The 57,671-nt window shown below is 47.3% G+C and carries 56 protein-coding genes and 1 riboswitch (2 of these 57 running past the window's edge); of the genes, 53 read left to right on the top strand and 3 right to left on the bottom strand.

Annotation, left to right across the window (positions count from 1 at the left end):
* From AB4Y93_RS03755 to AB4Y93_RS03590, 34 genes are all read left to right on the top strand, one after another.
* Nucleotides 1–632 carry the 3' portion of a polysaccharide deacetylase family protein gene (locus AB4Y93_RS03755; RefSeq protein WP_441889079.1) on the top strand. Its footprint begins 367 nt before the window's first position, so the window shows 632 of its 999 coding nt (coding positions 368–999); its start codon lies off the left edge, out of view; the stop codon is at nt 630–632.
* Between the two features lie 233 nt (nt 633–865).
* Entirely contained in the window at nt 866–2,131 is a 1,266-nt protein-coding gene (locus AB4Y93_RS03750) for a M16 family metallopeptidase (protein WP_441889077.1), read from the top strand.
* Nucleotides 2,112–2,555 carry a dUTP diphosphatase gene (dut, locus tag AB4Y93_RS03745; protein WP_441889075.1) on the top strand — a complete coding sequence of 148 codons (444 nt, stop codon included), beginning with the start codon at nt 2,112–2,114 and terminating at the stop codon, nt 2,553–2,555. The genes AB4Y93_RS03750 and dut overlap by 20 nt, the downstream gene beginning before the upstream one ends.
* Before the next feature lie 301 nt (nt 2,556–2,856).
* On the top strand, nt 2,857–3,753 hold the full coding sequence (dpsA, locus tag AB4Y93_RS03740) for a dipicolinate synthase subunit DpsA (protein ID WP_441889073.1): 897 nt from the start codon (nt 2,857–2,859) through the stop codon (nt 3,751–3,753).
* Nucleotides 3,753–4,346 carry a dipicolinate synthase subunit B gene (locus tag AB4Y93_RS03735; RefSeq protein WP_441889071.1) on the top strand — a complete coding sequence of 198 codons (594 nt, stop codon included), beginning with the start codon at nt 3,753–3,755 and terminating at the stop codon, nt 4,344–4,346. The genes dpsA and AB4Y93_RS03735 overlap by 1 nt, the downstream gene beginning before the upstream one ends.
* A gap of 203 nt (nt 4,347–4,549) precedes the next feature.
* Nucleotides 4,550–5,752 carry an aspartate kinase gene (dapG, locus tag AB4Y93_RS03730; protein ID WP_441889069.1) on the top strand — a complete coding sequence of 401 codons (1,203 nt, stop codon included), beginning with the start codon at nt 4,550–4,552 and terminating at the stop codon, nt 5,750–5,752.
* A gap of 301 nt (nt 5,753–6,053) precedes the next feature.
* Nucleotides 6,054–6,926 (top strand): 4-hydroxy-tetrahydrodipicolinate synthase, encoded by an 873-nt coding sequence (gene dapA / locus AB4Y93_RS03725; RefSeq protein WP_441889067.1) that lies wholly within the window; start codon nt 6,054–6,056, stop codon nt 6,924–6,926.
* Nucleotides 6,927–7,133: 207 nt separating this feature from the next.
* Nucleotides 7,134–8,813, top strand: a complete 1,680-nt coding sequence (locus AB4Y93_RS03720) for a ribonuclease J (RefSeq protein ID WP_441889065.1) — start codon at nt 7,134–7,136, stop codon at nt 8,811–8,813.
* A gap of 135 nt (nt 8,814–8,948) precedes the next feature.
* Nucleotides 8,949–9,692 (top strand): ClpP family protease, encoded by a 744-nt coding sequence (locus tag AB4Y93_RS03715; RefSeq protein WP_441889063.1) that lies wholly within the window; start codon nt 8,949–8,951, stop codon nt 9,690–9,692.
* A complete protein-coding gene (locus tag AB4Y93_RS03710; RefSeq protein WP_441889061.1) occupies nt 9,692–9,919 on the top strand; it encodes a YlzJ-like family protein in 228 nt (75 codons plus the stop codon). Before AB4Y93_RS03715 ends, AB4Y93_RS03710 begins: the two co-directional genes overlap by 1 nt.
* Before the next feature lie 102 nt (nt 9,920–10,021).
* Entirely contained in the window at nt 10,022–12,739 is a 2,718-nt protein-coding gene (locus AB4Y93_RS03705) for a DNA translocase FtsK 4TM domain-containing protein (protein ID WP_441889059.1), read from the top strand.
* Between the two features lie 109 nt (nt 12,740–12,848).
* A complete protein-coding gene (gene sleB / locus AB4Y93_RS03700; protein WP_441889057.1) occupies nt 12,849–13,643 on the top strand; it encodes a spore cortex-lytic enzyme in 795 nt (264 codons plus the stop codon).
* 131 nt (nt 13,644–13,774) lie between these two features.
* The gene (gene yfmF, locus AB4Y93_RS03695) at nt 13,775–15,049 is read left to right on the top strand and encodes an EF-P 5-aminopentanol modification-associated protein YfmF (RefSeq protein ID WP_441889055.1); all 1,275 of its coding nucleotides are present in this window, start codon (nt 13,775–13,777) and stop codon (nt 15,047–15,049) included.
* A 5-nt stretch (nt 15,050–15,054) separates the two neighbouring features.
* On the top strand, nt 15,055–16,353 hold the full coding sequence (gene yfmH, locus AB4Y93_RS03690) for an EF-P 5-aminopentanol modification-associated protein YfmH (protein WP_441889053.1): 1,299 nt from the start codon (nt 15,055–15,057) through the stop codon (nt 16,351–16,353).
* Complete coding sequence (gene ymfI / locus AB4Y93_RS03685) at nt 16,350–17,096, top strand: elongation factor P 5-aminopentanone reductase (RefSeq protein ID WP_441889051.1); 747 nt, start codon at nt 16,350–16,352, stop codon at nt 17,094–17,096. Before yfmH ends, ymfI begins: the two co-directional genes overlap by 4 nt.
* Nucleotides 17,097–17,199: 103 nt before the next feature.
* On the top strand, nt 17,200–17,451 hold the full coding sequence (locus AB4Y93_RS03680) for a DUF3243 domain-containing protein (RefSeq protein WP_441889049.1): 252 nt from the start codon (nt 17,200–17,202) through the stop codon (nt 17,449–17,451).
* A gap of 149 nt (nt 17,452–17,600) precedes the next feature.
* Nucleotides 17,601–18,374 (top strand): DUF3388 domain-containing protein, encoded by a 774-nt coding sequence (locus AB4Y93_RS03675; RefSeq protein ID WP_167280690.1) that lies wholly within the window; start codon nt 17,601–17,603, stop codon nt 18,372–18,374.
* Between the two features lie 18 nt (nt 18,375–18,392).
* Entirely contained in the window at nt 18,393–19,340 is a 948-nt protein-coding gene (locus AB4Y93_RS03670) for a helix-turn-helix domain-containing protein (protein ID WP_441889047.1), read from the top strand.
* 23 nt (nt 19,341–19,363) lie between these two features.
* Nucleotides 19,364–19,855 (top strand): YajQ family cyclic di-GMP-binding protein, encoded by a 492-nt coding sequence (locus AB4Y93_RS03665; RefSeq protein WP_441889045.1) that lies wholly within the window; start codon nt 19,364–19,366, stop codon nt 19,853–19,855.
* A gap of 219 nt (nt 19,856–20,074) precedes the next feature.
* The gene (gene pgsA / locus AB4Y93_RS03660; RefSeq protein ID WP_167280687.1) at nt 20,075–20,653 is read left to right on the top strand and encodes a CDP-diacylglycerol--glycerol-3-phosphate 3-phosphatidyltransferase; all 579 of its coding nucleotides are present in this window, start codon (nt 20,075–20,077) and stop codon (nt 20,651–20,653) included.
* An 81-nt stretch (nt 20,654–20,734) separates the two neighbouring features.
* Nucleotides 20,735–21,982 carry a competence/damage-inducible protein A gene (locus tag AB4Y93_RS03655; protein ID WP_441889043.1) on the top strand — a complete coding sequence of 416 codons (1,248 nt, stop codon included), beginning with the start codon at nt 20,735–20,737 and terminating at the stop codon, nt 21,980–21,982.
* 261 nt (nt 21,983–22,243) lie between these two features.
* Nucleotides 22,244–23,299, top strand: a complete 1,056-nt coding sequence (gene recA / locus AB4Y93_RS03650; RefSeq protein WP_441889041.1) for a recombinase RecA — start codon at nt 22,244–22,246, stop codon at nt 23,297–23,299.
* Between the two features lie 123 nt (nt 23,300–23,422).
* Nucleotides 23,423–24,103: a regulatory protein RecX gene (locus tag AB4Y93_RS03645; RefSeq protein WP_441889039.1), complete on the top strand. Its 681-nt coding sequence runs from the start codon at nt 23,423–23,425 to the stop codon at nt 24,101–24,103.
* A 181-nt stretch (nt 24,104–24,284) separates the two neighbouring features.
* Nucleotides 24,285–25,826, top strand: a complete 1,542-nt coding sequence (rny, locus tag AB4Y93_RS03640; protein ID WP_441889037.1) for a ribonuclease Y — start codon at nt 24,285–24,287, stop codon at nt 25,824–25,826.
* Nucleotides 25,827–25,898: 72 nt separating this feature from the next.
* Nucleotides 25,899–26,696, top strand: coding sequence for a TIGR00282 family metallophosphoesterase (locus AB4Y93_RS03635; RefSeq protein ID WP_441889035.1), 798 nt, complete (start codon nt 25,899–25,901; stop codon nt 26,694–26,696).
* A gap of 139 nt (nt 26,697–26,835) precedes the next feature.
* Entirely contained in the window at nt 26,836–27,096 is a 261-nt protein-coding gene (locus tag AB4Y93_RS03630; RefSeq protein WP_005550495.1) for a stage V sporulation protein S, read from the top strand.
* A 131-nt stretch (nt 27,097–27,227) separates the two neighbouring features.
* Nucleotides 27,228–28,172: a dipeptidase gene (locus AB4Y93_RS03625; protein WP_441889032.1), complete on the top strand. Its 945-nt coding sequence runs from the start codon at nt 27,228–27,230 to the stop codon at nt 28,170–28,172.
* Nucleotides 28,173–28,369: 197 nt separating this feature from the next.
* Nucleotides 28,370–30,103 carry a 2-oxoacid:acceptor oxidoreductase subunit alpha gene (locus AB4Y93_RS03620; RefSeq protein ID WP_441889030.1) on the top strand — a complete coding sequence of 578 codons (1,734 nt, stop codon included), beginning with the start codon at nt 28,370–28,372 and terminating at the stop codon, nt 30,101–30,103.
* A 2-nt stretch (nt 30,104–30,105) separates the two neighbouring features.
* A complete protein-coding gene (locus AB4Y93_RS03615) occupies nt 30,106–30,972 on the top strand; it encodes a 2-oxoacid:ferredoxin oxidoreductase subunit beta (RefSeq protein WP_441889028.1) in 867 nt (288 codons plus the stop codon).
* Nucleotides 30,973–31,054: 82 nt separating this feature from the next.
* Complete coding sequence (gene pduL, locus AB4Y93_RS03610) at nt 31,055–31,630, top strand: phosphate propanoyltransferase (RefSeq protein WP_441889026.1); 576 nt, start codon at nt 31,055–31,057, stop codon at nt 31,628–31,630.
* Between the two features lie 143 nt (nt 31,631–31,773).
* Nucleotides 31,774–33,345, top strand: a complete 1,572-nt coding sequence (gene miaB / locus AB4Y93_RS03605; RefSeq protein WP_441889023.1) for a tRNA (N6-isopentenyl adenosine(37)-C2)-methylthiotransferase MiaB — start codon at nt 31,774–31,776, stop codon at nt 33,343–33,345.
* A gap of 31 nt (nt 33,346–33,376) precedes the next feature.
* Complete coding sequence (locus tag AB4Y93_RS03600; RefSeq protein ID WP_441889021.1) at nt 33,377–33,862, top strand: RicAFT regulatory complex protein RicA family protein; 486 nt, start codon at nt 33,377–33,379, stop codon at nt 33,860–33,862.
* 93 nt (nt 33,863–33,955) lie between these two features.
* The gene (locus AB4Y93_RS03595) at nt 33,956–35,119 is read left to right on the top strand and encodes an iron-containing alcohol dehydrogenase (protein WP_441889019.1); all 1,164 of its coding nucleotides are present in this window, start codon (nt 33,956–33,958) and stop codon (nt 35,117–35,119) included.
* Between the two features lie 118 nt (nt 35,120–35,237).
* On the top strand, nt 35,238–36,254 hold the full coding sequence (locus AB4Y93_RS03590) for a S66 family peptidase (protein ID WP_441889253.1): 1,017 nt from the start codon (nt 35,238–35,240) through the stop codon (nt 36,252–36,254).
* Between the two features lie 66 nt (nt 36,255–36,320).
* Here the strand turns inward: AB4Y93_RS03590 and AB4Y93_RS03585 are convergent, their stop codons facing one another.
* Nucleotides 36,321–36,938: a biotin transporter BioY gene (locus AB4Y93_RS03585; RefSeq protein WP_441889017.1), complete on the bottom strand. Its 618-nt coding sequence runs from the start codon at nt 36,936–36,938 to the stop codon at nt 36,321–36,323.
* Between the two features lie 113 nt (nt 36,939–37,051).
* Here AB4Y93_RS03585 and AB4Y93_RS03580 point away from each other — a divergent pair, with 113 nt between their 5' ends.
* Complete coding sequence (locus AB4Y93_RS03580) at nt 37,052–37,897, top strand: ATP-binding cassette domain-containing protein (protein WP_441889015.1); 846 nt, start codon at nt 37,052–37,054, stop codon at nt 37,895–37,897.
* Complete coding sequence (locus AB4Y93_RS03575; RefSeq protein WP_441889013.1) at nt 37,891–39,585, top strand: ATP-binding cassette domain-containing protein; 1,695 nt, start codon at nt 37,891–37,893, stop codon at nt 39,583–39,585. The genes AB4Y93_RS03580 and AB4Y93_RS03575 overlap by 7 nt, the downstream gene beginning before the upstream one ends.
* Nucleotides 39,586–40,271: 686 nt before the next feature.
* Here the strand turns inward: AB4Y93_RS03575 and AB4Y93_RS03570 are convergent.
* Entirely contained in the window at nt 40,272–41,462 is a 1,191-nt protein-coding gene (locus AB4Y93_RS03570; RefSeq protein WP_441889011.1) for an MFS transporter, read from the bottom strand.
* Nucleotides 41,463–41,611: 149 nt separating this feature from the next.
* On the opposite strand from AB4Y93_RS03570, the gene lepB reads away from it, so the two are divergent.
* The 16 genes from lepB to AB4Y93_RS03490 all read left to right on the top strand — a co-directional run bounded on the left by lepB (nt 41,612) and on the right by AB4Y93_RS03490 (nt 55,703).
* Complete coding sequence (gene lepB / locus AB4Y93_RS03565; RefSeq protein WP_441889009.1) at nt 41,612–42,148, top strand: signal peptidase I; 537 nt, start codon at nt 41,612–41,614, stop codon at nt 42,146–42,148.
* Between the two features lie 26 nt (nt 42,149–42,174).
* Nucleotides 42,175–42,984 (top strand): VanW family protein, encoded by an 810-nt coding sequence (locus tag AB4Y93_RS03560; protein WP_441889251.1) that lies wholly within the window; start codon nt 42,175–42,177, stop codon nt 42,982–42,984.
* An 82-nt stretch (nt 42,985–43,066) separates the two neighbouring features.
* Nucleotides 43,067–43,390: a DUF3889 domain-containing protein gene (locus AB4Y93_RS03555; protein WP_441889007.1), complete on the top strand. Its 324-nt coding sequence runs from the start codon at nt 43,067–43,069 to the stop codon at nt 43,388–43,390.
* A 100-nt stretch (nt 43,391–43,490) separates the two neighbouring features.
* Nucleotides 43,491–43,802, top strand: a complete 312-nt coding sequence (locus tag AB4Y93_RS03550; protein ID WP_441889005.1) for a heavy metal-binding domain-containing protein — start codon at nt 43,491–43,493, stop codon at nt 43,800–43,802.
* 119 nt (nt 43,803–43,921) lie between these two features.
* Complete coding sequence (locus AB4Y93_RS03545; RefSeq protein WP_441889003.1) at nt 43,922–44,302, top strand: DnaJ family domain-containing protein; 381 nt, start codon at nt 43,922–43,924, stop codon at nt 44,300–44,302.
* A 1-nt stretch (nt 44,303) separates the two neighbouring features.
* A complete protein-coding gene (locus AB4Y93_RS03540; RefSeq protein ID WP_441889001.1) occupies nt 44,304–44,612 on the top strand; it encodes a rhodanese-like domain-containing protein in 309 nt (102 codons plus the stop codon).
* A 135-nt stretch (nt 44,613–44,747) separates the two neighbouring features.
* Nucleotides 44,748–46,994, top strand: coding sequence for a heavy metal translocating P-type ATPase (locus AB4Y93_RS03535; RefSeq protein WP_441888999.1), 2,247 nt, complete (start codon nt 44,748–44,750; stop codon nt 46,992–46,994).
* Between the two features lie 199 nt (nt 46,995–47,193).
* Nucleotides 47,194–47,410: riboswitch (cobalamin riboswitch) on the top strand.
* A gap of 161 nt (nt 47,411–47,571) precedes the next feature.
* A complete protein-coding gene (locus tag AB4Y93_RS03530) occupies nt 47,572–48,549 on the top strand; it encodes an ABC transporter substrate-binding protein (RefSeq protein ID WP_441888997.1) in 978 nt (325 codons plus the stop codon).
* 1 nt (nt 48,550) lies between these two features.
* Nucleotides 48,551–49,588, top strand: a complete 1,038-nt coding sequence (locus AB4Y93_RS03525; protein ID WP_441888995.1) for a FecCD family ABC transporter permease — start codon at nt 48,551–48,553, stop codon at nt 49,586–49,588.
* Complete coding sequence (locus tag AB4Y93_RS03520) at nt 49,585–50,385, top strand: heme ABC transporter ATP-binding protein (protein WP_441888993.1); 801 nt, start codon at nt 49,585–49,587, stop codon at nt 50,383–50,385. The genes AB4Y93_RS03525 and AB4Y93_RS03520 overlap by 4 nt, the downstream gene beginning before the upstream one ends.
* A 33-nt stretch (nt 50,386–50,418) precedes the next feature.
* Nucleotides 50,419–51,483 carry a nicotinate-nucleotide--dimethylbenzimidazole phosphoribosyltransferase gene (gene cobT / locus AB4Y93_RS03515; protein WP_441888991.1) on the top strand — a complete coding sequence of 355 codons (1,065 nt, stop codon included), beginning with the start codon at nt 50,419–50,421 and terminating at the stop codon, nt 51,481–51,483.
* A gap of 11 nt (nt 51,484–51,494) precedes the next feature.
* Complete coding sequence (cobU, locus tag AB4Y93_RS03510; protein ID WP_441888989.1) at nt 51,495–52,115, top strand: bifunctional adenosylcobinamide kinase/adenosylcobinamide-phosphate guanylyltransferase; 621 nt, start codon at nt 51,495–51,497, stop codon at nt 52,113–52,115.
* Nucleotides 52,112–53,092 (top strand): adenosylcobinamide-phosphate synthase CbiB, encoded by a 981-nt coding sequence (gene cbiB, locus AB4Y93_RS03505; protein ID WP_441888987.1) that lies wholly within the window; start codon nt 52,112–52,114, stop codon nt 53,090–53,092. The genes cobU and cbiB overlap by 4 nt, the downstream gene beginning before the upstream one ends.
* The gene (cobS, locus tag AB4Y93_RS03500) at nt 53,074–53,886 is read left to right on the top strand and encodes an adenosylcobinamide-GDP ribazoletransferase (RefSeq protein ID WP_441888985.1); all 813 of its coding nucleotides are present in this window, start codon (nt 53,074–53,076) and stop codon (nt 53,884–53,886) included. Before cbiB ends, cobS begins: the two co-directional genes overlap by 19 nt.
* Before the next feature lie 18 nt (nt 53,887–53,904).
* Nucleotides 53,905–54,996: a threonine-phosphate decarboxylase CobD gene (cobD, locus tag AB4Y93_RS03495; protein ID WP_441888983.1), complete on the top strand. Its 1,092-nt coding sequence runs from the start codon at nt 53,905–53,907 to the stop codon at nt 54,994–54,996.
* Complete coding sequence (locus AB4Y93_RS03490; RefSeq protein WP_441888981.1) at nt 54,993–55,703, top strand: adenosylcobinamide amidohydrolase; 711 nt, start codon at nt 54,993–54,995, stop codon at nt 55,701–55,703. The genes cobD and AB4Y93_RS03490 overlap by 4 nt, the downstream gene beginning before the upstream one ends.
* Nucleotides 55,704–55,779: 76 nt before the next feature.
* Here AB4Y93_RS03490 and gluQRS read toward each other — a convergent pair whose 3' ends face one another.
* The gene (gene gluQRS, locus AB4Y93_RS03485; RefSeq protein WP_441888979.1) at nt 55,780–56,748 is read right to left on the bottom strand and encodes a tRNA glutamyl-Q(34) synthetase GluQRS; all 969 of its coding nucleotides are present in this window, start codon (nt 56,746–56,748) and stop codon (nt 55,780–55,782) included.
* 125 nt (nt 56,749–56,873) lie between these two features.
* Between gluQRS and corA the strand changes: the two genes are divergently transcribed.
* Nucleotides 56,874–57,671, top strand: partial view of a magnesium/cobalt transporter CorA gene (gene corA / locus AB4Y93_RS03480; RefSeq protein WP_441888977.1) — the 5' portion only. 156 nt of this gene lie beyond the right edge of the window; only the first 798 of its 954 coding nucleotides appear in the window; the start codon lies at nt 56,874–56,876; its stop codon lies beyond the right edge, outside the window.

Raw genomic sequence — 57,671 nt, 5'->3', positions numbered from 1 at the left:
CATTACGAGATCTAGGACCGTGGCCAATCTATAAGGGGAATCCAAATAAGAAGATGATTGCGATTATGGTCAATGTAGCGTGGGGAAATGAATATCTGCCGGCTATCTTAAATACGTTTGATAAGGAAAATGTAAAAGCGACGTTCTTCCTTGATGGCTCTTGGCTCAAGAAGTATCCGGATGTTGCAAAGCAAATTCAAGAGAGAGGTCACGAAATCTCAAATCATGCGTATTCTCATCCTGATATGAAGACCCTAAGCAGACAAACGGCCTATACCCAGATTTCTCGAACAGAAGAACTTCTAAAAGGTACACTTGGCGTACAAAATAAATGGTTCGCACCACCGTCGGGCTCCTATAATCAGATGACGGTTCAGGTGGCAGGTGAACAAGGCTTAATGACGGTGCTTTGGACAATTGATACTGTAGATTGGCGCAAACCGTCCCCTGATTGGATCATTCAGAAAATATCTTCTAAGCTCGAACCAGGTGCTCTTATCCTTATGCATCCAACCTCCTCATCGAGGGATGCCCTGCTGGGGATGATTCGAGAAGCGAAGCGTCAAGGTTATGCATTAGGGACAGTCAGTGAGACCTTGTCTTCGGATCGAATTCCGGCAGCGGTTGAGTAGGCTCCCTAAATTTGTTATAGTGAAATCATTCATGTTTAGACCATGCTTACGTAGCATGAATTACCAAATTTCATTAAGTTTATGCTTTCGAAGCATGAATCACCACAAACGGTTAAATAATTAACCTTTTTGTGTAGCAATTCATTTGAGTCCGCGCTTTCGAAGTATGAATCACCACAAAACGGTTAATAATTTACCTTTTTGTGTAGCAATTCATTTGAGGAGGATACGAAGTGAATAAATATACGCTTAGCAATGGCCTCCGCGTCGTTGTGGAATATCTGCCAACTTTCCGGTCGGTATCCTTCGGCATATGGGTAAAAACAGGTTCAAGGAATGAAACACCCGAGAACAACGGTATTTCTCATTTTGTCGAGCACATGTTGTTCAAAGGAACAAATGGTCGTACAGCCAAAGATATTGCTGATCTATTTGATGGAATTGGCGGCAATGTGAATGCATTTACATCCAAGGAGTACACTTGTTATTTTGCTAAGGTGCTTGATGAGCATCTGCCGATTGCGGTAGACGCCTTGGCGGATATGTTCTTCGAGTCGAAGCTTGATGCAGAAGAGCTGGCCAAGGAGAAGAATGTTATCCTGGAAGAAATCTCGATGTACGAAGATACTCCGGATGACAAAGTACATGATGAATCGTCCCGTGCTGCGTATGGTGATCATCCGCTTGCTTATTCGATTCTGGGGCTTGAAGAGCGTCTTACAGCGATGAATTCTGACTCGCTTCGCGGTTATATGAATGATACATACACACTTGAAAACACGGTTATCAGCGTGGCAGGCAATGTTGAGGAAGGTAAACTTCTTGAACTGCTTGAAAAATATTTTGGCCGTTTCCAGAACAAAGGGCAAAGCAGCTTGGTTGAAGTTCCGGCATTCCATGGGGATTATATCTTCTTTAAGAAAAAGACAGAGCAAAATCACATTTGTTTGTCATTCCCTGGCTGCTCGAACTCGGATCCGCAACTGTATGCTATGATTTTGTTAAACAACGCGCTTGGCGGAGGTATGAGCTCACGTCTGTTCCAGGAAATTCGCGAGAAGCGTGGACTTGCTTATTCCGTTTATTCGTACCACACCTCTTATGCAGACAGCGGTTTGTTTACACTGTATGCCGGTACTGCTCCTAAGCAAACGAAAGAGGTACTGGATCTGACTCTTGCACAGATGGAAGAGCTTGCGGTGAAAGGCCTTAGCGATGAAGAGCTTCACCGCGGCAAAGAGCAGTTGAAGGGCAGCTTGATTCTAAGTCTGGAAAGCACAAGCAGCCGAATGAACCGACTAGGCAAAAACGAGCTGATGATTGGACGTCACTTTACGTTAGATGAAATGCTGCAACGTATCGATAATGTTACAATGAAGGATGTACGTGAAGTAACAGAACGTCTGTTGTCTGTCCCATTTGCCGTTGCAATGGTTGGAACAAACGATAAAGCTGCAGCACAGATCGGGAGGGACCGTTTTGTTTCAAATTCTATTTAAACGGCTGGAAGGTAACGAAGATATAGCATTGCCGAGTAAAATGTCCGAATGGGCAGCAGGCTTTGATCTGCAAGCAGCGGTAAGCGAGCCAGTTGTGCTTGCACCAGGTGAGCGCAAATTAATTCCTACTGGACTTGCAATGGCTATGCCGCCGCAAGTTGAAGCTCAGGTTCGCCCTAGAAGCGGGCTGGCATTCAAGCATGGGATTACATGCCTGAATTCACCAGGCACCATAGATGCGGATTACCGCGGCGAAGTGAAGGTATTGCTCATTAATCATGGGCAAGAGCCATTTACAATCAATCGCGGCGAGCGGATTGCTCAGATGGTGATCCAGCAGCTTCCGGAAATTACGATTGAAGAAGCCGATGATCTGCCGGATACGGTTCGCGGCGCCGGTGGATTTGGGCATACCGGCGTGTAGTTGGTCTTCATTTGGAAGCTTGTGGTGTAAGGGTAAGGGGTATCTCCTGTAGGAGTGTAACGCCCGCCTTTGTCTGACCATTGCAACTTCTAAACGTTGATTCAAGCAATTGTCAGACAACAGCGGCCGGAAGGAGATACCCCGTCCCTGTTACCTGGCCGATTTCCAAAGACAATAAAAGCGTCAAAACCAAAGTAATGGTTTTGGCGCTTTTTTGCGTTCCAAAATATTGGTTTTCACCATTCTGGGCACAGGGCATAAGATGGTTTATAACTAGTGCGCAGAAAGGAGTGAAGCCTATATGCTAACAGGCGTTCGAATACTGCTGCTAGGAGGCGATGCAAGACAGCTTGAGGTCATTCGCAGATTAACCGAATTGGATGCGACTGTAACGGTGTCCGGCTTTGACGGACTGCATTCCTCCCTTGATGGGGCGGTGCACGCAGAATATGACGATAGCTTATTTACTGATGTCGATGCATTGCTGCTACCAGCAGTGGGGACGGACGATAATGGGTTTATTCATGCTGTATTCAGTGATCGGCAAATGCAGCTGCTTGATCAACATATTGCAAAACTTCCTAAACATTGCAAAGTATATGCTGGAATGGCAAAGCCTTATTTGCGGGAACTTTGTGCGCAGCATCAGATTGGTCTCGTCGAACTGTTTGATCGGGATGATGTGGCGATTTATAATGCGATACCAACAGCTGAAGGCGCCGTTATGATGGCTATTCAGAACACTGACATTACGATACATGGATCCACATGTATGGTTCTAGGCTTTGGGCGAACCGGCTTTACGATGGCACGCACGCTTCTTAACTTAGGAGCGAAAGTGCTTGTGGGAGTAAGGCGGAGCGAGCATTTTGCAAGGGCTGCTGAGATGGGTTTTGTGCCATTTTACACTAGTCAACTACTCCAAAATACGGGTAATATTGACTTGCTTTTTAATACAATTCCGACTATGATAGTCACAGCGCAAATTATAGCAAATTTGCCCTCGCGAACCGTTATTATTGACCTTGCAACGAAGCCTGGCGGAACAGATTTCCGCTTTGCTGAGAAGAGAGGCATTAAAGCGATCCTCGCGCCCGGACTTCCCGGTATCGTCGCACCCAAAACAGCTGGACGAATCATAGCGGAATGCTTGACTCAGTTGATTACGGACGATTCGATAAAGCGGGGGAATGGGTAATGGATTGGACGGGGAAAACAGTCGGGTATGCGTTGTCTGGCTCGCACTGTACATTAGCGGAGATTATGCCGCAAATTCAACGGTTTGTAGACGCTGGTGCGAATGTTGTACCAATCGTGTCGAACACGATTATGACAACAGACACGCGCTTTGGAAAGTCGGCAGACTGGCAGACGCAGCTTAAGGCGATTACCGGCAACGATATTATTTCCACAATTGTAGATGCAGAGCCGCTTGGTCCATCGAAGCTCATTGATGTGCTTCTGATAGCGCCATGTACGGGAAGCACAACTAGCAGACTTGCAAATGCGATCACCGATAGTGCTGTGCTCATGGCGGCGAAAGCCCAAATGCGTAATTTAAGGCCTGTCGTACTTGCCATTTCTACAAATGATGGCCTCGGGTTGAACGCTGCTAATATTGCAAAACTGTTGGCAGCTAAACATATTTATTTTGTGCCATTTGGCCAAGATAACCCGGTTCAAAAGCCAAACTCGCTTGTTGCGAGAATGGATCTAGCTCTGGAAACATGTGAAGCAGCATTACAAGGGAAACAACTACAGCCGTTATTGATTGAGCGATTTAATTACTAAGAAGCCCTTATATGGTTTATCATTCAAGCAGGCGGCGATGGAAGTAAGGAACTGGCGATATCGTCGGAGCCTTATGGACCTTATACGCCGCTTGTTTTGTCTTCTATTGATAATCCTAAATTACCATGCAGTACAAAACAACTACGATCTGGAAGATGCCTTATAGAAGACATCTTTGCATCGGTAACGGAGGAAAGACAGTAATGCGCATCCTGGTACAAAAATTCGGGGGCACTTCACTTTCGACCGATCATGCTAGAAGCTTTTGTCTTCAACATATTGCAAGAGAGCTCGCAAATGGCTACAGCGTTGTAGTCGTTGTATCGGCAATGGGACGTACAGGTGATCCGTATGCTACGGATACTTTACTGCAGCTCATTCGGAACAACGGTGATAAGCTGCCGCCGCGAGAGCGGGATATGCTGCTCGGCTGCGGGGAAATTATTTCAGCCGCAGCTTTGTGCAGTTTACTTTGCTCTGAAGGAATACCGTCTGTCGTGTTAAACGGCGGTCAAGCAGGAATTGTTACAGATGATCAATATGGCCATGCTCGCATTAAAGAGCTTCGTCCTGAGAAAGTTTTGCACCATTTAAGGGATGGCAAGGTCGTTATTGTGACAGGTTTTCAAGGCAGTACAGAAAATGGTGATATGACTACTCTTGGCCGAGGCGGAAGTGATACATCGGCTACCGCATTAGGTGCCGCTCTTCGAGCAGAGATGGTTGATATTTATACTGATGTTAATGGTATACTGACGGCAGACCCGCGTATTGTAGAAAATGCAAAGCCACTGCAGATTGTCAGCTACGCCGAAATTTGCAATATGGCAAGGCAAGGGGCTAAAGTTATTCATCCTCGTGCAGTTGAGATTGCTCAGCAAGCCCGGATACCAGTTCGTGTGCGATCAACGTTTTCAATGGATGAAGGTACACTGGTCTCAGATGCGGTTCTGACTCCTGTGTCGGATCGTCAAGCGACAGGAATTGCACATGTATCTGGCGTTACCCAAATATCGGTGAAAGCCATTGAGGGCAGAAACGATGTGCAGCTACAGGTATTCCAGACGATGGCTAGGCATCATATTAGCGTCGACTTCATTAATGTAACGCCAAGTGGTGCTGTATATACCGTTTTTGATCAAGATGCCGATCGGGCTGTTTCCGTCCTTCAAGATTGCGGATATGATCCGCTTGCTATCCGAGGCTGTGCGAAAGTCTCCGTTATCGGCGGAGGGATGAACGGTGTTCCGGGTGTCATGGCCCGCATCGTTGAAGCACTGACAGAGGAAGGGATTACGATCATGCAGTCTGCAGACTCTAATACAACGATATGGGTGTTGGTGAGAGCAGAGGATATGGTCACAGCGGTAAGAGCTCTTCATACGAAGTTCGAGCTTCATATATAGTTTAAGTTAATGCTTACGGAGTAAGTTTACTCCGTAAACTTTAGGTTGATGCTTACGATGCAGAGTTTGCTCTGCAAACTCTTTAGCTTACGCTTACGAAGTAAAGTTTACTTCGTAAACTTTAGGTTGATGCTTACGATGCAGAGTTTGCTCTGCAAACTCTTTAGCTTACGCTTACGAAGTCAAGTTTACTTCGTAAACTTTAGGTTGATGCTTACGATGCAGAGTTTGCTCTGCAAACTCTTTAGCTTACGCTTACGAAGTCAAGTTTACTTCGTAAACTTTTCAGGAGGTCATAACAATGGAATTTGGTAGATTAATTACTGCAATGGTCACGCCTTTTGATGAGAATGGTCAAATTGACTGGGACACGACCAGACGTTTGATCGATTATTTGATTGAAGAACAGCAAAGCGATTCGCTTGTTGTATCCGGTACAACTGGAGAATCTCCTACCTTGGAAGAAGAAGAGAAAGCGGAGTTGTTCCGTTTTGTCGTTGAGCATGCAGCAGGCCGCTGCAAAGTTATTGCTGGCACAGGCAGCAACAATACTGCTCATTCGATTCATCTGACAAAGGTAGCAGAAAATGCAGGAGTAGATGGGGTTCTTCTTGTTGCACCATACTACAACAAGCCAAACCAAGAGGGTTTGTATCAGCATTTCAAAGCAATCGCTGAATCTACCAAATTACCTGTCATGCTCTATAACGTTCCTGGACGTACAGGAATTAATATTTCCGTTGAAACCACTCTTCGTCTGGCAGAGCTGGATAATGTGGTGGCGACGAAGGACTGCGCTTCTTTCGAGCAGTTGACACAGATTATTTCGGCTGCACCTGAGAGCTTCAGAGTGTACAGCGGCGATGACAGTGCTACGCTTACGACACTTGCAATCGGTGGGTACGGTATCGTAAGTGTAGCCAGCCATATTATTGGTGCTAAGATGAAAAATCTGATCGAATCGTATTTGAGCGGCGATGTAAAGCAAGCAGCCAGCCTGCATGCAGAATGCTATCCGGTCTTCAAAGGACTATTCGAATGTCCGCATCCGGTACCGAATCCTGTTGCGGTTAAATACGCACTTGGCTTGCGTGGTATGCCGGTTGGCGGAGTAAGACTTCCCCTCGTAACGGTAACAGAGGCAGAGGCAGCATTTATTAGCAAACTGGTCTAATTTATTTCATCATTTCAACCTAAATAACCAAGCAGGCGGAGATCATCTCCGACCTGCTTATTTGCGTTTGTACAGGCATCAGGTATTTCCTTGTATTCCATCTTTTTCTTCATGTATAATGAATGCAAGTGAAACGGACGGAAATGATTTCAATTTCATCAATTGGCTGGAACGGAGAATGGTTGTACATTCGAAGGAGGTAAGCACTTGTCGAAAAAAAATCAGGATAAATTACTTGTATTTGCCCTAGGCGGAGTAGGCGAGATTGGGAAAAATATGTATGTCATTCAATATGAGAATGATATTGTTGTTGTGGATGCAGGGCTTAAATTCCCGGAAGAAGATATGCTTGGGATCGATATTGTCATCCCGGATATTTCCTATTTGTTAGAAAATCGCGATAAAGTTAGAGCTATTCTTATCACTCATGGGCATGAAGACCATATTGGCGGCTTATCATATTTACTCAGACAGTTGAATGTTCCTGTGTATGGAACAAAGCTGACACTTGGCTTAATCGAAGGCAAGCTAAAGGAAGCGGGCTTACTTGGCGAGACCAAGCGTATTCTGATTCAGGCCGATTCTGAAGTTCAATTAGGGTCGATTCAGGCAAGCTTCTTCAAGACTAATCATAGTATTCCGGATTCGGTAGGGGTTGCGCTGGATACACCGGAAGGGACGATTGTTCATACAGGAGACTTTAAATTTGATTATACTCCAGTTAATGATCAGTATGCCGATCTGCAGCGGATGGCGGAGATTGGTCAACGCGGCGTTCTAGCGCTGTTGTCGGATAGTACAAATGCAGAACGTCCAGGCTACACTCCTTCGGAGAAGAATGTAGGAGAAGAACTGGAAGATATTTTTCATAAATCTACGCAACGTGTTGTTGTGGCAACATTCGCATCAAACGTCCATCGCATTCAGCAGGTGATTAATGCTGCAATTGCGACTAATCGTCATATAGCAGTCGTTGGGCGCAGTATGGTGAACGTAGTGGGAATAGCTTCTGATCTTGGCTATCTGCACATTCCAGATGGCATGCTCATTGAGCCTGAAGAAGTAAACAAGCTTGCAGCGGACCGTGTTGTGATCTTGTGTACGGGCAGTCAAGGGGAGCCTATGTCGGCTTTGACACGAATGGCGCGCTCAACGCATCGCAAAGTTGATATTTTACCAGGAGATACAGTCATTATTGCCGCAACTCCGATCCCGGGGAATGAGCGTTATGTAGGAAGAACCGTTGATGAGTTGTTCAGGCTTGGGGCAAATGTCATTTATGGTCCTGGTTCTGTATCTGGTGTTCACGTATCAGGGCATGGAAGCCAAGAGGAATTAAAGCTGATGCTTAACTTAATTAAGCCGAAATATTTTATACCTATTCATGGTGAATACCGCATGCTCAAGCAGCATGCTCAGCTTGGTGAAGATGTGGGCATTCCACGGAATCAAATATTTGTTATTGAAAATGGTGAAACGATAGAATTTCAAGGCGGAATTGGCCGTAAAGGAGCCAAAGTACAAGCTGGCAACGTGCTGATCGATGGGCTCGGCGTTGGAGATGTTGGCAATATTGTTCTGCGTGATCGTAAGCTTTTATCACAAGACGGTATACTTGTTGTAGTCGTAACATTAAGTAAGCAGGATGGTGGGTCAATCGTATCCGGGCCGGATATTATCTCCCGCGGATTTGTATATGTTCGGGAATCCGAAGGACTATTAGATGAGGCGAACAAGATCGTCACCTCAACATTAAATAAACTAATGAATGATAAAGTGAATGAATGGGCTTCACTCAAAACACAGGTCAAGGAGGCACTTGGCCGTTTCTTATATGAGCAAACCAGACGTCGTCCAATGATCCTTCCGATCATTATGGAAGTCTAATCCAATATATCAAAGATCGTCTAAGCAGGAACGAGTATACCTGCAAGGCGATCTTTTTTTGTGCGCTGGAAACGGTATAAATTTGTCGTTCCACCTCATACTATGACGAGCTATATGTTGATGGGGGGACCTAATATGAACTATATGAACGAAGAAGCACAGCCGCAGCAAGAGCCTGCATCCGATGAAAAGAAGAAGCAAAATTCAATCGTGGAGACGATTCAGCAATTAGGACAAACCACAACACCTGCATCGGAATCCAATATATTTTGCATGACGATTATCGGTCAGGTAGAAGGACATATTGTATTACCGCCGCAAAATAAAACAACAAAGTATGAGCATCTCATTCCGCAGCTGGTTGCCGCAGAACAAAATTCAAAGATCGAGGGGATCCTTATTGTTCTTAACACAGTAGGCGGCGATGTGGAAGCGGGACTTGCAATAGCCGAAATGATCTCCTCATTATCCAAGCCAACCGTTACGCTTGTTCTAGGAGGCGGACATTCCATTGGGGTTCCAATTGCAGTAGCAGGCAACATGTCCTTTATTGCTGCGACAGCTACAATGACGATTCATCCAATCCGCCTTAATGGTCTTGTGATTGGTGTGCCTCAAACTTTTGAGTATCTCGATAAAATGCAGGAGCGAATCTTACGATTCGTTACGATGCATTCGAATGTGACAGAAGAAACCTTTAAAGAGCTAATGTTTAAGACAGGCGAACTGACTAGGGATATCGGTACGACAGTCATTGGTTCCGATGCGGTAAAACACGGACTGATTGATGCAGTTGGTGGTTTGGGAGATGCCCTGAGAGAACTTAACCGCCGGATTTCAGAACAGAAAGCTGCTCCTCAAACGGGGGTATATAACTAATGACGATATACACGATTATGCCGCTTGAAGCCGTGCTGGACGGTTTAAATACAGAGCCTGAGGCTTCCCACGAGGTATGGGTGAACGGCGTATATATGCAAGTGCAGCCAATTGCGCCAGGGATGGGTAAAATCGTCCGTCTGCTCCAATGCTCCCTGGATGATTACCTAAGGCCTGAGCTTACACCGGGCAGTGTCGTCATGTTCGGACATCCTCCGACGACATAAAATACGTACTATCTCCGTTAGTAATCGTTACTAACGTTGCATAAGTTGGATACTGCAACGTTAGTAACATATGGTATAATGTTAGCCAGAGGTGACGAATCATTGGCTAAGAAACGACGGAAAAAGAAATCGATAGCGACTCACTTAAAATATGAAGTTTATGGGATTTTGTTAATTACAGTGTCGGTTATCGCAATGTCAGGGGAAGCAACAGTTGGCCGCTCTTTGTCCAAGCTGTTTGGCTTGTTCCTTGGCAAGTTTTATTTTGTATTAGCGCTTGTTGGCATATATGTAGGACTAGTTGTTATGGTCAAAAGGGCTTGGCCGCGTGGTTGGACGAATCGGCGGACAGGCCTGCTTGTGTTTGTACTCGCATTGACCTTATCCAGCTCCATCGCAGAAATTGACCGCAAACTGCTGCCGGTAACAGAACTGAGTGGAAGAGAGATTCTGCATCAGCTAAGCTTGGATGTGAAGGATGAACTCCTGTCATTTGACAGTACAGATACCCGGCCGATTAGCCAACGGGCAATTAGTGGTGGATATGTTGGTGCAATGGAATATTCGATGCTTTACTCGTTATTTGGATACTTCGGTTCGAAGCTTATTGCAGGTGTCATGTATGCCATCTCGCTTATGCTGCTGACTGGCAAATCTTATGTGGAATTAGCAAGAATCGGGAGAGACCGGAGCATTCGGGTGTACAAGCTGCTGTCTGCCAAATGGTCGAAAGGTGCATCCCTTCGGAGTGCATCCAACAAGACATCGAAGACGGTTAAGCCGCCAGTATTTGTTCAATCGGATACTATCGATGATGATGAGGATGACGATTACGCAGCGTCCATACCGTCAAGAAGGAAGAAGTCCTTATTTTTCTCCTGGAGGAATCAAGAACAGCCAAGTCAGCAGCAGCCGCAGACTTCACAGGATGACTGGTCCATGAATGACGAGCATTATAGCGGTGGGCATGACGGTGGTGTTAAACCTCATTGGGCGAATGCGGAGACGTGGGAAGAAGAATGGGATCGTAATGGAGAACAAGTGAATGCTGCAATAAGACAAGAAGATGATATGCCTCCTTGGGAGCAGCAGTCAGAACAGCAGCATTCTGTTCCTGTATATCCGGTTTATAATGAGTTCGAGGAAGATGATGTGCCAGAGGTAATAACAAGGATTGTACCTCGTGCAGATACATACGATGAAGATGAGCAAGAGGAGTTTACGCCGATTCCTGCTGTGCCAGAGCAATATTCGGATGAACTGGATAACGAGGAGCTTGATTCTGTTTCAGTTGATGAACTTGATGGTAATGACTTGAAAGAAGAGGCGACAGGCGAGAATAAACCCAAGCCAGCAAACCCAACGCCTTATCCGGCAACGGATATCCCAGTTAAAAAGCCTTATTTGCTGCCACCATTCTCTTTGCTGGCTAAGCCAAGCTTGATGGGAAGAGGCGGTGATGGAACGGACGCTATCGATTCGAAGCGGAAGCTGGAGGCTACGCTCGAAAGCTTTGGCGTGCGTGCGAAAGTACTTGATGTGGTTCGAGGACCAGCAGTTACTCGCTACGAAGTTCAACCTGCTACAGGTGTGAAAGTAAGCCGAATAGTCAGCTTGACAGATGATATCGCCTTGGCGCTGGCTGCGAAGGATATTCGGATGGAAGCACCGATCCCAGGCAAATCTGCTATCGGGATTGAAGTGCCGAACATGGAAGTGTCCGTCGTCACGATGCGAGAAGTAATGGAGACGACAACGTTCCATAATGCACCATCCAAGCTTTCGATCGCTTTCGGCCGTGATATTTCGGGTCAGCCGATTATCGGGAACCTGGCAAGAATGCCCCATTTGCTTGTAGCGGGAGCAACAGGTTCAGGTAAATCTGTTTGTATCAACGGAATCATTACAAGTATTTTGTACAAAGCCTCTCCGGATGAAGTGAAGTTTCTAATGGTCGATCCGAAAATGGTCGAGTTGAATGTCTATAATGGTATTCCGCATTTGCTGGCACCGGTTGTGACGGATCCAAGACGTGCCGCACTTGCTCTGAAAAAGATTGTAGTCGAGATGGAGAAGCGTTATGAATTATTCTCCAAGTCCGCTACGCGTAACATTGAGGGTTACAATGCCTTAATGGCCGAAAATCCAAAAGCCGTACTTCCTTATATCGTTGTTATTGTTGACGAGCTTGCCGATCTTATGATGGTAGCATCTAATGACGTTGAGGATTCCATAGCAAGGCTTGCCCAAATGGCTCGTGCCGCGGGTATTCATCTCATTATCGCTACACAACGACCGTCGGTTGACGTTATTACAGGTGTTATTAAGGCGAATATTCCTTCAAGGATCGCCTTTGGGGTATCCTCACAGGTCGATTCACGTACCATTCTTGATATGGTTGGTGCAGAAAAGCTGCTTGGTCGAGGGGATATGCTCTACTTGCCTGTTGGCATGTCTAAGCCGATTCGTGTCCAAGGTGCCTTCTTATCCGATCAAGAAGTCGAGGCGCTAGTCGAGTATGCGAGGGGACAAGCTGAAGCGGAATACAAAGAAGATTTGGTGCCAGAAGTGGAGGAAGAATCGACAGATCCAAGTGAAATATTGGATGAGCTGTATGATCAGGCCGTACAAATCGTTGTTGAAGCGAAGCAAGCTTCTGTTTCCCTTTTGCAACGCCGTATGCGTGTCGGCTACACAAGAGCAGCAAGGCTTGTTGATCAGATGGAAGCACGCGGCATTGTTGGCCCTTATGAAGGCAGCAAGCCGAGGGAAGTATTGATGTCGATCGAGCAATATCAAGCAAGCCGTATCCCTTCCTAGAGGGATTGCATCCAATAGTTGATGAATAGAAGCAGGAATCCCTTCTCATACTAGAGTTAGGTAACGCAGCTAATCGCGGACTAACTTGCAAGAGAAAGGCAGATTCCTAATGAAAAATCGATTAATTGTCGTGACCACCATCCTTGTGACCGTATTGTTCGGAATGTATTCTCTTCAACGGTACTCACAAGATGGTGCAGAAGCAACGTTCAGCAACGCCACAATTACGCTAGGTTCCTCCGGTCAAGATGTATATGAGCTGCAGGGAAGGCTCAAATATTTGGGCTATTATAACGGTGCGATTGACGGCAGTTTTGGTACAAGCACGAAAAATGCCGTTACATGGTTCCAATGGAAATTCGGAATGAAATCCGACGGTGTAGTTGGAGCAAAAACCAAGCTGAAGCTATGGGAAGCAACGAAGAGCTGGAAACCAACAGCTGCAGATTCAGGCAGCAGCTCTTCCGGTTCGGGCAGCAGTAACAGTGGCTCTAACTCGGGCTCCACGAGCTCGGGAGGCACACCTTCGAAATCGAATAACCTTGGATTTTCTGAAAACGACTTGAAAATCATGGCGAATGCCGTGTATGGTGAATCACGCGGGGAACCTTATGAAGGTCAAGTTGCTGTTGCTGCGGTTATCTTGAACCGCGTGAAGTCACCAAGCTTCCCGAATACAGTATCGGGCGTAATATTCCAGCCACTCGCATTTACTGCGGTTGCTGATGGACAAATTTGGCTGACTCCTAATGAATCGGCTCGTAAAGCTGTACAGGATGCCATTAATGGCTGGGATCCTACTGGCGGATGCACGTACTATTTCAACCCGGAGACGGCTACTTCCAAGTGGATTTGGTCTAGACCACAAGTGAAAACGATTGGCAAGCATATCTTCTGTATGTAATGACGAGAAGCAGCCTTTCTGCCCTAGGCAGGCAGGTTGCTTCTTCCATTTCGTATCGGTTAGAATGGTATAGGAAGCAAGAAAATGGAATACATTACTATATTCCATTTCACTCGGAAGGAGCAAACGTAGTGACATTATTCGAAAGAGGGCAAATAGGCCGAATTAGGTTACATGTGCTGCCAACCAAACGTTTCAAGACGTTTGCAATATCGTTATTTGCAGGACTGCCTTTATCTGAAAACGCTGTAACGAAGACCGCGCTTGCCCCATTTGTATTACGCCGCGGAACGGTGTCTACACCAGAGACAAAAGCTTTCCGTGAGCGGCTTGATGATTTATATGGCGCCGGTTTCGGCTTTGATGTATATAAGAGAGGCGATTCACAGATCGTTCAATTCCGTATGGATGTAATTAACGATCATTTTGTATCGTCTGATGTACCACTGCTAAGTTCTTCGCTGCGTTTTCTTGGGGAGGTCGTTACAGAACCAGTAACAGAAGATGGAGCCTTCCGTCGCAAGTATGTTGATGCAGAGAAGCAAACATTGACCAAAAGGCTGGAATCTATAGTAAATGATAAAATCCGCTATGCGGCGGAACGCTGCATGGAGGAAATGTGTGCAAATGAGCCTTACCGGCTGCATCCGCTGGGTAAACTCGATGAGATTGCATCGATCACACCTGAATCTTTATACAGTCAATATAAACAGTGGCTAAGTGAAGCTGCTTTCGACTTATATGTTGTTGGCGATACCTCTTTGGAAGAAGTGAAGGCGTTAGCTCAGGAAGCTTTCCGAATCGAAGAAGGGACACCAGCAAGCTACTCTACACCTTCTATTTCGCATGAAGTACGGAATGTGAAAACGATCGTGGAGCGAATGGATGTCAATCAAGGTAAGCTGAACCTGGGGCTTCGGACTAATGTTGGTTACGGAGACAAAGATTATGCCGCTTCCTTAATGTATAACGGCATATTGGGCGGCTATCCTCATTCGAAGCTGTTCCTGAACGTTCGGGAGAAAGAAAGCTTGGCCTATTATGCAGCATCAAGGCTTGATGGGCATAAGGGCTTGTTGACCATTCAGTCTGGTATTGAAATCGAGAATTATGAGAAGGCAGTGACGATTATTAAGCAGCAGCTTGAATCTATGCGTCAAGGCCAGCTTACTGATCTTGAGCTGAATCAGACAAAAGCCATGATTGCGAATCATCTTAGAGAATTGCAGGATTCGGCTTATGAGATGATCGCTTATGATTTCAATGCGGTGTTATCAGGCAAGGAAAGAACCGCACAGCAGCTGCTTGATCAGATAGAAGCCGTAACGGCAGACGATATCGTTCGAGTTGCGCATTTGGCGCAGCTAGATACGATTTACTTTTTACGTGACCAGAAGGAGGCGTAACAGCAATGGAGACGCTCGATTACAAAGGCGTTCAAGAAACGCTATACCGCGAAGTGCTGGATAACGGCCTCGAAGTGATCGTACTGCCGAAGGAAGGCTTTCAGAAGACCTATGCTACTTTCGCAACGAAATATGGTTCCGTTGACAATCAGTTCGCAGTAGGTACAGAAGACATTATTCGTGTGCCAGACGGTATTGCCCACTTCCTAGAGCACAAGATGTTCGAAGAGCCTACGGGCGATATTTTTGCCACTTTCGCTTCACAAGGTGCATCTGCAAATGCATTTACAAGCTTTGACCGGACCGTTTATTTGTTCTCGGCAACTGAGCAGATTCCGGCCAATTTGGAGACCTTGATTGATTTTGTGCAGAATCCTTATTTCACGGATACCAATGTTGATAAGGAAAAAGGCATTATCGCTCAAGAAATCAACATGTACAAAGACAATGCGGACTGGCGCGTATACTTTGGCCTCATCGATGCCATGTATCATAACCATCCGATTCATATCGATATTGCAGGTACGGTGGAGTCGATCTATCAGATCGACAAGGAAACCTTGTACCGCTGTTACGAAACGTTCTATCACCCGTCTAATATGCTGCTGTTTGTTGTCGGCGGGGTAAAGGCGGATGAAGTATTTGAGCTTGTTCGCAAAAACCAGGCAGGTAAGACGTTTAGGCCGCAGGGGGAAATCAAACGTTTCTTCGAAGAGGAACCGGAGAGCGTGAAGATTCCGCGGAAGGTAACGAAACTTCCTGTATCGCTCCCGAAAGCAATGTTTGGCTTTAAAGAGAAGCAAACAGGACTCACAGGTGAAGCGCTGCTTCGCCATGAGGTGACGACCAAACTTATGCTTGATGCTTTGTTTGGTGCGAGCACAGCCTTGTATCAAGATTTGTATGAGCAAAATTTAATCTCTGATTCCTTTGGAACAGAATTTAATGTAAGTACGGATTATGCCTTTTCCGTCATCGGCGGCGATACGCCAAATCCGGATGAATTGCTGAATCAGATTCGAACAGCTGTAGAAGAAGCACTCCGTACAGGAATTGAGCCGGCTGCCTTCGAGCGTTCGAAGAAGAAAAAAATCGGCGGATATTTACGAATGCTGAACTCCCCTGAAGCAATTGCCGGTGAATTTACCCGTTATCGGTTCCGTGACAGCGATATGTTTGATTTGCTGTCTCAGTATGAGAACTGTACGCTGGAGCAAGTTAATGAGCGGCTCCGCGAGCATTTTGATTTTAATCAACTAGCGGTTTCGATCGTGGAGAAACCAGACAGCCAGCCGGTTTCATGAAGACAATTAAAGAAATGACGGTGTTAATTACCGGGGGAAGCCGGGGCATCGGCGCTGCCATCGCGCAGCGCTTTGCCGCGGAGGGACTTAACATCGTCATTCATTACCGTGAGTCGCATGAAGCGGCTAATGAAACAGCACGGGCCTGCATGAGATTTGGGGCTAACGTGATGACCATATCCGCGGACCTGCGTTCGCGTGAGCAGCTTCTCCGCATGAAAGAGAAGCTTGAAGCCCATGACATGCTTCCGGACATTCTCGTTAATAACGGAGGCATTTCCCATTATGGCATGCTGATGGATGTGTCGGAGCAGGAATGGGACGATGTAATGGCGGTTAATTTGAAGGGTATGTTTTTATGCAGCCAAATCTTTATGCCGAATATGATCGCGAACAGGTTTGGCCGGATTATCAATGTATCGTCTATTTGGGGAATATCTGGCGCATCCTGTGAGGTTCTTTACTCTACAACCAAAGGCGGTATGAATGCCTTCACAAAGGCTCTCGCCAAAGAGCTGGCACCATCGGGTGTTACCGTTAACGCTGTTGCTCCTGGAGCGGTTGATACAAGGATGATGAGCAGCTTCAATGAGGAAGAGAAGGCAGCCTTGGAACAGGAAATTCCGCTCGGTCGTTTTGGACAACCTGATGAAGTGGCTTCCCTTGTTTATTTCTTGTCTTTACCGGAATCCTCTTACATAACAGGTCAAATCATAAGTCCTAACGGTGGCTGGCATACTTAAAATCATGGTATAATCCGTTTCGCCCAGGCGCAGAATAACATTTGTTGAGCGTAATTCACTTACACTCTTCTCAAATTGTTCTTATTCCAGGAGGCGAACCTAAATGTCCAACGTCCTTTCTAACTTCGACAATTGGAAAGAGTTTTTGTCGGATCGCGTAGCACAAGCCAAAAATAACGGGATGACAGAAGAGACCATTAAAAATTTGGCGTATGAAATTGGATCATTCCTTGATGAAAAGGTCGATCCTAAAAATGAACAGCAGCGCGTGCTGAAGCAGCTTTGGGATGCGGGCGATGAGAACGAACGCAAAACCGTAGCTGGTTTGATGGTTAAATTGGTCGAAACAACCTAAATGATGGCATCTTGCAGAAAAGCCTCCCAAATTGGAGGCTTTTCTGCAATGTCTATGTATAGGTTGCAGGAATGTGGCGAAAATTGTAGAATAAATTTTTATAAGCGATTCAATCGATTGGGATTGGTGACAACAAGGGACGGTGTGAAATGGGATCAAAGCAGCAATATTATATGGAGTATAAAATACATAAGAATAGACCGGGCCTGCTCGGTGATATCGCATCACTGCTGGGGATGCTTGAAGTGAATATTATGACCATTAACGGTGTTGAGGATCGTACACGGGGTATGCTGCTTCAGACTGACGACGAAGAGAAAATCGTGCTGCTTGGCAAGATGCTTCAGAAGGTCGATAATATTACTGTCAACAAGCTTCGCACGCCAACAATCGTTGATATATTGGCTGTTCGTCATGGACGTTATATCGAAAGGGACTCCGATGATCGTAAAACGTTCCGGTTTACAAGGGATGAGCTTGGTCTCCTAGTTGATTTCCTTGGCGAAGTATTCAAACGAGATGGCAATCAGGTTATTGGGCTTCGCGGTATGCCTCGTGTTGGCAAGACGGAATCCATTATTGCGGGCAGTGTTTGCTCCAATAAGCGGTGGACTTTTGTATCGTCAACATTGCTCAGACAAACCGTAAGAAGTCAGCTTTCCGAAGATGAAATGACGGATAACAATATCTTTATCATTGACGGTATTGTCAGCACAATCCGCTCAAATGAGAAGCATTACTCACTGCTGCAGGAGATCATGGCGATGCCGTCAACGAAAGTGATCGAGCATCCGGATATTTTTATTAAAGAATCGCAATATGACTACAGCCATTTTGATATGATTATCGAGCTTCGTAATACACCAGACGAAGAAATTACATACGAATCATTCACAGCCAATTATTCTGATAATGAATTCTAGCAGAGAGGAGTAGACACCATGTCAGATTTAGGAGCGTTGCTGCGTCAAGCAAGGGAAGAACGCGGATTAACGCTTGAGGATGTACAGGAAACGACGAAAATACGCAAACGTTATCTGGAAGCAATCGAAAGCGGCGATCACAGCGTGCTGCCTGGAACCTTCTATTTACGCGCTTTTGTAAAAAATTATTGTGATGCTGTAGGTCTTGATGCAGATGAAGTATTGCGTCTATACCAGCATGAGGTTCCTGCCTCAGTTACTGATCAGATTGTAGAAGCGGTACCAACGAGACAACCTAAGCGTGTTCAAACACGCTCATCGGAACGGATTAGCAAGCTCAGCTTCAACGTGATGATGTGGTCGTTCCTGATCCTGATCGTCGTTGTCGTATGGGTTTATTTCGTTAATAACAAATCCAGCGATACGAAAGAAATGGACGATACCAATATTACGGATCAGGCATCACCGCCTGCTGAGACCCAATCGCCAGACACGTCGAATGGCGGTACTGGTACTCCAACTTCGACACCTACGCCAACACCAAGTCAAGACCCAACTACACTAACGTTCTCGTCTAAGATCGGTAAGGTGGATCATTATGACGTCGCTCCGGCAGGCGTGCTGCATAAAGTGGAGATTAAGGTCTCCGGCGGCCCAAGCTGGACTGAAGTGCGTAAGGGCAGTAAAGACGGCGAAGCTCTAATTTCGAAAAATGCAGAGGATGGATCTGTTCTCACTTATGATCTTGATCAGTCACTTTACATTAATGTAGGCCGTGCTGACCTCAGTGTCATTACGGTTGATGGTGTAGTGATCAATGATGGGGATCGTGCAGGATCGAAGAAAATCCAACTGAACCCTGCTGAGGGTGCCGGAGGGACAGAGGGAACACAAAGCCAAAGTCCTGATAATACATCAACACCTGGGGATACAGCAGACACAAATAACCAGCAAGGAACGGAATAGAACAAAGGGAGAGTTGTTTAAAGATGAGTTCAGAAAGTTCATTTGATATTGTATCGAAGATGGATATGCAAGAGTTAAACAATGCCATTACACAAGCGGAACGCGAGATCGAGACGCGTTTTGACTTTAAAGGAAGTAAGAGCAGCATCAAGCTTGAGAAGGAAGAACTTATCATTATTTCCGATGATGATTTCAAGCTGGAGAGTGTTCTTGATATTCTGAAGTCGAAGATGGCTAAGCGTGGAGTTCCGATTAAAAACTTGGAATATGGCAAGGTCGAATCTGCTTCTGCGCATACCGTTCGTCAACGGATTAAGCTCAAGCAAGGTATTGAGCAAGATGATTCCAAGAAAATCAATATTCTTATTCGTGACTCCAAGCTGAAGGTGAAGAGCCAAATTCAGGGCGACCAGATCCGTGTAACCGGAAAAAGCCGTGATGATTTGCAGGCTGTTATGGCTTTGCTTCGCGGTGCGGATTTGAAAATCGAGCTGCAGTTCACGAACTACCGTTAATACGCCTTAATCCGGCCCTTCGCTGACGCTCCACGCGGCGGTTGAAGGGCTTTCGAACGATGATGCTTTCGTGTTTTGACACAGGAAATGGCATGTATTATACTAGTTGATAGCTTTTGGAAACGATCCGGGGGACATATAAATGACAGTACAAGCAATCATGCATCATAGCAGGAACAAGGCTAAACGCAATTCGGATTTGACCGGGGGTGTATACTAATGAACCTGGCGAATAGGATAACGCTGGCTAGAATTATTTTAGTGCCGATCATTATGGTATTTCTGCTCGTCAATATTGATATTAAGCCGCTTGAGTTCGGCGACGATTACTCCATTACATACAATCAGATCATAGCGGCTATCATCTTTATCATAGCGGCAAGTACTGATGGGCTCGATGGCTACATCGCACGTAAGAACAAGATCGTAACGAACCTTGGGAAACTTCTTGATCCGCTTGCAGACAAACTGCTTGTTGCAGCTGTCTTGATCTCACTTGTGCAGATGGACAAGTTAGCGGCATGGATGGCGATCGTTATTATCAGTCGTGAATTTGCGGTAACAGGTTTGCGTCAGATTGCTCTTCTTGATGGCAGTGTTATGGCTGCGAGCACTTGGGGCAAATGGAAGACAGCCGTTCAAATTACGATGATTATTTCGCTCTTGCTCAACAACTTTCCGTTCTCGTTCATCGATTTTCCGTTTGACGAGATCATTAGCTGGCTGGCCGTTCTGATTACGGTGTATTCCGGCTTTGATTATTTCTTCAAGAATAAACATTTGATTCCTGTGCAATAAACATAAGTAACAATAAAGCATCTTTCCTGAAGAGGAGAGGTGCTTTTGCTTCCTAATGCTAAAAATCAAGGGGGAAATCGAGTGAAAGCGGAAATTATTGCAGTTGGTACGGAGCTGCTGCTTGGTCAGATTGTAAATACAAACGCACAGTACTTGTCAAGAAAGCTTGCCACGTTTGGCATTGATGTTTACTTTCAAACGGTAGTTGGCGATAATTCAGCCCGCATTCGTCAAGCAATTGAGATTGCGCGTGAACGTGCAGATTTGCTCGTCTTTACCGGCGGTATTGGTCCTACACAGGATGACTTGACGAAGGATGTGCTCGCGGCTTATTTAAATAGGAGTCTTTCTATCCACCAGCCGTCCATGGATAAGATCGAGCACATGTTCAGCTCCCGAGGCATTCATATGGTGGAGAGCAATAGGCGGCAAGCGTTGATGATTGATGGCAGCGTACCGATCGATAATGAAGCGGGACTCGCTGTTGGGAATGGGCTTTCTGAAGAGGGGACACATTATTTGATGCTTCCTGGTCCGCCGCGTGAAATGAAGCCTATGATGGAAGGTCCTGGTGCGGAATGGCTGCGATCTATCCTTAGTACGGAAGAGCCGCTGTATTCACGGGTTCTTATGTTTGCAGGTATTGGCGAATCTACGCTTGAAGCAAAGCTTATTGATCTTATCGAAGCACAATCTGATCCTACCATTGCCCCTTATGCAAAGGAGGGCGAAGTTGCGATCCGTGTGTCAACAAAAGCGGCTAATGAAACAGATGCAACGGCGAAGCTTGATAAAACCACTGCAGATATCATGCAGCGTGTAGGTCAACACTTATATGCACGAGAAGAAATTACATTAGAAGAACAGATTGTTCAGCTGCTTCGGGCTTCCAGAAGAAAGCTTTCGACTGCGGAAAGTATAAGCGGGGGGCTGCTAGCGGAGCTAATTACCGGCATTCCAGGCAGCAGCGGCGAATATTCAGGTGGTGTCGTGACCTATACAAACGAAATGAAGCATAAGCTTCTTGGCATTCCAATGGCCCAACTAGAGGGTGATGGAGCACCTGGTGCAATCAGTGAGTCGACTGCTGCGATGATGGCTGAGCGAGTACGCCAGATTGGTGATTCGGATTTTGGTGTATCCTTAACGGGTGTTGCTGGTCCGGCTCAAGCAGAAGGCCATCCGGTAGGGCTTGTCTACTATGCGGTTGCAGAGCGGGGGAAGCCGACGTCGGTCTTTACCGGTCATTTCTCGGGAACTCGATCGATTATCCGTATTCGAGCTGTTAAAGCTGCCTTATATCAATTATGGCTTAAACTAGGCGAATAATAATTTGTCGGATTAACGCGAAAAAGCTTGCGGGATTGTACCAGTTCCGTTATAATTGTCAGTATACGGAAGAACCGTGGCGAAGATTACTTTGCTGCGGTTTTTTTATGTCTATTTTTAAAAGTCACTTAAGATGGGGTATCACCATAGGAATGAAAGGACGTGGAAATAAAAAGACGAATGTATGTTCGAAAAAAAGCTTGGCTTTTGACTAGAAACAAGGTATCATACAATTATAAATGAATGAAGGATGTGAGTGGCTTGTCGGATCGTCGTGCTGCTTTAGAGATGGCTTTACGTCAAATTGAGAAACAATTTGGTAAAGGTTCCATCATGAAATTAGGAGAATCCACACATATGCAAGTTGAAACCGTGCCGAGCGGTTCCCTTGCTTTAGATATTGCACTTGGAATTGGCGGTTTACCGAGAGGTCGTATTATCGAGGTTTATGGACCGGAATCCTCCGGTAAAACAACAGTTGCCCTTCACGCGATTGCGGAAGTACAACGTATTGGCGGACAAGCAGCGTTTATCGATGCCGAGCATGCGCTCGATCCATCGTACGCAAATAAGCTTGGCGTTAACATCGATGAGTTGCTGTTGTCTCAACCAGATACAGGAGAGCAAGCACTTGAAATTGCAGAAGCTCTTGTACGCAGCGGCGCTGTTGACATTATCGTTATCGACTCCGTTGCGGCTCTTGTACCAAAAGCAGAGATTGAAGGCGACATGGGTGATTCCCACGTTGGTCTGCAAGCACGTCTGATGTCACAAGCACTTCGTAAGTTGGGCGGCGCAATCAGCAAGTCGAAGACAATTGCAATCTTCATCAACCAATTGCGTGAGAAAGTCGGCGTTATGTTTGGTAACCCGGAGACAACGCCAGGCGGACGCGCACTCAAGTTCTATTCTTCCGTTCGTCTTGATGTCCGCCGTATTGAAACAATCAAACAAGGCAACGACATGGTTGGTAACCGTACGCGTATCAAAGTCGTTAAGAATAAAGTTGCTCCGCCATTTAAGCAAGCTGAGGTCGATATTATGTACGGTGAGGGCATTTCGAGAGAAGGTAGCCTTGTCGATATTGGCACAGAGATGGACATCGTTCAGAAGAGTGGAGCATGGTTCTCCTACAATGGTGATCGCTTAGGTCAAGGCCGCGAGAACGCGAAGCAGTTCTTGAAGGATCATCCGCAGATTGCTGCAGTAATCGAGAAGCAAATCCGTGAACAAAGCAACTTGTCTGCTTCGGCAGAGCCAGCTGACTTCTCGAAAGATGATGACGATGATTTCGATGAGTCGGAACTTGATGATTAATAATTCAACTTTCGCAGCTATGAATCCATACTGCGGAAGTTAAGTTAATAGCTTAGGAGCAACGCCGTCCCATTGAGGGCGGCGTTGCTCCTTTTTCGCCATAACGAACGGAGTGAGTCCTAAATGATTATCGAGATTTCATCGGTCGAACAGGACCGCAAGGAACGAAAGCGTTACAACATCTTCACGAATGGCATGGAAGAGCCGCTATTCTCGGTTCACGAGGATTTGTTAATTAAGCACCGATTATTTAAGGGTACGTCGCTCAGCACGGAGGAAATTACCGAGATAACGGAAGAAGATGATCGTTACAGGGCTTATGCGCTAGCTATTTACTATTTGGGGTTCAAAGCAAGGACTCGCAAAGAAATTGAGCAATATTTAATGCGCAAGGCGTTCGAGCCGGAGCCAATTGCTTATGCGCTTGAACGTTTAGAATCGGAGCATATTGTTGATGATGAAGAGTATGCGCGGCAATTTGCCAAGCAGCGTATCCGTTATAGTCAAAAAGGCCGCCGTTGGATTAAGCAGGAGCTGCAGCAGCGAGGAGTAACAAATCAAGCTGCGTCAGAAGCACTGGAAGCCATCGACCGGGATGATGAACTTGCGTCAGCGATTCATGCCGCAAAGAAGAAATGGCGCTCCCTTAAAGGAGAAAATAGAGAGAAACGTCAAAAACTCCTCTCCTTTTTAATGCGAAGAGGGTTTCCTTCGGATGTCGTCAAAGAGGCGGCAAAAGCAGCTATAGATGAAGCGGAAATGGAACAGGCAGATGACGATGATGGGCTTTTGCTTGACAATTGATTTTGCCAAAAGATAAAATAAAATTGTATTCCTTTTATATCAGATCAATTTTCCTTCCAAAAGTTGATTTGAAACGATTATTTTCGTCAATAAGTTTGAGAATGAATCGGTATGGAAACCGGCTAAAAACCTAATATCATCCCAAGCATTGCCTTGGTGAATGCAACGAGGAGGTGAACAAATGGACCCTATTTGGACGGTGTTGATCTGTCTCGTTGTTGGCGTTATTTTCTTTGGGATTGGTTATTTTATTCGCAAGTCGATTGCCGAGGCCAAAATTTCCAGCGCTGAGCAAGCTGCTGTTGTCATCGTAGAAAGTGCGAAGAAGGAAGCAGAAGCTCAGAAGAAAGAAACGGTGCTCGAAGCAAAAGATGAAATCCACAAACTCCGTACGGAGGCTGAAAAAGACATCCGAGAGCGGCGTAATGAGTCTTTGCGTCAAGAAAGACGTTTGCTCCAGAAAGAGGAGTCGCTGGATAAAAAGATAGAAGCACTCGAGCGCAAAGAAGAGTTAGTTGCCAACAAAGAGAAACGGATCGATGACACACAAGAACAAATTGATTCCATTTACAAGCAGCAGCTTAGTGAATTGGAGCGTATCTCCAGCTTGACTATGGAAGATGCGAAATCGATTATTTTGTCGAATGTGGAACAGGAAGTACGTCACGAAACAGCACAGATGATCAAAGAGATCGAGCAGCAAGCGAAAGAAGAAGCCGATCGTAAGGCGCGGGACATTATTTCACTCGCTATTCAACGTTGTGCGGCGGATCACGTAGCAGAGACGACTGTATCGGTCGTAACGCTGCCTAACGAAGAAATGAAAGGCCGCATAATTGGACGTGAGGGCCGTAATATCCGTGCACTCGAAACATTGACTGGTATCGATCTAATTATCGACGATACACCGGAAGCGGTCATTCTGTCAGGCTTTGACCCGATTAGACGTGAAATTGCTCGGACTTCACTTGAGAAGCTTGTTGCAGATGGTCGTATACATCCGGCTCGCATTGAAGAGATGGTCGAGAAGTCCCGTAAGGAAGTGGATGAGCGGATCCGTGAATACGGTGAGCAAGCTACTTTCGAGGTTGGGGTTCACGGTTTGCATCCTGACTTGATTAAAATTCTGGGACGTCTGAAGTATCGGACAAGCTACGGTCAGAACGTGCTGAAGCACTCGATGGAAGTTGCTTACTTGACAGGCCTTATGGCTGCAGAGCTTGGCGAGGATATTACTCTGGCTAAGCGCGCAGGCCTCCTGCACGATATCGGCAAGGCACTTGACCACGAGGTTGAGGGCTCACATGTTGAGATCGGCGTAGAACTGGCGAAGAAGTACAAAGAGCATCCTGTTGTTATCAACAGTATCGCTTCCCACCATGGAGATGTAGAAGCAACTTCTGTAATCGCGATGTTAGTAGGAGCAGCGGACGCATTGTCTGCCGCACGCCCTGGTGCACGTCGTGAAACGCTTGAAACGTACATTAAACGTCTGGAGAAGCTGGAAGACATTTCGGAGTCGTTCGACGGCGTAGAGAAGTCTTTCGCAATCCAAGCAGGACGCGAAGTCCGTGTTATGGTTCAGCCTGAAAAGATTGACGATACAGAAGCATTCCGACTTGCACGCGACATTACGAAGAAAATCGAGAGTGAACTCGATTATCCGGGACATATTAAAGTTACGGTTATTCGTGAGACCCGTGCAGTTGAATATGCGAAGTAACACAAGCAAATAGCAAGAACGAAAAGTGGCTGCTTGTCAGCCACTTTTTTTGCATAATAAAGGAGTGGCAGAGTGAACGTATTATTTATTGGTGATATCGTAGGAAGTGTAGGCCGTAAAGCCCTTAAGCAGGTGCTACCGGCACTTAAAAGTAAATATAATCCGCATATTATTATCGTAAACGGTGAGAATGCTGCAGCAGGTCGCGGTATTACACAGACCATTGCCCGTGAGTTTTTTGAATGGGGCGTTCATGGCATTACGATGGGTAATCATACCTGGGACAATAAGGATATCTTTGAATGGATAGATGAAGAACCACGCATTGTGCGGCCGGCTAACTTCCCGGAAGGGACTCCTGGCCAAGGTTATGCCTTAATCAAAGCCAACGGCAAGCAGTTAGCCATTATTAATTTACAGGGCAGGACATTCCTGCCGCCAATTGATTGCCCATTCCGGAAGGCAGAAGATCTAGTTACTCTGGCGAGAGAGAAGACCAACAATATTTTGGTTGATTTCCATGCCGAAGCTACCTCTGAGAAGATTGCTATGGGCTGGCATTTGGCTGGTCATGCCTCGATCGTAGTTGGTACCCATACACATGTACAGACGAATGATGACCGCATTCTGCCGGGCGGAACAGCTTACCTTACCGATGTGGGGATGTCGGGTCCTCGTGATGGCGTCCTGGGTATGGATCGTAACGCTGTGTTACATAAATTTTTAACTCAGCTGCCTACACGTTTCGTCGTGGACGAAGGGGATTGGCATTTGCATGCGGTCTCGGTTCACATTGACGATGCGACAGGCCAAGCTACGAAAATTCAAAAAATCCGATTGACGGAAGATGAATGGCTGCTCATGCAGTAGCTATATGAATATTCGAAAAGTTTAGTCAATTCAGAATAGTGCTGAAAGTTATTAGGATAATAGCAGGAATTTTTTAACCTCTCTCGAATACTATCTAAATAGTGGAATCCATCCATCATTCCCGAGGAGGTCCTTTTTCATGGAAGTATTAAAAGTTTCAGCAAAGTCCAATCCAAATTCCGTTGCAGGTGCGCTAGCCGGAGTTTTGCGTGAGCGCGGCGCCGCTGAATTGCAAGCCATCGGGGCGGGTGCACTAAATCAAGCGATCAAAGCGGTAGCGATTGCTCGCGGATTCGTAGCTCCGAGCGGGGTGGATTTAATCTGTGTGCCGGCATTTACTGACATTGTGATTGATGGAGAAGATCGTACAGCGATAAAGCTTATTGTAGAACCTAGGTAATTCGAATAACCAAACGTCAAGTGCGGGACTGAATTAGACCGGGTATTTGAACCTGTTTACGTAGTAGACAGGTTTTTTGCTTTGTTGGGGTTAATCCAATTATTCATCTTGGTTGTAAAAGGCGGTGCGATATGACCTTTACGGTGGCGGATTTTCATTGTGATGTATTAAGCAAACTGCTAGTTGATCCGAAGCTTTCTTTCCGAAATAGTGAATCTAATGCACTTGATGTAACGTATGAGCGATTAAAGGAATCAGGTGCAGTTCTTCAAACGTTCGCGGTCTACATACCGGAAAAGTTAAATGGCTCTATTGAACCCATTCTAGAAAGTATCGATCATTTCTATGAACAGGTGCTTACTTGTCCCGATATGATGCTCGTACGCAATCAAGCCGATCTAAGAGAAGGTCTGGCTACTGGTAAGATAGGCGCCTTGCTGTCCCTTGAAGGAGTAGATGGACTGCAGGGCAGTATTCCCATTCTAAGACTTCTACACCGCCTTGGCGTGCGAGCAGCAGGACTAACCTGGAATTATGCGAACTGGGCCGCAGACGGCGTTATGGAGCCTCGAGGAGGGGGTCTAACGGCGAAGGGGAGAGCATTCGTCCAAGAATGCGATAATCTGGGTATACTGGTGGATGTATCGCATTTGTCTGAGCGGGCGTTCTGGGATGTAGCGGATCTAGCATCAAGGACGATTATAGCTTCTCATTCAAACGCAAAAGCGCTTCTTAACCATCCCCGTAATCTGACGGATGAACAAATAAAAGCTATTCTCGCTCTGCAGGGCTTAATCGGTGTGACATATGTACCTTGGTTCGTAGCTGAAGGGGAGCAGGTCACAATCGATCATGTGCTAAGACATATCGAACACATATGTGAGCTTGGCGGTGAGCAGCATCTTATGCTTGGATCAGACTTTGACGGAATCGATAAATATGTAAGTGGTTTAACTCATCCTGGTGAGGTGTACAGGCTTCGGGAGGCGCTGCTGAAAAGGTACACGGAACAGCAGACCAAGCAGTTTTTATCGGGTAATGCGCTTTCATTTTTAGCTGCCCATTTGCCGGTGTAATGAACCGCTTTGTCCGATCTTAATCCGCTATAAATTCAATCGAAAATGATTATGTGATCATTAAGCGTTTACATCTTGCAATTTTCAAACCACACCTTTACACTTGTTGTGACTGTTTATTCATAATACAAATTATTGTTGGATATTGCCTTAGTAATGTACGCGGCTTAAGCCATCAAAAAGAGGAGATGGGCGTTTTGATTAGTCAATTGTCTTGGAAGATCGGAGGGCAACAAGGGGAAGGCGTCGAAAGTACGGACCGTATCTTTTCCACGGCGCTTAACCGGCTTGGGTATTATCTATATGGATATCGTCATTTCTCGTCGCGAATCAAGGGCGGACATACGAATAATAAGATTCGAATCAGCACATACCCAATTCGGGCGATCTCCGATGATCTGGACATCCTCGTGGCGTTCGACCAAGAAAGTATAGATCTGAATGCAAAAGAGCTTCGCACCGGCGGCGTAATCGTGGCAGATGCGAAGTTTAATCCGGTTGTACCTGAAGGAATCGATGCTAGACTCTTCGCAGTACCCATTACGAAGATGGCAGAAGAGCTTGGTACTTCCCTAATGAAGAACATGGTTGCTTCCGGCGCATCCTGGGCACTGCTTGGGCTGCCGCTTGAAGTATTCAATAAAGCAGTAGAAGAAGAGTTCGGACGTAAAGGCGCAGCAATCGTGGAGAAAAATATCGAAGCGGTTAAGCTTGGTGCGGAGTTCGTACTAGAGCAAGCGGGTGGACCACTTGACGAGTTTAAGCTGGGTGATGCAGATGGCCAGCAAAAGCTGTTTATGATTGGCAACGAAGCAATTGGGCTTGGTTGTATTGCAGCTGGCTGCCGGCTTATGTCAGCGTATCCAATTACTCCCGCATCTGAGATTATGGAATATCTTATTAAGAAGCTTCCTGCACTTGGCGGTACAGTTGTTCAAACGGAAGACGAAATCGCAGCTGTTACGATGGCAATTGGCGCTAACTATGCCGGTGTCCGTACGATGACGGCATCTGCCGGACCTGGTCTGTCTCTGATGATGGAGGCAATTGGCCTTGCAGGTATGACGGAGACTCCGCTTGTCATTGTGGATACGCAGCGCGGTGGTCCTTCCACAGGCTTGCCAACGAAGCAAGAGCAATCCGACTTGAACGCGATGGTATACGGAACGCATGGCGAGATTCCAAAGATCGTTATCGCACCGGCATCGATCGAGGACTGCTTCTATGATATGATCGAAGCCTTTAACCTGGCTGAGCAGTATCAAGTACCCGTTATCGTGATGACGGATCTTCAGCTGTCGCTCGGCAAACAATCCTGTGAGCCGTTTGACTTTAATTCGATCCAGATCAACCGCGGCAAGCTGGTAGAAGAAGGGCCAGAGCTTGAGCAGCATCAGCTGTTTAAACGTTATGAGCTCACTGAAGACGGCGTATCGCCTCGTATACTGCCTGGTGCCAAAAATGGTATTCACCATGTTACTGGCGTGGAACATGACGAGACAGGACGTCCTTCGGAGAGTGCCACTAACCGTCTGAAAATGATGGATAAACGTCTGCATAAGCTGGATGATCTCTTCATTCGTGAAGGTCTTCGCGTTGATGCTCCTAACGAGACGCCGGATCTTCTCATTATTGGCATGGGCTCAACAGGTGGCACGATCGATCAAGCCCGCGAATGGCTGGCAAACGACGGTATTACAACGAACCACATTACGATCCGTCAGATTCATCCGTTCCCTACAGAGCAATTGCTTCCTCACTTGCAACAGGCGAAAAAAGTCGTTGTTATCGAGAACAATGCGACGGCACAGCTCGCTGGCCAGATCAAAATGAATGCAGGCTTTGCTGAAAAAATCCGCAACCTGCTGAAATATGACGGCAATCCGTTCCTGCCATCTGAAGTTTATAAAGCGTGCAAGGAGTTGGACTAATTATGGCAACGTTTAAAGAGTTTAGAAATAATGTGAAGCCGAACTGGTGCCCGGGCTGCGGAGACTTCTCCATCCAAGCAGCTATTCAACGTGCGGCAGCTAATGTAGGCCTTGAGCCGGAAGAGCTTGCTGTTATTTCGGGTATCGGCTGTTCCGGCCGTATTTCCGGTTACATTAACGCATATGGCCTTCATGGTATTCATGGCCGTGCGCTTCCTATCGCGCAGGGTGTTAAGCTTGCTAACCGCGAGCTGACCGTTATCGCATCTGGAGGTGACGGCGACGGATTCGCAATTGGTATGGGTCATACCGTGCATGCCATTCGTCGTAACCTGAACATCACGTATATCGTTATGGATAACCAAATCTATGGTCTGACAAAAGGGCAAACGTCTCCGCGAAGCGCAGAAGGCTTTAAGACCAAATCGACGCCGGAAGGCTCGATCGAGTCGACATTGTCGCCGCTTGAGATTGCTTTATCTGCAGGTGCTACTTTTGTAGCCCAATCGTTCTCCAGTGATCTGAAACAGTTGACTGCCTTAATCGAAGCAGGTATTAAGCATGAAGGCTTCTCGCTGATCAATGTTTTTAGCCCATGTGTAACGTTTAACAAAATCAACACGTACGACTGGTTCAAAGAAAATATCGTTAACCTGGAGCAATTCCCGGATTACGATCCTACTAACCGCGTAACCGCGATGAATAAAATCATGGAAACAAACGGCATGCTGACGGGTCTGATCTATCAGAATACGGTGCGTAAATCATATGAGGATATGATTACAGGCTTCCGCCCGGAAGCACTGGCTAAACAAGATCTTTCGCTGTCCGAAGAGCACTTTGCGAAGCTTGTAGCGGAATTTAAATAGGTGTATGATGGGCATACGGCCTTTTTTTACAAGAGGCCGTATGCTTTTTAATTTTGATGGGATTACAAAGGAGTAAAAACAAATGGAACAAAAATTAGTGCCCGTGGGCGTATCGGCAAGACATATTCATTTATCTGCGGAGCATGTCGCTATATTATTTGGAGAAGGCAGTGAACTAACGGTTGCTAAACCGTTGTCGCAGCCTGGTCAATATGCTGCTAATGAGACGGTTGCAGTCATCGGACCAAAAGGTACTTTCCCAAAAGTAAGAATTCTGGGTCCTGTACGCCCGTCTACACAACTGGAAGTATCGCGTACAGATGCGTTCTCGCTTGGTGTAAACCCGCCTGTACGGGAATCTGGCAATATTGCAGGCTCGGCCGGCATCACCCTTAAAGGACCAGCTGGTGAAGTTACAATTGAAGAGGGCGTAATCGTTGCTGCTCGTCACATTCACTTCCATACCTCAGATGCCGACAAGTGGGGGATTGCCGATAAACAACAGCTGAAAGTTCGCTTCCAAGGCGAGCGTGGCGTTGTATTCGAGCATGTGATTGCTCGTGTATCTCCGGACTTTGCACTGGATATGCATATTGATACCGATGAGGCGAATGCTGCAGGCATCAAGAACGGTGATACGGCAGAAATCATCGAATAGGTCGATGAGTGGACAGAGAGGCTGACAAGCGGGATACACCGTTGTCAGCCTCTTTTGTCAGCCATGGATGAATAGATATCGATGAGGCAGTTATGCTATAATTTTGTATTAGGGATATTTCATGTAGAGGGAAGTGAACAACCATGTCTAAGGGTAAAGCTCAAGCCGACAAGGTTAAAGACTATTCCAAATACTTTGACTTCTCGGATGCTAAGGTGCTAAGTGAGGAAGACGGGGGAACGACCTATCGCATTAAAGGCCGGAACGTTCAAATTAACTCCACACCAGATTACAAAGAAGAAAAGAAACGCGGCAAAGAAGACATTGAAGTTCATTATGATTTCATCATTCCTGAGGAGCTTCAAACACTCGGTAAAGGGAAATTTTACTTCATACAAACATACGGCTGCCAAATGAATGAGCATGACACAGAAGTGATGAAGGGCATGTTCGAAGAGATGGGCTATGCAGCCACGGAAGATCGCCAGCAGGCGGATGTGATCCTGCTTAATACATGCGCCATTCGGGAAAATGCCGAAGATAAAGTATTTGGTGAGCTTGGACATCTAAAGACGTTAAAGCTGCAAAAGCCTGGTCTGCTATTAGGTGTTTGCGGATGCATGTCCCAGGAAGAATCAGTAGTAGGCAAAATCCTGCAAAAGCATGCTTTTGTCGATATGATTTTTGGTACTCATAACATTCATCGGTTACCGCATTTGTTACAAAACGCTTACTTCAGCAAGGAGATGGTCGTTGAGGTTTGGTCCAAAGAAGGCGACATCATCGAAAATATGCCCAAGAAGCGGGATGGCATGCGTGCATGGGTAAACATCATGTACGGCTGCGATAAATTCTGTACATACTGCATTGTGCCATACACAAGAGGCAAGGAGCGCAGCCGTCGTCCGGAGGATGTGATTGCCGAAGTTCGTGAGCTCGCTCGCCAAGGGTTTAAAGAGATTACTCTGCTTGGACAAAATGTAAACGCCTACGGCAAGGATTTTAAAGATATCTCTTACCGATTTGGCGATTTGATGTTTGATATTTCAAAGATAGATATTCCTAGGGTTAGGTTTACGACCAGCCATCCGCGGGATTTCGACGATCATCTGATTGATGTGCTGGCTGAGGGAGGCAATTTGGTTGAGCATATTCATCTGCCGGTCCAATCCGGCAGCACGGAAGTACTCAAACGAATGAGCCGCAAATATTCGAGCGAACTCTATATGGAGCTAGTTGCCAAGATTAAACGCGCGATTCCGAATGTTTCTCTCTCAACCGATATTATCGTTGGTTTCCCTGGTGAGACGGATGAGCAATTTGAGGAGACGATGTCGTTAGTTCAGAAGGTTGGTTTCGACTTTGCCTATACATTCATCTACTCACCTCGTGAGGGAACGCCAGCTGCAGGTATGGAAGACAATGTCCCTGCTGACGTAAAGAAGCAGCGTCTGAAGAGGCTCAATGAGCTGATGGCAGAGCTTGGCCGCAAGAGCCATGAACGGATGGAAGGCGAGATTGTTGAGGTGCTTGTCGAAGGAGAGAGTAAGAACAATTCGCATATTTTGGCAGGCCGGACTCGTACGAATATGCTCGTTCACTTAGAGGGTCCAAAGGAATGGATTGGACAATTTGTACATGTTCGTGTAACAGAAGCAAAAACATGGTATATTAAAGCAGAACCATTGGCGAATTCCGCCAGCAATGTATCTTAAGTTGTGACTCAAATAATGGGAGAGATGATAGATGTCCGAACAGCAGACTGCAGTTAATAATCACCACCATCATGATCATGAGGATGGCCACTCGTGTGATGTGCCGAAATTTGATACACGTGACCTTCTCGTACGTGAAGATATTATGGAAAAAGCGAAGGAGCTCGCTGGCCTGATCTTTACTTCCGAGGAAGTACAGCAATATCGCCGTGCCGAGAAGCAAATTCAAGGCAATGACCGCGTTCAATCGCTTATCACAATGATCAAGAAGAAGCAAAAAGAAGTGGTAGCCTTTGAAACAACCTTCAAGAATGAGCAAATGGTGAAAAAAATCGAAGGCGAAATGGAAACGCTGCAGGATGAACTGGACGGCATTCCAATCGTATCGGAGTTCCAGCAAAGCCAATCCGACATTAACTATTTGCTGCAGCTTGTTATCTCAATCGTTCGTGATACCGTATCGGAGAAAATCAATGTAGAAGACGCTCAAGTTGAAGCGCCTGAAGAATGTGACTAAAATAAATGGAGAGGCGGTTCTTTTTTATGAAGAACGCTTCTCTTTCTTTTTCACCCAATAAAAATCATGTACCTTAAAGGAGAGAGATAAACCATGAATCCATTTACATACTATAACCCTACCCGCCTGCATTTTGGTGAAGGGCAACTGAAACAGCTTCCTGTCGAAGCAGCTAGCCTTGGTAAACGTGTACTGCTTGTCTACGGTGGTGGCAGCATTAAGCGTAACGGACTATATGAGCAAGTTCTTGCGAAGCTGAATGAAGCTGGCTGTTCAGTTACTGAGCTCAGCGGAGTTGAGCCTAACCCGCGTCTATCGACAGTACACCGCGGTGCTGATCTATGCCGTTCGGAGTCCATTGATTGGGTGCTTGCAGTTGGCGGCGGCAGTACAATTGACTGTGCGAAAGCAATCATCATTGCTGCGAAATATGAGGGGAACTTCTGGGATGTCGTCAGCCGGAAAGCGAAGCCGGAAGCAGCTCTGCCGCTTGGTACGGTTCTTACACTAGCGGCAACCGGCTCAGAGATGAATTCCGGTTCTGTTATTACGAATGAAGAAACACTCGAGAAGCATGGCTGGGGCAATGTCCTTGCTTACCCGACTTTCTCGATTCTTGATCCTGCGTTTACGGCAAGTGCTCCAAAGGATCATACGGTCTATGGTATGGTCGATATGATGGCACATGTGATCGAGCAATATTTCCACCATGATTCCAACACGCCGGTTCAGGACGGCTTCTGTGAGACGATCCTGCGTACAGTTATTGCGACGGCTCCAGGCCTTGTGAATGATCTGACGAATGTAAAGCTGCGTGAAACGATTTTGTATTGCGGCACAATGGCACTGAACGGTACGCTGTCGATGGGTGTAATCGGCGATTGGGCGAACCATGATATGGAGCATGCTGTCTCCGCTGTATACGATATTCCGCATGGTGGTGGTCTGGCTATCCTGTTCCCGAACTGGATGAACTATGTGGTTGAAGATAATGTAGGACGCTTTAAGCAATTCGCGGTAAATGTATTCGGAGTTGAAGCAGCAGGTCGTGACGATCTCGAGGTTGCACGGGAGGGAATCGCGAAGCTCCGTGAGTTCTGGAATTCGATTGGCGCTCCTTCGCGCCTCGCGGATTATGATATTGATGACAGCCGACTCGAAGAAATGGCTGAGAAAACAACAGGCAGCGGTACACGCGGTAACTTCCGCAAGCTGAAGAAAGAAGATGTGGCGGCGATTTATCGTTTGTCGATGTAAGGAATTGAGTGGGGAGCAGACCGGTATCCGGTCTGCTTTTTTTTGTTTTCGTCATTTGGAGGGATATTCGAAACGGATGTCGTATTTAGTTAATCATTCTATGGAAATGGGGATTTATATGATTCAGTATCCGCTGCTTCACGAAGGTACGATGATAGGGGTAACGGCGCCTTCCTCAGGAGTAAGTACAGACCTGCATGAACTGTTGAGATTAGCCTGCAGCCGTATGGAGGCCAATGGATACCACATGATTTGCGGAGAGACCGTGTGGACGGAGCATAAAGCGAAGTCAGCTCCTGCGAAAGTAAGGGCAACGGAATTCAATCAGATGATGAAGGATGATACGATTGGAATGATTTTTCCACCTTGGGGTGGTGAGCTGCTGATCGAAGTGTTGGAGTTTATAGATTGGGAGCAGATCAAGAACAAGTGGATAATGGGCTATTCCGATATAAGTGTATTGTTGCTGGCCGTTACATTAAAGACAGGAATCGCCACGGCACATGGGGCAAATCTTATTGATCAGCGAGGAGAATGGTCTGATCAGACGACAGGGATGTGGGAAGAGGCATTATCCACTAAAACCGGGGAATCTGTCGTTCAAAATTCATCACCTTATTATCAAAAAGAATGGAATCATGATGATCCTACTCCATGTATCTTTCATTTGAATGAGCAAACCTCTTGGAAAGTTGTTTCGAACGAGACTGTGAAATTTAAAGGGCGCTTACTAGGTGGTTGTATCGATGTGATCAGACATTTAATAGGGACTCCTTACGGTGATGTCCGGCATTTTCAACAGAATGTGATCTCGCAAGAACCTATTGTGTGGTATCTGGAAAATTGTGAGCTCAATACAGCAGATATACGGAGATCACTTGTGCAAATGAAGCTGGCGGGCTGGTTTGACCATTGTGCAGGTATTTTGTTTGGCAGAAGTGCGGTTAATCGGCCAGTCGGTAACTATACGTTGGAGGATATGTATCAGGAGCTTGCGGAAGAATTGAAGATTCCGATTGTTTATGATATCGACTGTGGTCATGTTCCTCCTCAAATGACGTTTATAAACGGAGCGTTGGCAGAGATTGAAGTGGGGGATGGAAAAGGAGTTGTGAGGCAATTTTTCATTCCTTAACAGGGTTAAATATCTAATGAATTAAAGAACCATCCCGTTAAAGTCAAAGGATGGTTCTTTATTATTTTAAGCAGTTGTATGGATCGACTTGTTACCTTTTGTGGATTGGATTGACGACTGAATTCGTTGAATATATGGTTTAAGAGATAGTACAATAATAACCGCTACAAAGGATTTGATCGCGTCGCCTGGCAGGTATGGATAACAGCCGGCTGTCATTGCTTTTCCGAAGCTAAGACCTGTAACATGCATCAGCCAAGGTACTCCAGGTACATAAGTCAGGAACGAACCTAGCAATTCAAAAATAATATATAAGGCGATAAATGATAAAATGCGGTTACGCATGATGAATTCGTTACGGAAAAGTGCTTGAGTAGCGAAGCCGATTAAAAGTGCACAAAACGGGAAGGCAAAGATAAATCCGCCTGTATGCCCTGTTAAAGTCTCGAGTCCCCCTTTGCCGCCAAAGAGTGGAAGGCCTGTTGCCGCCAGGGCGATTACGATCACAATGGAGATAAAGCTCTTACGTGGACCTAGAATGGCACCTGCCAAGGTAACGGCGAGCGTCTGGAGAGTAATAGGCACGTAAGAACCAACTTTAATCTGAATGGCGCTCATAACAATAAATAGTGCGGCGAATAGGGCGATAAATACGGTGCTTCGAATTGAACTACTTGTGCGCATAGTGGATCGACTCCTTTAGTTATTGCGTTTTGAATGTTAACCATTTATATTTAAATTAGGTTAACAAATCGGATTTTAGCACAGCTTGATCATTTGGGGAAGAGGTTAGATGAATGTTTTTGGCAAAAAATTTGGTGGAGCTGTCCAATGTGTCAGTTAAGCCTCTTACATATGGAGAACAATTAAATGCTCAACCATACCTCCTTCACTATATTGATGTAACGATGGCTGAAGGGGAATGGATCACTTTAATCGGCCGCAACGGAAGCGGGAAAAGTACGCTGGCGAGGGTGATTGCAGGATTTGGTGCTATGCATACAGAGGGAAGGGTTGAGCGGGATCCGGTTCGTTTTGCTACAGGCCAGGTTCCAATCGTTCTGCAACAGCCAGATGCTTCAATGATTGGTTCGACGCCATGGGAAGATGTCGTCATGATGCTTGAACAGCATGGAGTAGAAGGTTCCAAGATTCCAGAGCTTGCGGAGGAAGCGCTGCGCCTAGTTGGTATGCATATTCGAATGCATCAACGAGTTGAGACCTTATCCGGCGGGCAAAAGCAGCTGACGGCGATAGCAGGTTGCCTAGCCGTGCAATCGCCTATGTTAATCCTCGATGAAGTAACAGCGATGCTGGACCCCGAAGCCTGTACCCAGGTCATGGAGAAGGTGCGGGAGTTGAATAAACGAGGAGTAACCGTCATCTGGATTACTCAAAAGCTTGAAGAGCTGGCAGCAGGTGATCGTGTTCTGGCACTCGAGCAAGGGAAACTGTGGTTTGATCATAAAGCAGAGAATTTGTTCGCACGGGATGAGGATGGCCAGAGCATTTGTGAAAGTATGGGCTTTACTGCTCCATATGTGATTCAAACCGCCTGGGAGCTAGAGAAGCTAGGTATGCCACTTGAGCCGCTGCCAATGACACCTGAGACGTTAGCGAAGGCGGTGCAGCAACGATGGTAGACGATTGGAAGCTGAGTCAGGCAACTGTTATTGCACAAAGTGAACGAGGTAAGGAATTGCTGAGCGGGATTAATCTTACCTTCCGTTCAGGTGCTATTACTTTGCTTGTCGGCCATAACGGCTCGGGCAAATCAACCTTATTGGAGACATTAGCAGGATTAAGACGCCTGCATAGTGGGAGTATCGAACAAGGTAATGAATCGTTGTGGACAAACGACGGAAGAAAGCCTCGTTTAAACAAGTCTATTGTGATGAATACCGGAATTGCGCTGCAGCAATCGGAATCACAATGGTTCGCTTCAACCGTTAGGGAAGAGTTCGACTACTCTCTTAAACCATATGGAATCACAGCGGAGGAGAGGGAGAAAAGGATCGTCAGTGCGATGGAGCAGGCTGGGCTGCCGCTTGAATTACTTGCAAGGGATCCTTGGACGCTTAGTGGAGGACAGCAGCGGAGGCTGGCTATCGCATGTCTCATGGCATGCGAGCCGCAATGGCTGCTGCTCGATGAGCCGACGGCGGGGTTAGACGCCGACGGCATCCGCCGCCTGTGCGCGATGCTTGATGCGCACAGGGCGGCGGGGCGCGGAGCGGTCGTGGCAACGCACGACCTCGACGCGCTGCTGCCGCTCGCGGACGAAGTCGCCGTTATTTCCGGCGGCTCTGTCCGCGAAGCGGCTCCCGCGGCCTCGTGGGCGGTGACACACGCCCACGCGGCCGCAGCGCCGCAGGCACAGCGCGCGCTCGCGCAGCTGCGCGCGGCAGGGTTTGCGCCGCCGGCGGAGCCAGGCGGCGCGCCGTGGCCGGCGCCGCGCGAGCTCGCGGCGCTGCTGGCGGCGCAGCGCGCTGCCACACCCGTGCAGGCTGCTGCTGCGCAAACCGCAGCAGCCTGCACGACAACAATAGAGCCGCCGTCAATTCCGGCGGCTCCCACTACAACCACCACACTCACGCAGCCTAACCGGCTCGCTTCGCGCTTCGATCCGCGGGCGCTAATCGCCGCGTATCTGCTGCTTGCGACAACGATCCTGCTCCAGCATAGCTGGGCAGGGCTCGCTGTCGCCGCAGCTTTATCCGCAGCAGCGCTAATCCCGCTGCGGGAACAAATAAGGCCCTGGATGAAAGCCATCCGGGCCTATATCATCATGATCGCAATTATTGCCATTTTTGCGGGACTACATCTTAATCCGGTCTCCTTTGATTGGGCACCGGCGATGCAGAACATTCAGCGCTTCAGCGGGCTTCTGCTCGTCATGCTGCTTGGCCTGCCGCTAATGGCGCTGGTAACTCCGCTTCGCGTGCAGCGAAGCTTGGAGCAGACGTTTGGCTGGCTGAATCAATTTAAAGTACCCGTTACGCAAGTTGCATTAACGGTCACCTTAATCTTCCGCTTTATTCCGCTCCTTGCAGATGAGTGGGAGCGATATGTCAAGATCGCCCATGCTCGGGGGAAAGCAACAACAGCATCCGGATCACTTCCATTCCGAATGCTGCTTCCTGCAATGGTACCCTATATTCGTTCTTTACTTCGTATGGCAGAGCAAATGGCAGATGCGCTGGAAGCACGGGGCATCGGACACCCGGCTGCAAAGCCAACCCAAGGCTTGCGTCTGCGATTTAGCCGAGAAGATATACTGATTGTTATATTCGCAGCAACTGCAGCTGCCATTCTGATTCTTATTCGTTGATCTGTTTAACTGTTCTGGTCCCAATTAGTTAGTCTCAATGATAAACCGAACTGATCTTTATTAGTTTCTGTCAATCATTTTACTGTTCTGATCCATATGAGTTATCACATGGTTTAACCGTTCTGAAACGTTTAATTAGCCACATTAATTAAATGATTATGATGATCCTGACTCTTTTAGTCAGCCTCTGAAAACCATTAATCCAATTAATATTTAACCTCATTAAATGATTAAGGGCTCAAAGGCAAAATGCAAGAGAGTTCTCTCTTTATCAAACTTTCCACTACATCAGCAGGACTTAGAACACTCGAAATAAGACCCTGCAAGGGTCTTATGCAGTGATCATTATGTGCAACTAGTAGCCATAAGACCCTGTGAGGGTCTTATTTTTTTATTTTTGGCAAAAAAATCAAGCTTCCTCGAGCATCTGAAATGCAATAAGACTCTGCAAGGGTCTTATGCAGTGATCATTATGTGCAACTAGTAGCCATAAGACCCTATGAGGGTCTTATTTTTTTATTCTTGGCAAAAAAATCAAGCTTCCTCGAGCATCAGAAATGCAATAAGACCCTGCGAGGGTCTTATACAATGATCGTTATGTGAACATGGTAGCAATAAGACCCTCTGAGGGTCTTATCACTCTATCCCGTCGTCATTTTAATGATGTATGGGACAACTCCATCATCCTACTTCAATACTCCCTGAATCATCTTCTTCCGATCATGCCTGTAAAACACAACACATAACAGAACAGCCATTAATCCGAATACTCCGCCAAGAGCGAAGCCGCTGTTTAATCCCCAGCTTTCGTTCAGCCAGCCTGCTAGGAAGGGGCCGGCAAACATCCCAGCTGCGTATACCGCTTGATACAGCCCCATAGCAGTAGCGCGGCCTTGGGGATTCACGTCGCGGATGGCGAGCCCAAGAAGAAGTGGGATATGCAGGCCTTGGGCAAAGCCATTTATGATCTGTGTAAACATAAGAACCCAAATATTATGAACGAAGCAAATTGATACGGTGCAGATCGCGCTTAGGATGAAGCCTGTGCCAATCGTGACCCAGTTGCCAAACCGCGGTGCGAACCAGCTTGCTGTGAACATCGAAGCGAGAGCATGCGGCGCCATAAAGGCGAATACGAGCAGGGTTAGCTCAAGTCCGCTGCTGCCTAGTGCCTCAGCTTTGAGCGGCGTAAATCCGAACATCGTAATGAACAGCACACAATGTGCAAGTAAAGACAGCATAGCTACCTGAAGCAGAAGCTTCGTTTGGATTACACTTCGAATCATTGAGAACGAGATTCCGCTGCGCTCATGAAGCGGTTTGTCTGGTTCATGAATGAGAAGTGCTAGCAATAAGCCAATTCCTCCGATAACTGCCCCGAGCACAAATGGAGCATCTTCTCCAAATCCGTCGGACATCCACCCACTGAGCAGCATGCCGATCATCTGACCGGAGACGGTCATCACACTAATATTGCCCATCGCTTTAGTCGCTTCCTCAGCGGCAAAATAATTCGCATACATGACCGTAAAAGCGACCCATGTCGAGGCGCATAATCCAGCCATTGCCCGGCCAGCAAGCGGCCACATCCAGCTGCCTGGAATGATAAACAAGAGACAGCTGGCACTTGCAGCGAGCATGCCAAGCAGAATAAACGGTTTTCTTTTTCCCCATCGATCGGACAACATCCCTAATGGAAAACGAATGAGCAGCTGCATAAAGCCATAACTGCCAAGCACAATACCAATTAAATCAAGCGACAGCCCCCGAGAGCTCAAATACGGCGACAATGTTGGTACGTATGTATACATCGCAATCCAGAACATTAAGGTAACCGTCATAAAAAGTAGTCGATGATTTCGTGTTGATGGTTCCATTCCTGCTACCTCCCTCATATAAATCTACTTTATAAGACATGCCTCAGCCTGTCACTTCTAATTTTGCTTACCTCCAGGAAACCTTTCACCGGGTAGAAGCGTTATAGGTGTGGCCCCTGTCAATTTTTTCTAGTGCAAGGGGTGCTGGAATGGATGAACAACTGACCAGGAAGACCGTAGTGTTAAGAGAGCTTCGAGATTGGACGCTGGCTATAATCTTGGCGATCATCATCGCATTACTGTTCCAAAATTATGTTTACGCGCAATCTGAAGTACATAACATCTCTATGCAAAATACACTTGTCGCAGGTCAGCGGCTGATCGAGGATAAATGGTCCTATCGGTTCAAGTCGCCAGAACGTGGTGATATTGTTGTCATCCATGGCCCAGAAAGCCCCTTAAGGTTAGTAAAGCGAGTAGTAGGACTCCCCGGCGATGTCATTGATGTGCGGGATGGTGCAGTTTATTTGAACGGGATGAAGTACGAAGAGCCCTATGTGAAAGGGCAAACGTTATCTGGCAAAATGTCATTTCCGTATACCGTTGCATCCAAGCAGCTATTCGTTATGGGAGATAACCGCGAGCATAGTGAGGACAGCCGGGCGATTGGCCCAATTGCTTATTCCAGTATCGAAGGGAAAGTTGTTATCCGGATTTGGCCTCTTACCAAATTTGGACTTCTATGAGAGGAGACTTAAGGTTGAACAATCTGATGCAGCATCGCCCAGTTAAACGGTCAATATTACGCCTAAAGGCGGGCAAATGGTGGTTTACCAATAAGAGGAGAATGAAATGGCTGCTAAGCGGTACAAAGCTGGCCAAAATTCGCAAAGAGCAATCATTACCGTATGTTGTTTATACGCATGCAACGCCGTTAATGAGACAGCTGCGCAACGTCGAGATGTGGCTGCAGACGAATAAAGTCATAAACTTGCGGCTGGCAGCGGAAAAACTAAACGGCATTGTTCTGATGCCCGGCGAGACCTTTTCCTACTGGCGTGCGATTGGCAAGCCTACAAGGCAAAAAGGATACGTTGACGGAATGATCTTATTTTATGGTACTTATAAGACGGGAGTTGGCGGTGGACTCTGCCAGATGTCGAATCTTATTTATTGGATGACGCTGCATACCCCTTTGCAGGTTGTTGAGCGGCATCGTCACAGCTACGACGTATTCCCTGACGCAGGACGCACGCAGCCCTTTGGGAGTGGAGCAACCTGTGCATACAATTATTTGGATCTGCAAATCTATAATCCTACGGAGGAGCCGTATCAACTGGTCGTAGGTCTAACAGAAGATAAGCTTGTGGGAGAATGGCGGTCATCCCTGCCAGTCAAATACCGTTATGAAGTGTTCGAGAAAGATCATCGCATCGAATTAAAGCCTTGGGGTGGTTATATCCGAAGCAATGCCATTTATCGAAGAAAGTATGCTCAGGAGGAAGGCGACATGCTGGGCGAGGAATATATTACAGGCAATGAAGCGATTATGATGTACGCACCATTGCTTGAGCAGAGCTGACCATGTATGCTTGCCGCTTTCTACAGCCACACTAACCTATAGACAAATTTTTTTAAGATTGGAAAATAGGAGGCTGTACGGGATGAGATCCTTGAGACAACCGTTGATCTATATGATTCTAGTCACGATATTTGTTATGGCTGCTCCATCGATGGCGCATGCTGAACCGGCGTATGCCAAATACGGCAGAATTGCTATGCAGGAGACAGCTAACCGATTTCCGGAAGCTGACATTATCGATTACAAATATGAAGGACGTTTTCCATCCGGGACAACGGATGCGGAAGAGCGGTTTGTTTTATGGCTCAGAGGAGCCGGCTCCGAATTTGGCGTTAGGGTCCGCATACGAGTTGTGTCGGATACAGGCGATGTCAGAGACGTTCAAGTAGAAGAGATCAGGCAGTAGCTATGATTTGTAAAAAATGAAACATCTGATGGAAGTCAACGTATTTCATGATAAGTCTTTTAGTTATAAAGGTTCATCATACCGATAGGGGGAAATAATCATGTTAGTAACAACAACAGCAACACTTGAAGGACATCCTATTATCGAATATTCGGGTATTGTAACGGGTGAAGCGATTATGGGAGCGAATGTTGTACGTGACTTCTTCGCTTCGATAACCGATATTGTTGGCGGCCGTTCGGGAGCCTACGAAAGCAAGCTGAAAGAAGCAAGAGATGTCGCTTTTGCAGAAATGAAAAATCAGGCTTCACGGATTGGAGCAAATGCGATTGTTGGCATCGATATTGACTATGAGGTTGTACGCGATGGCATGCTGATGGTAGCCGTAAGCGGTACAGCAGTACGAATTTAATAGAGCGGAGAGGAAGCTTCTGGCTGGCCGGAGGCTTCTTTTCCATTCCTATGACCCTACGCTAGACATCGAATAGTTGAAACCGTTACAATTCAGAAGGATAGAAGGCGGGATCGAATATGGATTTCATGTCCTCAATGGTTGAACAGCGCATTAAGGAAGCAATGGCAAAAGGGCAATTCGATAACCTGAAAGGCAAAGGTCAGCCTCTGGAGCTGGAGGATAATTCTCATGTGCCTGAGGAGCTGCGTGTGGCTTACAAGCTGTTAAGTAATGCCGGTATGATTGCAGAGGAGATGGTTATCCAGAAGGAAATCGTGAGTCTCCGTGATCTAATCCTTTTGTGCCAGAATCCTGATGAACAGGCTGTCTTGAAGAAGAAGCTGACGGAGAAGGAAATCAGGTATAAGATGCTTATGGAAGCTAGGGGACTGCAGCAATCACCTGCCTTTCAGCAGTATGAGTCTAAGATCTTGAAGAAATTTGAAGGAGTGGAATGACGTGTATTCCGAAATTACACCAGCAGAAGTAGAAGAGCGCCTGAAGAGTGGCGAGAAATTGCATTTGATCGATGTACGTGAGGATGACGAGTGGGAATCTGGGCATATTCAGGAAGCGGTTAGTCTTCCACTATCTGTGTTCGGAGAACGCTTTGGCGAGCTGCCGAAGGACGAATCACTGATTATGGTTTGCCGCAGCGGCGGTCGCAGTGGAAAAGCTTGCGATTTCCTGGATGCACAAGGCTATAAGGTAACGAATATGACCGGCGGCATGCTGGCTTGGACCGGCGAAGTCGCATACGGCAAATAATAAGGAAGCGTGCGTAGTGGGAAATCCCCATTAGCACGCTTTTTTTGTGCATGGCAACTCCAATCGTAACATATAGATTAACGCAGGAGCTTGTTCGAGTGGACGGATGGACAAGTAAAGGGCGGGTGAAGCTTTATGGACGGTATGGTCGATAAGGGAATTACGATAGATTTTTCCGTGCAAGGGATGAGTTGTACCGCATGTGCGGCAAGAATTGAGAAAACAGTAGGGAAAATGCCAGGTGTTGAAGCGGTAGCGGTCAGCTATTCAGCAAGAACAGCCTGGGTGCAATATAAGCCGGATCTCATTCAGCCGCTTAAGATTATGGAGCAGATCGGCAAGATCGGTTTTAAGGCGGCGCTGCCTGAGCATGCAAAGGAAGGTTTTGAGAAGGAACGCAGCCGACTTAGGCTGAGGCTGATTATCTCGCTGATCTTAACGGCTCCCTTGCTGACGGCGATGGTTCAGCATTTGGCGCCTTTTGCCCAGATCGAGATGCCTTCGTTGTTGACCAATCCTTGGCTGCAGCTTGGACTAGCTACGATTATTCAATTCATTATTGGCCTGCCATTCTATATCGGTGCTTATCATGCGGTGCGTTCGCGTGCGACCAATATGGACGTGCTGGTAGCGACAGGTACGTCGGCTGCTTATTTGTACAGCCATTACCTCGTGTTTAATGCGGATCGTGCTGCTTTATTTGCTCATGAAGTACCCTTATATTTCGAGACATCAGCTGTAGTCATAACGGCAGTTCTACTTGGTAAATTTATCGAAGCGTCAGTGACCTCTCGGGCACAGTCGGATGCTTCGGGTTACAGCAAGCTGCTGAATACAGTGGTCAGGGTGGAGCGGGCAGGCGTGATGATGGACATCCAAACGGAATTTGTCCGCGAGAATGATTATGTCATTGTTCAAGCCGGACAGGTGATCCCCGTCGATGGGGTTATTGCGAGCGGTGAATCGGAAGTAAACGAGTCTTTGCTTACAGGTGAAAGCGTACCTCTAGCCAAGCGTCCAGGCGATCCTGTATGGGCGGGTACGAGGAATGACAGTGGGGTTTTACGTATTCGAACGACGGCAGCAGGTCATTCGACCATGTTAAGCCGAATTGTTGATTTGGTACGGCAGGCGCAGCGCTCGAAATCCATGATTCAACGTCAGGTGGATACGGTGTCCGCCTGGTTCGTCCCTGCGATGCTGTTGCTGTCGCTTGGTACTTTTATTCTTTGGATAACGGTGGCTGATCCAGGCAACTGGACGATGGCATTCCGCTGTGCGGTTGCGGTTGTGCTTGCTGCATGTCCTTGTGCATTAGGACTGGCTACACCAATCTCGCTTGTTGTAGCTTCAAGCCGGCTTGCTAAGCGGGGAATTGTCGTGAAAGAAGCTGGAGCGCTCGAACGGTTAGCTCAGCTCGATATGCTTGTGCTGGATAAGACAGGCACCTTAACAGAAGGGAAGCCACGTGTCAGTCAAGTGCACACGACGTTTGGCAGTCGCCAAGGTTTGCTGCGTCTCGCAGCTGCGGTTGAGGCAAGCTCCACACATCCACTTGCCATTGCGGTACGAGCGGAAGCTATGCAAGCGGGTCTTGTCCCACCGGCTGCTACAGATTTCGAATATACAACGGGAAAAGGGGTAGAAGCGGTTGTCGAGCAGCGGAGAATTGGTGTTGGTAATGCCAGCTTTGCAGCCTCAAAGCATTGGACTTTCGCAAGCGCTTCGATTCGCAGTTTTGCAGAGGAGCGCCAGCAGCTTGGTGAGACGGTGCTCTATACATCGGATAATAATCGGGTAATTGGGGCGATTTCCTTCATTGATGCCGTCAAGCCTTATGCAAAAGCAGCGGTGACCCAGCTTCGTAAAGCCGGGGTAACAGTAATCGTAGCGACAGGAGACCATCCAGCACCAGCACTAAGCGCGGCACAAATTGCCGGTATCTCCCCATCACAAGTACATGCGAACATGCTCCCTGAGGATAAGCTGGAACTCGTAGAGAGATTAAAAGAGCAGGATTATAAAGTCGGAATGGCCGGTGACGGCTGGAATGATGCTCCTGCACTAGCTGCAGCCGATGTAGGGATGGCGATGGGGGACGGAACGGATGCGGCCTTAACTGCTGGCCATATAACGCTGCTGCAGCCTCGGATGACAGCCATACCGGAGGCGTTGCTGATCAGCCGTCTGACAGTGCGGAATGTACGGCAGAACCTGACCTTTGCTTTTATCTATAACGCCCTCATTATTCCATTCGCAGCCTGCGGACTGCTTCAGCCCTGGATGGCTGGAACAGCGATGGCTTTTAGTTCCGTCTCTGTAGTAGGCAATGCGATTCGGCTTAACTCCCGTCTTCGAAGAGCAGCTGTTCAGTCCTTTTAAAAATATAAGAAAAAATAAATTCATCTATACTGCATTTATATTTCATCTGCGAAACGTATGCTGCTCCTCTTAAAAGAACTGCCACATGCTTATTGTGTGGCAGTTCTTACTTTGAAAGCATAGCCCTAAGGTCGGCACAGCTGTTTACTATTGGCTGGACAATTCTAGAATATGGGTGGTATAGTTACGTTGGTCGTAATTGAATATTAGTGAAACAGGTGCTGCTAGAGCCATGAGGCTCTTGCAAGCTTAATAGGGAAGTCCGGTTAAAATCCGGCACGGACCCGCCACTGTAAGAAGCGGTCTACTTTGTATAGACCTGTACGTCAGCATAAGTCACTGGGTAATGAGAACCTGGGAAGACGCTGTACGTATACGCTTCAAGTCAGGAGACCTGCCTGTTTGCATAACGCTGTACCTACGTGGAATTAGGGAAGTGTTGGAATGAGGGATCTTGTCCTTTTTGCGTTCACGCATAGGGACTTCCGGCATTTCCGGCACTTTTGCCGGGAATGCCTTTTTTAATTTCACCAAATAGTAGATGAGGGAGTGCAAAGAAACAATGAAAGAGAGAAACATGAAGAAACTGATTTTGGCAGTTATGCTGACTGCAATGCTTGTCATCATGGCGGCTTGCGGCTCGAACAAAGGCAACACAAATGAGGGAGCAAATACAGGCACAGCCAATACAGCGGCTCCAAGTGAGCAGCCTAGTAATAGTCCAGCTGCAGCAGAGACGGTATATCCCCTTAAAGTAACGGATGCGACAGGTACGGAGTTATCCTTCGAGAAGGCGCCAACAAAGGTCGTTTCCATTGCGCCAAGTGAGACTGAAGTCATCTATGCCATTGGAGCTGGTGACGAGGTTGTTGGTGTAGACACTAACAGCAACTATCCAGAGGAAGCAAAATCGAAGTCTCAAGTAGGGGACATGAACACGAATATTGAAGCCGTAGTAGCGCTTAATCCGGATCTTGTGCTGGCTTCATCAAGCATGAATGTCGATGCAATTGAACAGCTTCGTAAGTTGAACATTCCGGTTCTTGCAACAGATCCATTGACTTATGATGAAACCATTGCCAAAATTGAGACAATCGGTAAAATTATGAATAAGAACGATGAAGCTGCTGGTGTAGCAGAGCATATGCGTACGGTGAAGCAGCAGGTGACTGATGCAGTGAAGGATGCTCCGAAGAAACTTGTTTATCTTGAATTCTCGCCAGGCTGGACAGTTGGTTCAGGTACATTCCTTGACGAGCTTCTCACGATTGCCGGCGGTACGAATGCAAGTGCAGCACAAGCAGGCTGGTATGAAGTAAGTGCAGAAGAAATTGTTAAGCAGAATCCTGCTATTATCCTATATCCTGATTTGGAGGTAGATCCGAACCCGATCGTCTCCGCCCTTAACAGCCGTCCAGGCTGGGATGCGATTGATGCAGTGAAGAACAAACAAATGTTTGCCATCGGCAATGACGAGAGCTCACGCGTAGGTCCACGCCTTGCAGACAGTCTGCTGGAAATTGCGAAAGTTCTTCACCCGGATCTTATTAAGTAATATGAAAAGAAAATTAACGGTCTACGGAGGAGCAGCCATGCTCCTTCTTGCTGTTTCTATCGTAGCTAGCTTATCGATCGGCTCTTCGACGATATCATTCTCTGATGTATGGGGAATTCTATTGCATCAGCTTCCATGGATGGATGATGCAAGTGAACATTGGAGTGCTGGAGAGATTGCTATTGTCACACAAGTCAGGCTGTCCCGCGTATTGCTTGGTGTCTTAGTCGGTGCATGTCTTGGGCTTGCCGGAGCAGGATTTCAAGGTGTGCTGCGTAATCCACTTGCCGATCCATATACACTAGGCGTGTCATCTGGCAGCTCGGTAGGAGCGGCTTTTCTTATTTTATTTGGTTACCAGACATTAATTGGCGAGTGGACCATTCCGGTCATTGCTTTTGTAACGGGGACACTCACTTTGCTTGGCGTATTTTTTCTTGCACGCAGCAGAGGTGTTATGCAGATCGAGACACTTGTATTATCCGGTGTTATTATTCAATCCTTCCTTGGAGCTTTTGTATCTTTGATGGTATCGATGTCGAATGATGTGGTCAACCAGATTTTGTTCTGGCTGATGGGGTCGCTCGCGATGAAGAACTGGGCGGACATTTATGTCGTACTGCCTTGCCTTGTTATCGGCTTGCCGCTGCTCATCGCTTACGGTCAAGCGCTCAATTTGTTTGTACTTGGTGAGCGCCATGCCGCACATCTTGGTATTCGAGTGGAACGGACGAAGCTCATTGTACTTATCGGCTCGACGCTGCTTACGGCGGCAGCTGTATCGGTCAGTGGAGTAATCGGATTTGTAGGACTGGTTGTTCCTCATCTCATCCGATTAATTGTTGGCCCTGATTATCGGCTGTTAATCCCCTTATCTGCGTTTGGCGGAGGCATCTTCATCTTATGGTCGGATACCATCGCACGAGTGGTGCTCGCACCAAAGGAAATCCCGCTAGGTGTTGTTACGGCATTATTAGGGGCTCCGTTCTTTGCTTATTTATTGTACCGGCGTAAAAAAGGACAGGAGGGCCAAGTATGATCTCCGTAGAGCGATTAAGCAAGACGGTTAACGGCCGTCCTGTACTAGATAACATCACATTCGACCTGGAGCCAGGCCGAATTCATGGGATTATCGGACCAAACGGTGTAGGCAAATCAACTTTACTGCAGCTGTTATCTGGAGTCATGAAGCCTTCATCTGGTGAGGTAAGTTTTGATGGAGCGAGGATGTCTGGTTACTCCCGGAAGGCACTTGCGAAGAGGCTTGCCGTGCTTCAACAAGTCGGCTTGCCGCCTGCTGGTTTTACGGTAAGGCAGGTCATTGAGATGGGTAGATTCCCCTATCAGAACTGGTTTGGTGATGAAAGGGAGGACCATTCGGCTTTGATTGATTTTGCTTTAGAGTCGATGGGATTGACGGCTCTAGCCAATCGGTCATTGGACCAGCTCAGCGGTGGTGAGCGGCAGCGCGTTGCACTTGCGAAAGTGATGGTGCAGGAGCCGGAAGTCATATTACTTGATGAGCCTACCACATATTTGGACATCGGTTATCAAGTGCAGCTGCTGGATACGGTCCGGCAATGGCAGCAGGATCACGGCCTCACCGTGGTAGCCGTCTTACATGATCTTAATCTGGCATCCTTGTATTGTGATCAGATCATCGTCCTGCATCAAGGTGGAGTAGCTGCAAGAGGTACACCAAGGGAAGTACTGACCGAAGCCCTAATTCGTGAAGTGTATCAAACGGAAGCTTCGATCGTGATTCACCCTATTACTGGAACGCCACAAATCTTGCTGCAACCTAAGGGTTCAAGACAGATGCTAGCTGTTACATAGATACATAACGAATCGAAAGAAGGTTTAAAACCAATGGCTAATTCAGCTTATGCGCAATTAGAGAACGTAATCGAACAAATTACACCTTACCAGGAATCAGCTGCACAGCATGCAAAAGCACATTCTGACCAATTGACGAAGCCAACAGGCAGTCTCGGTAAGCTAGAGGATATCGCATTCCGATTAGCCGGCATATCCGGCAAACTATGGCCGAACCTCAGCCGAAAAGCAGTCGTTGTCATGGCAGGTGACCACGGCGTCTGTGAGGAAGGGGTAAGTGCTTATCCTCAGGAGGTTACTCCACAGATGGTACTGAACTTCCTAGGCGGAGGAGCAGCGGTAAATGTGCTTGCTCGTCAAGCAGGAGCAGATGTGTATTGCGTGGATATGGGCGTTAATGCCGATATTGAGCATCCTGATTTGATCAACCGTAAGGTTGTACGCGGAACAGCCAATATGGCAACGCAGCCTGCGATGAGCCGGGACGAGGCGATGCAGGCGATTATGGCAGGTGTTCAAGTTGCCGACGAGCTGGCGCGGCAGGGGTATCGATTGTTTGCAACAGGCGAGATGGGAATTGGTAATACAACGCCTAGCGCAGCATTAACATCGGTATTAACCGGATTATCGCCGGAACAGTCGGTTGGCAGAGGGACGGGCATTAATGATGAAAGCTGGAGACATAAGATTGAGGTCGTTAAACGAGCGATTGCTGTCAACGAGCCAGATGCAGCAGATCCGATCGATGTGCTCGCCAAGGTTGGCGGCGCAGAGATTGCAGGGATGGCTGGTTTCATCATCGGTGCAGCGGCAAATGGCTGCCCAGTAGTGATTGACGGTTTTATTTCTTCCGTTGCTGCACTGGTATCGGTACGTTTGGCGGAACAAGTGAAGCCTTATCTATTTGCATCCCATCTATCCCATGAGCAAGGCCATGCAACCGTGCTGGAATCGATGGGCTTGTCGCCGATGATTCAACTGGATATGCGGCTTGGCGAAGGAACAGGTGCCGTATTATGCTTCCATTTCATTGATGCGGCATTAAAGCTGATGCAGGAAATGGCGACCTTTGACAGTGCAGGCGTCTCCAGAGAGTAGGTGCTGTTCAGATGGTGATGTTAGTAACCGGCGGAGCGAGGAGCGGCAAAAGCTCTTTCGCTGAGCAGTTGGCAGCCCGGCTAGGTGAAGGTGGAATCTACCTCGCTACGAGCCGGGTGTGGGATGAAGAAATGGCGGAGCGGGTAGAGATGCATCGCCGCAGCCGGGAGCAAGGCGATTTCAAATGGGAAACCATCGAAGAACCGATGGAGCTGCCTAGACGTCTACGTGAGCTGGCAAGCGAAGCAGCCAAGCAGATAGTGCTCGGACAGAAACCACCAGTAGTACTCGTTGATTGTTTGACCTTATGGCTGACGAATTTACTGCTGGAAGTAGAAGAGCGGGAACAATCCGAATCAGCGGTAGAACAACATCCTGTTCCTGCTATATGGATGGGTGAACAAATCGATGCGTTTATCCGTGCTGCATCGGAATACCCTTATCCTCTCATTCTTGTTACCAACGAAGTGGGAGATGGGATCGTTCCTGCGTATCCGCTTGGCAGAAGATTTAGAGATGAAGCGGGAAGGCTGAATCAACGGATTGCTGCCGCTTCCGAGAAGGTTTTCCTTGTTACAGCGGGAATTCCAATTGAAATAAAAGCCTTACAATTTCGGTGGGAGAGCTTATGATCTTTTATTCCCTGCAAGAAACCTTGCTGCTTATTGCTGCAGCTATTGCGATAGACTGGATCATCGGCGATCCGAAGTGGCCGACCCATCCTGTAATTTGGATCGGTCGGCTTATTCGTGTGCTGGAGAAGTATCTCCGGGCTAAAGAGGAGGGACGGAGCGCTGCTCAAGTAAAAGCAACCGGGATCCTCCTGACGGCGGTAACCCTGGTTATGTCTTTTGGATCAATGTGGGCTATTACGGCTGCTGCAGCTTGGATTCATCCGTGGGTCGGCTATATCGTCAGCGCTTGGTTTATTTCGACAACAATTGCTGTCAAAGGGCTGAAGGATGCAGCGATGCTCGTCTACCGTCCTTTGATTGCCGATAAATTAGAAGACGCACGTAAATATGTGGGATACATTGTAGGTCGTGATACCACTCAATTAACACCTTCAGAAGCCTCAAGAGCGGCTGTGGAGACGGTAGCGGAAAATACAGTAGATGCCTTTGTATCGCCGATATTGTTCGCTCTGATTGGCGCTGCGCCAGTTGCGATGATGTATCGTACTGCCAACACACTTGATTCCATGGTTGGTTACCGTAATGAACGTTATGTAAACTTTGGGTGGTGTTCGGCAAGGACTGATGATGTTCTGAATTATTTTCCGGCACGATTTACTGGACAGATGTTAACGGTTGCCGCCCTCCTGCACAAAGGGATGTCTGCTGCACGTGCCTGGTCATCCATTCGCGAATTTGCCAGCCGCCATCCAAGCCCAAACAGCGGTATTCCGGAATCAGCTGTTGCAGGTGCGCTTGGAATTGAGCTAGGCGGTCTCAATTATTACTTTGGTGAGCCAAGCGAGCGGGCAAGAATGGGCTGGCCGCTAAGAGAGCTGGAGCCTTACGATATTGTGCGTTCGGTTTGGCTGTTATACGCGGTAAGTATTCTGATGATGGTTGGAGTGTTAACGATATGGTTATTTCTACTATAAAGCGCCATCTACAAGCCGCAGCCGCATCGCTTCAATTTCTGACGCGAATCCCGGTTCCGCTTAAGGTTCCTTTTGAACCGGTAACGCTGGCGCGGACGGTCATTTATTTTCCATTCGCTGGTGTAATCATCGGATCTATACTTGCAGGTGTGTTCGGTATGCTCGAGCTCTTTTCACCATCCATGCCTGCAGCGGTGCTGCTGCTTATTGTCTGGACGGCGTTAAGTGGAGGGCTGCATCTAGATGGCTGGATGGATACGGCCGATGGTGTACTGAGCCATCGCTCACGTGAACGGATGCTGGAAATTATGAAGGACAGCCGTGTTGGCGCTATGGGTGTAATCGCGGCGGTCCTGCTGCTGCTGTTCAAATTCGCTGTGCTGGCGGAATGGCTGGGACAGGAGGATGGAAAGCATGTGGTGTCACTACTTGCGATAATCCCGATCTGGAGTCGTTGGTGGATGGGAGCAGCCATTGCAGGCTGGCCAAATGCGAGACAAGGAGAAGGGATCGGGGCATTATTCCATCTTGCTTCCCTTCGTCAAGTGACGGGAGGATTTGTATTAGCGGTCCTCTTAACGGTTATATGTACAACGATTGATGGTTTTTCACTGTACGAAACGATAGTCGTCTTGATTGGTTGTGTATTGCTTACATGGATGAGTGGGACATTGCTCGCGGTATGGCTTAGCCGTAAACTTGGCGGATTAACAGGAGATACCTACGGTGCTTTGAACGAGGCAGTGGAAGCGGTTCTATTATTTGCTGGTTTACTGGCTATTCACGTAATCTAGCGATGAGGGGGAACAATCATGCTTGAGCGTTATGGACATGGGGGAGATTTACGGACGGCGGAAGAAACCTACGGCTTTCCTGCAAGGCAATTTATTGATTTCAGTTCCAATATGAATCCATTTGGCCCGCCTGAGGGAGTGAAACGCGTCCTATTGCAATATGCCGAGCAGATTGACCGGTATCCGGATCCTGCCGTGCGAGGTCTTCGAGCAAAGCTGGCGCAGCTTCATAGGGTGGATGAGCAGTCGATTCTTATCGGGAATGGTGCTGCAGAGTTAATTGATCTGGTCGTGAGGGCGATTAAGCCATCCATGACTACATTAGCTTATCCTTGTTTCACGGAGTATGGTGATGCGATTATAAAGGCTGGAGGTTCTATAGCCCCGGTGATGTTATCGCCAGAGAATGATTTTGCTTTGACTGAATCGATGCTTGATGAATGTAATGCTTGTTTTTATATGTTAGGTTCCCCAAACAATCCTACAGGCCAACTTGTTGATCCTGCTCTTATTATGAAGCTGGTCTATCGAGGTGCCACGGTTGTGGTAGATGAAGCATTTATGGATTTTATACCGGAAGAAGAGAAGTTTACGTTAATCCGAGAGGCTGTTAATCATGATCGATTATTCGTGATCCGATCGATGACCAAGTTTTATGCGATACCTGGTGTTCGCCTTGGTTATATGGTGGGAGCGCCTCAGCAGATTACGGCATTACGCAAGCTTCAAGTTCCATGGAGCGTGAATTCTCTGGCTCAGTTAATTGGAGAAGCGGTACTAGATGAACAAGAGTATGCCGCTCGTACAATGGAATGGCTGAGGGTTGAACGTCCATGGCTTATTGGCAGGCTGGAAGAGCTTGGTCTGCGGGTTGTTCCAGGTGCGGTTAACTATTTGCTTGTACAGCTGCCAGAACAGCCAGGACTGACGGCGGCTAGCCTGCAGTATGAGATGGGGCGGATGGGTGTGCTCATTAGGGATGCTTCCCATTTTATTGGACTAGATGAATCGTATTGCCGATTTGCGATAAAGCTTAGACATCAGAATGAATGGTTGCTGCAAGCGCTTGAGCGAGGATTAGCCAAATTTCAGGAAGCAGGCATCCGATGAGTCAGCCTTTTCGTCATGGCGAGAGCTTTGAGTCTGTCGTTTGGACTGGCGTTAGAATTTCACTACTGGAAGATCGAATCGAAATCACTAGTCCAGTTCAGCTTAAGACACTAAGTAATGCGATACATAACGGCGGTATGGCGGAGGCTTATACAATCGTGAATTGGAAAGTTCCACTCGATTATGCGGGGATGGATCCTGTTGCTGATACGGAAAGCCAGTTATACCATTGGGGATATAGACCCGAACAAACCATTGGTCTGCTTACGGCGGCAAAGCTGACCCATGCCTCGGTAGCCGAGCTGGAAGGGGATCGCTTCAAGCTGCTGTGCATCACTACGGCGGGCACGCGTAATGCGGCTCGAGCGGGGTTGCCGCGGGAAACTTTTTCGGCCTATTCGGCTGGTACAATTAATACGGTGCTGCTCATTGACGGCCAAATGACAGAATCTGCTATGACGAATGTGGTGATCACGTATACGGAAGCGAAGGCAGCGGCCCTACAGGACTTACAGCTATTAGATCCAGAAAATGGCCAAATCGCTACAGGAACCACGACAGATGCAGTTGTTATAGGGGTTAGCGGGAGTATGGAATATGAAGCCTTACATGCTTATGCTGGAACAGCAACAACAATAGGCAACGCCATTGGCAGACTCGTATACAATACGGTATATGAATCATGCCAAACACAGCACGAGAGCTAATTCCGGTCTATCACGTTAAACGTGGGGCTGGAACTAGCTCTCGTTTTTTTAAATATTTTACGCTTAGGTGCTCCATTCAGTTAAACAGCTGCTTCATCAAAGTATCATGAATGGTAATTGAATCGGTTGGAATCCGAGCCATTTCAAAACAATGAATAAGCTCAGATGCTGCAACGGGTTCGAACCGTTCGAGTTGACCAGCTAGATAGGCCAGCCAACCGATTATTTGTTCGGAGCGCACGCCTGCTGCCTTTAGCCCCGCGAGGGAAGTATCTCCATGACGTTTGGCAAGCCGCTTGCCGTCTTCACCAAGCAAGAGGGGGATATGCGCAAAGCGTGGCGCTTGCAAACCAAGAGCATCGTACAACATGAGCTGACGTGGTGTGGAATCCAGCAGATCTCCTCCACGCAGGACATCTGTGATCCCCATAGCCGCGTCATCTACAACAACCGCAAGTTGATAGCTCATGATTCCGTCTGCGCGCCGGACAACGAAGTCACCGCCTGCGCCGGGCGGGAAATTTTGGATACCAGCTATACCATCGTTAAACAGGATTGGTCTTACCTCGTCTGTACGAAACCGAAGGGAAGGATCCTTGTGGGCTTGCCGTTCCTGTCTCTGTTCGGCGGTAAGCAGGCGGCAAGTGTAGGGATAGGCCGGTCCTTCGGCTGACAGCCCGTGTGGTGCACTGGCGATAGCAATAAGCTCAGCGCGGCTGCAATAGCAGGGATAAAGTTTACCGCTTTGCAGCAGCTTGTCCATGGCGGATTCATAGAGATGAATTCTTTCACTTTGTGTGTAGGGAGCATACGGCCCGCCAATATCGGGTCCCTCATCCCAATCCAGTCCGAGCCAGCGCAGATCGGCGAGTGCTTGCTCTGCAAGCTCCGGGCGGCAGCGCGGTCCATCGATGTCTTCCATCCGCAAAACAAATTGTCCGTTCTGCTTGCGGATCTGCAGCCAGGCGAGCAAGGCTGCCCAAGCATTGCCGAGATGCATCATCCCGGACGGAGTAGGGGCGAAGCGTCCGCGTATATTCAACATAACGATCGACTCTCCTTTATTGACAACGATGATAGCATGACCTTTTTGCCGCATGCAACTTTTTTACAGAACGGCTTCTACACGTTAAAATAGGAGAATCGGTTATTACGATGGAGGATACAGCTATGATTCGAATAAAAGGGTATACGAAAGATAAGACGTGGATGAATGACCTGCAACTAAATGATTTGAAGGAGCTCGATTTGGACTGGTATTGGGTGGACTTCAGTCAGCCGGATCCATCGGAGACGAAGCTGCTCGACAGCTATTTTCATTTTCATCCGCTGGCCATTGAGGATTGCTGCCACTTGCTGCAGCGTCCGAAGCTTGATCACTACGATGATACGCATTTTTTCGTGCTGCATTCGATTGATTCCCGGAGTCTGGAGGTTCAAGAGGTTAATCTATTTATTGGTCCCCGGTTTATTGTGACCTATCATGTGCAGGACTCGGTTGAGATTAACGATGCATGGGAGAAGGTTCAACATGCCTCCAAGCTTGGTGAGGACGGCTATATGTTCGCGGCATATATGATCATTGACCAGTTGGTCGATCAATATTTTCCCGCTGTACAGGAGCTTGAAGAGCAAGTGCTCGATATGGAGATAGGAAGTGGAAGTGAAAGCTCGGATCAGATGACGATGGACGAGATCTTTAATATCCGTTCACGGCTGTTGAGGCTCCGTAAGACGATTCTGCCAATGAGGGATTTGCTGTACCGAACGCTTAATACCGAACGAATTGATGGACTTAACGGTTATTTAGCTTTCTATAGGGATATTTATGACCATCTCCTCAAGTTGACGGAAATGACAGATGCTGCACGTGAAATGACTGCGGATTTGCGAGACAGCTTTATGTCCTATAGCTCGAATCGGATGAACTCGATTATGAAGACGCTGACTGTTATTACGACGATCTTT

The sequence above is a fragment of the Paenibacillus sp. YAF4_2 genome (genome assembly GCF_052113225.1).
GTDB lineage: Bacteria > Bacillota > Bacilli > Paenibacillales > Paenibacillaceae > Pristimantibacillus.
Note: the sequence above shows the minus strand (reverse complement) of the source record. Positions and strands in the feature narration are given on the sequence as shown.

Coding starts and splice junctions, on each gene's coding strand:
- cobT (WP_441888991.1), top strand. CDS start 50,419: ATGGCTAATTCAGCTTATGCGCAATTAGAGAACGTAATCGAACAAATT.
- dapA (WP_441889067.1), top strand. CDS start 6,054: ATGGAATTTGGTAGATTAATTACTGCAATGGTCACGCCTTTTGATGAG.
- lepB (WP_441889009.1), top strand. CDS start 41,612: ATGGATGAACAACTGACCAGGAAGACCGTAGTGTTAAGAGAGCTTCGA.
- dpsA (WP_441889073.1), top strand. CDS start 2,857: ATGCTAACAGGCGTTCGAATACTGCTGCTAGGAGGCGATGCAAGACAG.
- AB4Y93_RS03595 (WP_441889019.1), top strand. CDS start 33,956: ATGAATCCATTTACATACTATAACCCTACCCGCCTGCATTTTGGTGAA.
- miaB (WP_441889023.1), top strand. CDS start 31,774: ATGTCTAAGGGTAAAGCTCAAGCCGACAAGGTTAAAGACTATTCCAAA.
- AB4Y93_RS03680 (WP_441889049.1), top strand. CDS start 17,200: ATGTCCAACGTCCTTTCTAACTTCGACAATTGGAAAGAGTTTTTGTCG.
- AB4Y93_RS03490 (WP_441888981.1), top strand. CDS start 54,993: ATGAGTCAGCCTTTTCGTCATGGCGAGAGCTTTGAGTCTGTCGTTTGG.
- cobD (WP_441888983.1), top strand. CDS start 53,905: ATGCTTGAGCGTTATGGACATGGGGGAGATTTACGGACGGCGGAAGAA.
- AB4Y93_RS03735 (WP_441889071.1), top strand. CDS start 3,753: ATGGATTGGACGGGGAAAACAGTCGGGTATGCGTTGTCTGGCTCGCAC.
- AB4Y93_RS03535 (WP_441888999.1), top strand. CDS start 44,748: ATGGACGGTATGGTCGATAAGGGAATTACGATAGATTTTTCCGTGCAA.
- AB4Y93_RS03590 (WP_441889253.1), top strand. CDS start 35,238: ATGATTCAGTATCCGCTGCTTCACGAAGGTACGATGATAGGGGTAACG.
- ymfI (WP_441889051.1), top strand. CDS start 16,350: ATGAAGACAATTAAAGAAATGACGGTGTTAATTACCGGGGGAAGCCGG.
- AB4Y93_RS03645 (WP_441889039.1), top strand. CDS start 23,423: ATGATTATCGAGATTTCATCGGTCGAACAGGACCGCAAGGAACGAAAG.
- AB4Y93_RS03530 (WP_441888997.1), top strand. CDS start 47,572: ATGAAGAAACTGATTTTGGCAGTTATGCTGACTGCAATGCTTGTCATC.
- AB4Y93_RS03585 (WP_441889017.1), bottom strand. CDS start 36,938: ATGCGCACAAGTAGTTCAATTCGAAGCACCGTATTTATCGCCCTATTC.
- AB4Y93_RS03600 (WP_441889021.1), top strand. CDS start 33,377: ATGTCCGAACAGCAGACTGCAGTTAATAATCACCACCATCATGATCAT.
- AB4Y93_RS03665 (WP_441889045.1), top strand. CDS start 19,364: ATGAGTTCAGAAAGTTCATTTGATATTGTATCGAAGATGGATATGCAA.
- AB4Y93_RS03555 (WP_441889007.1), top strand. CDS start 43,067: ATGAGATCCTTGAGACAACCGTTGATCTATATGATTCTAGTCACGATA.
- AB4Y93_RS03550 (WP_441889005.1), top strand. CDS start 43,491: ATGTTAGTAACAACAACAGCAACACTTGAAGGACATCCTATTATCGAA.
- AB4Y93_RS03615 (WP_441889028.1), top strand. CDS start 30,106: ATGGCAACGTTTAAAGAGTTTAGAAATAATGTGAAGCCGAACTGGTGC.
- cbiB (WP_441888987.1), top strand. CDS start 52,112: ATGATCTTTTATTCCCTGCAAGAAACCTTGCTGCTTATTGCTGCAGCT.
- AB4Y93_RS03670 (WP_441889047.1), top strand. CDS start 18,393: ATGTCAGATTTAGGAGCGTTGCTGCGTCAAGCAAGGGAAGAACGCGGA.
- AB4Y93_RS03570 (WP_441889011.1), bottom strand. CDS start 41,462: ATGGAACCATCAACACGAAATCATCGACTACTTTTTATGACGGTTACC.
- AB4Y93_RS03715 (WP_441889063.1), top strand. CDS start 8,949: ATGAACTATATGAACGAAGAAGCACAGCCGCAGCAAGAGCCTGCATCC.
- AB4Y93_RS03560 (WP_441889251.1), top strand. CDS start 42,175: ATGCAGCATCGCCCAGTTAAACGGTCAATATTACGCCTAAAGGCGGGC.
- sleB (WP_441889057.1), top strand. CDS start 12,849: ATGAAAAATCGATTAATTGTCGTGACCACCATCCTTGTGACCGTATTG.
- AB4Y93_RS03575 (WP_441889013.1), top strand. CDS start 37,891: ATGGTAGACGATTGGAAGCTGAGTCAGGCAACTGTTATTGCACAAAGT.
- gluQRS (WP_441888979.1), bottom strand. CDS start 56,748: ATGTTGAATATACGCGGACGCTTCGCCCCTACTCCGTCCGGGATGATG.
- AB4Y93_RS03545 (WP_441889003.1), top strand. CDS start 43,922: ATGGATTTCATGTCCTCAATGGTTGAACAGCGCATTAAGGAAGCAATG.
- AB4Y93_RS03525 (WP_441888995.1), top strand. CDS start 48,551: ATGAAAAGAAAATTAACGGTCTACGGAGGAGCAGCCATGCTCCTTCTT.
- pgsA (WP_167280687.1), top strand. CDS start 20,075: ATGAACCTGGCGAATAGGATAACGCTGGCTAGAATTATTTTAGTGCCG.
- cobS (WP_441888985.1), top strand. CDS start 53,074: ATGGTTATTTCTACTATAAAGCGCCATCTACAAGCCGCAGCCGCATCG.
- AB4Y93_RS03675 (WP_167280690.1), top strand. CDS start 17,601: ATGGGATCAAAGCAGCAATATTATATGGAGTATAAAATACATAAGAAT.
- AB4Y93_RS03630 (WP_005550495.1), top strand. CDS start 26,836: ATGGAAGTATTAAAAGTTTCAGCAAAGTCCAATCCAAATTCCGTTGCA.
- yfmH (WP_441889053.1), top strand. CDS start 15,055: ATGGAGACGCTCGATTACAAAGGCGTTCAAGAAACGCTATACCGCGAA.
- AB4Y93_RS03580 (WP_441889015.1), top strand. CDS start 37,052: ATGTTTTTGGCAAAAAATTTGGTGGAGCTGTCCAATGTGTCAGTTAAG.
- dapG (WP_441889069.1), top strand. CDS start 4,550: ATGCGCATCCTGGTACAAAAATTCGGGGGCACTTCACTTTCGACCGAT.
- pduL (WP_441889026.1), top strand. CDS start 31,055: ATGGAACAAAAATTAGTGCCCGTGGGCGTATCGGCAAGACATATTCAT.
- AB4Y93_RS03625 (WP_441889032.1), top strand. CDS start 27,228: ATGACCTTTACGGTGGCGGATTTTCATTGTGATGTATTAAGCAAACTG.
- AB4Y93_RS03710 (WP_441889061.1), top strand. CDS start 9,692: ATGACGATATACACGATTATGCCGCTTGAAGCCGTGCTGGACGGTTTA.
- cobU (WP_441888989.1), top strand. CDS start 51,495: ATGGTGATGTTAGTAACCGGCGGAGCGAGGAGCGGCAAAAGCTCTTTC.
- rny (WP_441889037.1), top strand. CDS start 24,285: ATGGACCCTATTTGGACGGTGTTGATCTGTCTCGTTGTTGGCGTTATT.
- AB4Y93_RS03520 (WP_441888993.1), top strand. CDS start 49,585: ATGATCTCCGTAGAGCGATTAAGCAAGACGGTTAACGGCCGTCCTGTA.